We start from the raw sequence: 54,746 nt of genomic DNA on the forward strand, positions 1-54,746 counted from the left end.
GAAGTAAACAAAATTGTAGATACGGTTGGTGCAGGCGATGGTTTTGCAGTGGGCATAATCAGTGGGCGTCTCGAAGGTCTGTCATTGCGTGATTGTGTTATCCGTGGTAACGCCATTGGTTCCATTCAAGTGGAACATGTAAGTGATAACGAAGGTCTTCCAAATCCTGAACAGCTTGAAGCACGAATCTCTACTTATAAAGCATAATTTGTGAGGAGACGTAGCCTATGAAAATACAGTTATCACTGGACCGTGTGAGCATACCGGAAGCACTTAAAATTTGCAGTGAAACAGCCGATATGGTAGATATTATTGAAGTAGGTACTTCTTTAATTAAAGATTTTGGAAACGCTTCTATTGAAGCAATAGCCAAAGCTTACCCGCATAAAACTATTTTGGCAGACAGCAAAACTATAGATGAGGGTGCCTATGAATTTTGCAGTGCATATGGAGCAGGCGCAGATATTTTAACCGTGATGGGGGCAGCTTCCATCACCACAATTGCCGCCTGTTACCAAGTTGCGCAGGAACAAAACAAGGATATTATGATTGACTTGCTTGAAATAACGGGTGAAAAGCTGCAACAATTAAAGCAATTTCAAAATGCTATTTTTTGTTTGCATCTACCAGCTGATAAGGCAGGTGCCGGGTTGGAAGAAATGATACATGATAACCTAAAACAAATGCAAGGAGTGCGCCGATTGGCTGTAGCTGGCGGCATATCACTGCAAACCATAGGGCTAATTGCCCGCAGTGGATTTGAGATAGCGGTTATAGGTGGTGCAATTACCAAGGCAGATGACCGTAAAGTGGCTGCCCAAAAATTTCGCTTTGCACTGAAAGAAGGTTAATATATGCAACTGATTCAAACGGTATTAAACGAAATTACCGGTGTGTTAGAACAGGTTGATTCCCAAAAATTATGTGAGGTAGCACAGTGCATACAAAAGCCTTGCCGCATTTTTGTAGACGGCGAGGGTCGCAGTGGATTAATGGCAAAAGGTTTTGCTATGCGACTAATGCATTTGGGGTATCAGGTATACGTTGTAGGGGAAACCATTACTCCTGCCGTTGCAAAGGATGATGTATTTATTGCTATTTCAGGGTCAGGAGAAAGTGCCTATGTGGTATCAGATACTTTAAAGGCACAGCAAAAAGGCTGTACCGTTATTGCAGTAACCAGTAAGCCTCAATCTACAGCAGCAAAGGCAGCTTCGGTGGTGCTTACTGTGCCAGGAACGGTAAAGGGCGATAGCGAAGACGTTCGCGGCTCTGTTCAGCTGCTTAGTTCTTTATTCGACCAGTCGCTGCATATTACGCTGGATGTACTATGCTTAATGTTGAGTGAGCGCGACCATATAACTAACAGCACCGCTACACAAAAGCACTGGTAAATAGCTTAAAATTCATGCGGAAAGTTGAGGAAAAAACATGACACATCAGCAAAGAATACTCAATACCATATCTCGCACCAATATGGATAAGTTTCCTGTTCAGTTTGATTTTACTCCTACCGCTTTAGACCGTTATGCCGAATATCGCCACCTGTCGCACTCCGATTCATCTATGCTTGAGGTAATGGATAACCACATTATGTTTGCTTACCTAAACGATGGTATGGGCAAGCTGAAAACTCGCGCTTTTAAAGAGCGTTATGTGTACGATGAATGGCAGGTAAGGTGGGATATGGCACAAGAGGGTACTTTTTTTGATACCCACCCTCTTGAAGATATTGAGAATTACAGTACCTATGTTTTCCCTTCTTCAGAAGACCCCGAACTGCTTGATTATGCAAATGGAATTATAAAAAAATACAGCGATGAATATTTGGTTGCGTCTTATCAGGCTTTGAGCATGTTTGAACGTGCCTATTCCTTGCGAGGATTTGAAAACTTTTTAATGGACCTCGCTTGTGAACCTGAATTTGCCAACGAACTGCTGGATAAAATTACTGCGTATCAGGTTCGTGTAGCACAGCGTTATGTGCAAGCAGGGGTGAATGCAGGTAGAATTGGTGATGATTATGGCAGCCAGCGTGGCTTGATGATGTCACCAAATATGTGGCGTGAAATCATCAAACCCCATATTGCACAGGTAATCTCTGTTTATAAGCAGGCAGGTTTACCAGTTATTTTTCATAGTTGCGGTGACATTCATGAGATTATTCCGGATTTTATTGAAATTGGTGTGGATATCTTGCACCCTCTGCAACCCGAAAGTATCAATATTGAGCAGGTTGCAGAAGAATTTGGTGATAAAATTGTGTTTTACGGCGGTATTTCCAACCAAAAGGTTCTGCCTTATGGTACTCCAGAAGACGTAAAATATAGTGTAAAAAATCTTTTTGATATTTTCCGCAGAAACGGCAAAGGCTTTATTCTTGCACCATCAAATGGAATAGGCTCAAATGTTCCTCCTGAAAATATTCAGGCTATGTTAGATGCTGCCGAAGAGTACCGCTATTTTTAATTTAATATTGATCTAAAGCAAAACCGCTGGGTTGTTTCAAACAACCCAGCGGTTTTGCTTTAGGGGAATGGTTTATTGATCAGATGATTTAAGTTTAGTAAGAACGAAACTAATTACTGCGGCAAGAAGAATGCATCCCCGCATCTCTGCTTGCCTGCGTGTATCTGGCATCCTGAACCTTTTCTTTTGCAGACTTGATGAGGGCAAGTAAGGTTTCTTTGCTTGGGGTTTCGGATTGTTTTTCTTCTACTGTTATAGTAATTGTTGCGGTAAGGTTATTGGTGTTGAGAACCACGTGCTATGCACGTGTGGATAGAAAAAGCGATAGCGTTGATTGAAAAAACCTCCTTTGATGTTAAATAGTACGGGTTTCGTTAACCGCATGAACATCAAAGGAGGAATATCCAATGGACGAAAATAGTTTATCACATACAAAATGGAAGTGTCAATATCACATAATTATACTGCCAAAATACAGAAGGAAAGCAATATATGGAAAGTTAAGAAAAGATATAGGCGGGATATTGAGGAAACTATGTGAGTATAAACATGTGGAAATTATAGAAGCCCACGCAATGCCAGACCATATACACTTGTTGCTTTCGATACCACCAAAGTTAAGTGTAGGTGAATTCATGGGCTGCTTAAAAGGGAAAAGTACGCTCATGATATTTGAACAATCATCATGTAGGTTATGCTCATTAACTTTACACAATCGATCTAATTTTTTTAGATCTTACGATAATAATGTCCGGAGTTTCTTTTTCTCCGTATGCTTCTTCGTAAAAACCATCTATGGTAAATCCGTGCTTGAAACAGGTGTTAAAAATATCTTGAAATGACCTGTGATAATAGCATTGCTCTTTGGGTTGATTTGGAATAGCAGTATCGTAATATGCGTGAGAGGTTAAATATTTATCGGTCAATGTAACAAAGCAAGGGTGTTGAGTAGAAAAAACAAAAATGCCATCATCTACAATGAGTTTGTTCACACAGTTAAAAAGCGTGTCTATCTCTATAATATCCATTATAGCCATATTACAAACGGCTTTTGTATATTGTGAATTTCTTTGAAGAGCCATTAATTGCTGCTCATCTGTAGCATCTGCAACTATAAATTCTATTTTATCTAAAAAATTAGCCCGTCGTTTTTTAGCAAGTTCTATCATCTTTGCGCTATAATCAAAAGCAACAACTCTTGCTCCACGCTCTGTCATAAAAGCTGAATAGTTACCATTTCCACAAGAAACATCTAATATGAAATCGTCTTTATTTATGTCAAGCAACTCGGTAACTTTTGGACGAACTACATTTCTGTGAAAATCATTTGATTCATCACCCATATAATTATCCCAATGTTCTGCATTAAATTCCCAAATACTTAGACTTTCCTCTAATGAGTAATCGTACACAACAATCACCTTCTTGTTATATGAATAATCTTTATTTCATGTTATCATATACAAATAAAAAAGTCATGTATAAGTTTAAATACTCATACATGACTTTTTGTTTGAGTTTGATGTCAATTATTGATACGAGTGCATTTTTAGAGAAGGGACTCGAACTATCACTACAAAATTCCCATTTTAAAAATAATGGAATTTTATGTGTTTAAATGGTACGCTCCGTTACTTCCACTTCAGTAATTATGTCACGCAAGCGAATGCCATTAATCATGTATTCCAATGCTTCATCTGCTGTATCATACCACTGTTCGGTTTTTTTTGAGTACTCTACTAAGGATCTGCATTGGTGAATCAGAGGTACGTTTTAGTTTTGGAGCTATTCCAAACGTTTTGTTGTTATACACAAACTCTACTTCACCACCTCCGTTGACACACCATTTAAAATCGCTGATAGATTTAAAACGGTTTTCCTCTGACGTATTATGTCCAATGATATTTTCCATATAGCTCACTCCTTTGTAGTTTTTAAATGCGGGGGCTCCATCTGAATAATTAATTGGGGGGCCTGGGTTAGGAAAACCTTTAGACCAGTCAATATTATGGTCATGCGGATTTGTATGATATTTAGGATTTGGCTAGATAAGGATAAAGTCCCTTCAACAATAGGAGCATACCGTTTTAAGTTACATAGAAACATGCAAAAAATGTCATTGAATTTTTGGATGGGGATTTGAACTGTCAGCGTTTTTCGTGATATCATATTGTCAAATAGTGCGGCATAAAACCTCAACCTGCGTGACTTCATGAAGACGGTCTCCACCAACCATATACTCAAGTAGTTCATCTGTTGTATTATAAACACTCTCTGTTTCTTGTTTATATGCTTCACTGATGCTGATTTTTCCATCTGGATGTGTAATACTGTACGGCTTACCCTTCCAAATAAATTCCACTTCTCCGCCATCATCAATACACCATTTGAATTCGCTGATTGTGGAGAATTTGTCTTCGTATTTGCTGTTTGTCAAAATATTATTCATATACTGTTCTCCTGTCCATGATTTAAATTCGGGAGCACCATTCGGATAGTTTATTGGTAAGTCTGGCAGTGGATTACCTCGTTGACTATTCTAATTGATATCATGGTCATGTGGGTTTGTGTGTGCCCATGGTTTTTGATGATCTGAATAATGCCGTTCTTTTATCGCCCGTCCATCATCACCTATTTTTGTTTCAAACTTTTCGCCATTAGGCATTACAGTTCTTTTAATTTCCCCTGGCTTTCCCAAATAGCGTTCAACCTGTGGTTTATTAGGGCTGGGTTTCCAATTTATTCAAAAATCGCTGCCCATACCTTTTAAGCTTATACTATCTCGCATGATATGCCCACTTTTGATTACAATATCACTAATAAATGAAAAAGTCATGTACGAGTTCAAATCCTCATACATGACTTTTTGTTGAGTCTAGCGGCAATAAAAGATGTCATTGAATTTTTGGATGGGGATTTGAACTGTCAGCGTTTTTCGTGATATCATATTGTCAAATTGTGCGGTATAAAACCTCAACCTGCGTAATGACATCACGTAATTTATCTTTCCCCAACAAATAGTCGAGTAATTCATCAGCTTTGTCTACATCAACCGCTTCGCTATAATGATCTCCTTGACATATACTAATTTTCCCATCTGGGTGTGTAATACTGTACGGCTTACCATTCCAAATAAATTCCACTTCTCCACCATCGTCAATACACCATTTGAATTCGCTGATTGTGGAAAAATTGTCTTCGTATTTGCTGTTTGACATAATCATATTGTTCATATACTGTTCTCCTGTCCATGATTTAAATTTGGGAGCACCATTTGGATAGTTTATTGGTGAGCCTGGCAGTGGATTACCTCGTTGACTATTCCAATTAATTTCATGGTCATGAGGATTTGTGTGTTTATCTGGTCGATTATGATCTGTATAGTGTCTCTCTTTTATAGCTCGCCCATCATTACCTATTTTTGTTTCAAATTTATTTCCTTTTTTGTCATAGGTTGTTTTGATTTCCCTTGGCTTTCCCAAAAAGCGTTCATCCTGTGGTTTGTTAGGGCTTGGTTTCCAATTTCCTCCAAAAGCACTGCCCATACCTTTCAAGCTTATACTATCTCGCATGATATGCCCACTTTTGATTACAATATCACTGTCGCTTGGCAGTGGCTTTTTGCCCAAAATGTAGCAGAGATATTTTGACGGCACATAATCATCATTTTGGTATTTCCATGACGATAGTTCGTAATCTACAAATATAATGTTACCCTGCATTTCAGAAAAGGGCTCGTTATAACAAATAATTCGTTCCGGCTAAATGCGCCGTAGCATCTCATTGCAGCCTTTTAAAAAGAATTCTTTCTGGTCTTGATGATTGTTATGTTCGCTTACCGTGTACGTAGATACTGCAACGGTACTACCTTTTGGAATGCCCTCAAAGCAAAAATGAAAGGTGTTTTCATTCCCCCAGCTAACGGTAGGAATCACTCTAATTCCTTTAGAGACAAAGTATGCACCACACCAGCGGTTGCGAAACGTGTTGAATAATTGCATGACCGGTGCCATTTCAAGATACATACTAAAATCCGGAGATAACACCGCTTTGTATCGCCTCAGTTTCTCAATCTCCGAATCGGGTTTTTTCCATACACGCTCAAACTTATAATCATACAAGAAAAAATGCACCATTCTATCTATATGATTATTGTTTTCTAGTTTTGTGCGGTCAAACCCAATCAGTAGCAAATCTTTAAAATCGTCGTCTATGAGCTCTGCTTTTGGAATGGTTGGAATTTTGAACTTTCCACTTCCATCAAATTGATTTCTCAAAAGAAATGGACTTGTACGATACTTGTAATTTTCTTCTGTCATTAAAATGTCTCCTATTTTATGATAAGGATAAAGTCCCTTCAACAATAGGAGCATACCATTGGAAGTTGCATAGAAACATGCAACTTTTACACAATCGTTTACAGAAAATTCATAAATAGTTCTTGCTAAGAAAGACACATTATAATTATATTCTAAATTTATCACAAATAAAGAAAAAAGTCATGTATGAGTTCAAATCCTCATACATGACTTTTTGTTGGTGCCGGTGGTCGGGGTCGAACCGACACGGTATCGCTACCACGGGATTTTGAGTCCCGCACGTCTGCCAATTCCATCACACCGGCGTAACAATAATATCTTACACGATTAGAATAAAAAAATCAAGAGGTTTTTGAATATTTTTTTATTTTCATTGCTAATTTTTTCGGAATCCCTTATAATACAATCAGATTATACCGCTTTGCGGCCGGAGGTATTTTGTGCAGATTTTTGTTAGAGATAAGTCTTTTTATAAAACCGTATTAACACTTTCGTTGCCGATAGCCTTACAGAACTTGATAACAACAGGCGTAAGCATGATGGATACTGTGATGATTGGAGCGTTGGGAGAGGTTCAGCTTTCCGGTTCGTCACTTGCCAACCAAATCTCATTTATATTTATGATTTTTAACTTTGGTATAGCCAGCGGTACCGGCGTGCTTACTGCTCAATATTGGGGCAAACGTGATGTTACTACTATTAAATACATTATGGCTACCATGTACCGGTTAAGTTTTATCATTGGTATTTTTACCATGCTGATTTCTTTAGTATTTCCTCAACAAATTATGCATATTTTTTCAAATGAAGCAGATGTTATAGCAGAAGGTGTAAAATATCTTCAAATAATGTCGTTTACTTATTTAATGTATGGCATAACAATTACAAGCATTGGTGTATTGCGTACTGTGGGTACGGTAAAAATTTCGCTTGTGGTTTACAGTATTTCTTTTTTTGTAAATGTGTTTTTTAACTGGGTGTTTATCTATGGTAATTTAGGCGCACCTCGGCTTGAAATTCGTGGTGCAGCAATTGGCACACTTATTGCGCGCGTCACCGAATTTACTATTATTATGATTTTTATGCGGGTGAAAGAAGACAAGCTGCACTTTCGGTTAAAAGACCTGCTGCATACTCAAAAAGAAAGAACAGCCGAATTTGGTAGAACGGCTACCCCGGTGATCATAAACGAGCTGCTTTGGGCATCGGGCACAGCAACACTCTCTATTGTATTGGGTAAGATGGGTTCGGTTATTGTTGCTGCAAACAGCATTTGCCAAGTGGTTGTACAGTTTGTATCTGTGTTTTTCCAAGGTGTTGGCAATTCGGCGGCAGTCATCATTGGCAACACCATAGGGCAGGGCGAATATGATAAAGCAAAAGAACGTGCAAAAACATTTTTGGCAATCAGTGTAATTTTAGGCGTTTTTGCAGGCATCATAATGTTAGTACTCAAACCTTTAGCTATTAACTTTTATAATGTATCTGACGCGACAAAACAGGTGGCTGCCCAAATTATGAATGTTTCTGCAGTTATTGTTCTATTTCAGTCTGTGGCAATGATTACGATAGTGGGCACGCTTCGTGGCGGCGGCGATGTTAAATTTGGCTTGTTTATCGATATTGTATTTCTTTGGATGATAGCGATTCCACTGGGCTTTTTTACCGGTTTGCAGCTTGGTTTGCCGATTGTTGCAGTGTACTTTTGTATTAAAATTGACGAGGTGCTTAAATGCGGGTTGTGCTTCTACCGAGTGAACAGCGGAAAATGGTTGAAAGATTTAACAATTTAGTATGGTGATATTCACCAATTTGTGAAATATTCATAAAATAGTTGACAAATGAGGATTTTGAGTGTATGATTAATTCAAAATTGATGAATATGGAAATGTACTGTTTCGGGAAGTGTTCGTATGCAAGAAGATTTTTTGTCTGATCGCATAACCATCACCGATGATGAACTTGTAAGCAAAGCAAAAGCATCAGAGCCTGATGCATTTGCTGCCTTAATCGTTCGATATGAACCCATTGCAAGAACCCTTACAAAGGGTTACAACATTGTTGGTTTAGAGCCGGATGACCTTACACAAGAGGCGCTTACCGGTTTAATAAAGGCCGTTCGTAGTTTTGATAATGCTTGCAACGTACCTTTTCGTGCTTTTGCAACCCTTTGTATGAAGCGCCAGGTACAAACAGCAATTAAAATCGGGCTCGCAGGTAAACAGCAACCCCTCAGAGATTATATACCCCTTGATGACGGCTCGGAGCTGTCCGTTTATACATCGTGCGATCGTCGCACGGAAAGTCCCGAATCCATTGTAATTATGGAAGAAGAGATAAAAGCACGAGAACAAAAAATGAGGTCCCTTTTGTCTGCATTTGAACAGGAAGCACTTAATCTTTATCTCAGCGGTCATTCTTACGAAGAAATGTCCAAGAGGATGAAGTCCACAGCAAAATCGGTGGACAATGCCCTGCAGCGAGTAAGACGAAAGCTCAGGTCAATGAAGCTGTAATAATACAGTGTCATTGATACCAAAATCGTAATATAATCCGTATCGGGTTATATAATAATGTCCCTTGTATGTCTGACGCGTTGGTAAATCAATGTACGGCACAACATCTATGGGCAAATTTTAAAAGCGAGGTAAAGACTATGTACGAAGACAGAACCCTTATTTGCAAAGAGTGTGGAGCAGAATTCGTTTTCACCGCAGGTGAGCAGGAGTTCTACGCAGAAAAAGGCTTTGTAAACGAGCCGCAGAGATGTAAAGCTTGCCGTGACGCACGCAAAAACAGCATGAAATCTGAGAGAGAGATGTTCACTGCTTCTTGCGCAGCTTGCGGTAAAGAAGCAAAAGTTCCTTTCAGACCCCGTGAAGACAGACCTGTATATTGCAGCGAGTGCTTTGCAAAAATGAAAGCTGAGTAATTTTAGCTTTAACAATTACAAAAAGAGGATGCAGATGCATCCTCTTTTTCTTCGTATATAAATTTAGTGCCTCGGGTTTTTCTGTATCATACGGGCAGCCTGCGTAAGAAGTGTTACAATATCCATTTCGTATTGCACATTCACAGTATCTAATTTTGAAAAAAGCTCGCCTTCATGGGTAATAACATATTTGGGCGGTATTCTGTTTAAAACATAGCAAACAATATCCCATCGGCATTGTTCACATTTGCAGCAGCCCAGGGTATCAATCATTTGGTCTAGCTTTTGCGTTACAACGGTTTCCATCAAATTATACGGTTTCATAAATCCACCTCAATTCACACTCTGATTAGTGATAATGTAGCACATTTGCAGTGGGAAGTAAATATACCGATTACTTTCTACCACACAAAATATATATTTTACATTGTAGAAAGCAAAAGATATTGGTATAATAAATATGTTTACAAATGAATGAATATGTTTACAAGGAGGTGCGATAAATGGCATTTGAAGTAACAAAAGATACAGTTATAGGTGATATTCTCGATTACGATGCGACCACAGCCCAATTTTTTTTGGCAATGGGGATGCACTGTCTAGGCTGTCCATCTTCCCGCGGTGAATCGATCGAAGAAGCATGCGCAGTACAAGGTGTAAATTGCAATGAATTGGTGGACAAGCTGAACAAGCATCTTGGAAATTAATCGCAGACAGATGAGAGATCGTGTCATGCACTATGCTTGACACGATTTTTTGTATAAAGCGAGCAGGAGATTTGACGATATATGAACGAATTACCGATATTAGACGAGCGTTTGTCGCTGATTGCCGGTTTGGTACGCCAAGGCAGCACCGTTGCCGATATCGGCGCAGACCATGGTTATTTGGTAACTTGGCTGATAAAGCAGGGTATCTGCCCACAGGGGTTTGCATGCGATATCAACGAAATGCCCTTGGCACGCAGCCGCCGTACCGTTGAGCAATACGGCGTTGCCGACCGTGTGCGGCTTGTGCTTTCAAACGGGTTGGAATGTTTGCAAGAAAACGATGCGGATGATATCGTCATTGCAGGTATGGGCGGCGACTTGATTGCGAAAATTCTTGCCGCCGCTGCATGGAAGAACCCGCAAAAGCATTACCTGCTGCAACCTATGACGCGGGCGGATGAGCTGCGCCGCTGGCTATGCGCAAATGGGTATGAAATTATCTGTGAACACAGCGCAAGGGCAAACCGTTTTCGCTATACCGTTTTATCGGTGCGTTATACCGGTAAAATTACAGTTTGCAGCGATTTATTTGCTGTAGTCGGCAAACTGCCCGAATGCCCAGCAGAGGATGCACACGCTTATATTCGCTGGCAGGCGGAAATTGTACATAAAAAAATAAAAGGGCTGCAAGCATCGAAAAACCGCAGGGAACAGGCTGCCCCGCTTGAATTGCTGTATCACGCGATTTTATGTACGATTGGGGAGGATGAAATATGAATACAGTACGCGATGTTTACGAATATATCAATGCGTTTGCACCTTTTTATACAGCAGAAAGCTGGGATAACAGCGGGCTTTTGGTTGAGGCAAAAGGTGCCGAGATTGATAAGGTTTTGATTGCACTGGATATCACCACAGATGTGGTAGAGGAAGCAAATGAAATCGGCGCGAACCTGATTGTATCGCATCACCCTGTTATTTTTGAGCCGCTCAAACGTATTGCGTCAGATGATGTTGTTTATCAGCTTGCAAAACATGATATCAGCGCAATTTGCGCACACACCAATCTTGATGTGGCTCAGGGCGGTGTAAACGATATTTTGGCACACCGGCTCAATCTGCAAAATATACAGCCGTTGGAGCCGCTTGATAGCAACGGGCTGTCGCTGGGGCGTATCGGCGAGTTAAATAATACAATGGATTGCGCAGCATTTCTTGATTCGGTTAAAAAAGAATTGGGATGCAGCGGGTTAAAATACACACAGGGATGCACGCAGATAAAACGGGTAGCAGTTTGCGGCGGTGCAGGTGCAAGCCTTGTTTACCGTGCGGCACAGCTGCAAGCCGATGCACTTGTAACTGCTGACAGCAAGCACAACATACTGCTTGACGCAAAAAAACTTGGCATTACGTTGGTGGATGCGGGGCATTACTGTACCGAGCAAGTAGTATTGCAGCCGCTTGCCGAAAAACTCCGCAAAGCATTCCCGTCGCTTTGCATCGTTTGCTCACAGCGCGAGGGCGACCCTGTGCAATATCAATAATAGAAAAGAAATCAGGTGATACTATGGCACTGGACGGTGCATTTCTCAGCGAACTTAAAAATGAAATCGAAACGCTTGCCATAAACAGCCGTGTAGACCGTATCCATCAGCCCTCACGCGAGGAGTTGGTGATTGCGCTGCGGTGGAGAGGCGGCGGGGGCAAGCTGCTGCTGTCAGCTGGGGCAAACAGTCCTCGTGTCCATTTTACCGAGGTGGTGCAGGAGAACCCCAAGCAGCCCCCTATGTTTTGCATGCTGATGCGCAAGCACCTCGGCAATGCAAGGTTGATTGCGGTAAGGCAGATTGCTTTAGACCGTATTTTGCATCTCGATTTTGAAGCAGTCAATGAATTGGGCGATTTGGTGGTGCTCACCATTGCTGTGGAAATTATGGGGCGCCACTCGAACATTATTTTGATAGACCAAAACCAGAAAATTATTGATTCCATCAAGCGCATCGACGATGAAATGTCTTCGGTACGCCAAATTCTGCCCGGAATGACGTATACTTTGCCTCCTTTGCAAAACAAGCTTGTACTTACAAGCTGTACCCCTGCACAGGTGGCGGACCGTGTGCGTTCGGGGCGTAATGTAGAGCTTTCTAAGGCTATCATGGATGCATTGATGGGAGTTTCGCCGATACTGTGCCGCGAACTGGCGCATTATGCTGCGCGCGGCAGAGAACTGCTTGCCGCCGAATTGGATGATGATACAGTGTCGCGCCTTGAGTTTGCGGTGGGCAATTTGATTGCAACCCTGCAAAACCACACGGGGGTGCCTACACTGGTTGCCGAACCCGACGGCCGCCCGCGCGATTTTTCGTTTATCGATATCCACCAGTACGGACATCTGATGCTGACAAAGCATTACGATAGCTACTCCAGCCTGCTGGACAGCTTTTACAGTGAACGTGACAGGATGGAGCGTATGAAGGTGCGCTCGCACGATTTGCTGCGCCTGCTCGCCAATACGTCCGACCGCATTGTGCGCAAGCTGTACGCACAAAAGCAAGAGCTTTTGGAATGTGCCGACCGTGACAAGCTCAAGGTGATGGGCGACCTTATCAATGCAAATATTTACCGCCTTGAAAAAGGGCAGACTTACTTTGATGCCGAAAATTTTTACGAAGAAGGCAGTCCTATCCTTCGTATTCCGCTGGACCCGCAGTATACGCCTGCAAAAAATGCACAAAAATACTATGCCGAGTACCGTAAGGCAGATACCGCCGAAAAGATGCTGCACACTTTGATTGCACAGGCGGAAGAAGAAAGCAGATACATCGATTCGGTTTTCGATGCGCTTTCGCGTGCCGATTGCGAGGCAGAGCTCGCTGCTATTCGTGAAGAGTTTGCTCAGGGCGGATACATTAAAAACTACAAAAGTAAGTACAAGCGCCCCGAAAAACTGGCACTGCAAAAATACCTCTCCTCCGATGGCTTTACCATACTGTCGGGTAGAAACAATGTGCAAAATGACCAGTTAACGCTGAAGACGGCGCGCGGCTGCGATATTTGGTTTCATACGCAGAAAATCCCCGGCTCACATACGGTTGTGATTACCGAGGGCAAACCGGTTCCGAACCAAACCCTCACCGAGGCGGCAATGATTGCGGCATACAACAGCAAAGCGCGTGAATCTGCCCAGGTAGCAGTAGATTATACTGCCATTAAAAATGTAAAAAAGCCAAACGGAGCAAAACCCGGGATGGTGATTTACGACCCCTACCAAACAGCTTATGTGACGCCTGACAAAGGTTTTATAGAAAAATTGAAACTTTTGTAAAAAAGACGCTTTAGCGTCTTTTTTTGCATGAAAAGTAAAAAATAATAATTGACAATGTCTTGCAAAATAATATATTATAAATTATCTAATATCTATACTATTTCAATCTGAATTTTTAATTTTAGGAGGAAGCGCATGGAACAGCGCAAATACGGCTTACCCACGGCAATCGCGATGATTGTAGGTATTGTCATCGGTTCTGGTATTTTTTTCAAAAGCGATAATATCCTCGTTTTTACACAAGGTAATATTTTGTCAGGGGTAATTGCATTGTGTGTTGCAGCAATTAGTATTGTGTTTGGCTGCCTTGCGCTTACAGAACTTGCCGCACGTACCGATAAAGCGGGCGGTATTATCTCGTACGCTGAGGTTTTTTGCGGTGAGCGTACGGCTTGCGGCTTTGGTTGGTTTCATACCTTTGTATATTACCCAACACTCACAGTGGTTGTTTCGTGGGTAGCAGGTGTTTACATTAACATGCTTTTCGGTATTTCAAACACGCTCGAAAATCAAGTGCTAATCGGCTCGCTGTGCCTTGTTTTGGTGTTTGGCTGGAATGTTGCATCCGCAAAGCTGGGCGGATATTTCCAGAACATCTCTACGGTGATTAAGCTGCTGCCGCTGCTCTTATTTGCTGTAGCAGGTTTTGCGTTAGGTAACCCAACTGCGTCGTTTGCGCAGGATCTTCAAACGGTGCGCACAGCATCTTGGATTGCCGCAATAGCCCCTGTGGTATTTGCTTTTGACGGCTGGATGGTTTCAACGTCAATTTGCCATGAAATTAAAAATTCCAAACGGAATTTGCCGCTTGCTATGATTATTGCGCCAATCCTTATCTTGATTGTGTATGTGCTGTATTTTGTGGGTATCACCTCACTGGTAGGTGCCGACCAGGAGCTTGCACTCGGCGATGCGCATGTAGATGCTGCCGCAAAGATGCTGTTGGGCCCCACCGGTGCCAAAGCGGTGTTGGTTTTTGTCATCATATCGGTTTTGGGCACGGTAAACGGTCTTGTTATGGGTACCATTCGTCTTCCGTATTCGCTTTCACTAAGGGGAATGCTGCCGGTATCGGATAAATATAATCTTGTCAACCCGAAAACAGGTATTCCTATGAAATCGGCTCTGCTTGCATTTGTACTCAGCAGTGTGTGGATGTTCGTTCACTATGTTACACAAAAATTCGAGCTGTTGCCTAACAGCGACATTTCTGAAATTGCCATTGTTGTAAACTATGTGGGTGCCGCCTTGCTGTATCTTGCGGTGATGCGGCTTGCCAAAAAAGGTGAGATTAAAAGTAAGGTGCGAGGTTACCTGCTGCCGGCTCTTGCTATGACAGGTTCTGCCATCATATTATTTGCAGGGATGCAAAATCCTCTGTTCTGGTATGATGTTATCCTGTGTTTGTGTGTTGTAGCGTTGTCGCAGCTTTATTATGCAAAACGAAAAATAAAATAGAAAAAGAGTAAATCCGCAGCGATGCGGATTTATTTTTTGCATAAATATGTTTCTAATGTATAATTTTACCGAAATCTTGGAATTTTATATATAAGCACATTTGCTATACGCATATGGAAAGGAATGTAGAATTTATGAAAGCAAAAAGAATATTGGCAATGCTGCTTGCAGCAGCAATAGCATTTTCTTCAACGGCTTGTAAGAAAAAAGACGGCAGTTCATCCGTTGCAGATACGAGTGTAGACACAGGTGAAAAAACCGAAGTAGATATCATACAGTTTAAAGTTGAAATATCCGATGCACTTACCAAAGCAGCTAAAACTTATATGGATGCAAATCCGGATGTCAAAATCAACATCGATACCGTGGGCGGAGGTGCCGATTACGGTGCGGCGCTGAAAGCAAAAATGCAGTCCGGCAACAAACCCGATATTTTTAATATCGGCGGCCCGCAAGATTTAAAAGACTGGAGCGAGAAACTGGAAGATTTGACCGATCAGCCGTGGGTAAAAAATGCAGCAACAGGCACGTTACTGGCTGTAACGCAAAACGATAAAGTATACGGGTTGCCTTACTCCATTGAGGGATACGGGTTTGTGTATAATCGTGCCATTTTTGAAACTGCGGGGATACCTGTAGATAACCTTAACACCTACGCCGCAATCGAAAATGCAATGAAAACACTGAAAGCAAAAATTGATAAAGGGGAGCTCAAAGAAAAATACCCTGCGTTGGAGGCTGTCACCGAACTGCCTGCGAAAGAAACATGGGTAACGGGTTTGCATACGCTTAATTTGGCGCTTACCAACGAATTTAAAGGCCCCATGGAGGCATTCGAGGCAAAAACCGTAAAATTCACCCATTCCAATGCATTGAAATCTTTAATCGATTTGCAAGCGCTGTATACCAAAAATGCGAACGATTTGGGCAAACTTAATTCTGTCGATTATGCTACACAAGTTGCCAGCGGGATCGCTATCGAACGCGTAGCGGTAATTCAGCAGGGCAATTGGGTTTACAACGAGGTTGCTAATGTAGATGAAGATGTTGCACGCAACCTTGATATGATGCCGCTGCCGCTCAAAGGCGTTGTTGAAGATTTCATCCCTGTTGGTGTGCCGATGTACTGGTGCATTAATAAAGAAAGCACCGGTGCCGAGAAAGCGGCGGCAAAAGATTTTCTCAATTGGCTTTATCAAAGTGAAGAGGGTAAGCGCATTGTTGTAACCGAATTCGGCTTTATACCTGCTTTTACCAACTACACCGACCTTGAGCCTGCCGACCCTCTTGGCAAAGCAGTTAAAAAATTCTCCGACGCAGGCAAAACCATGCCTTGGGTGTTTATGGGCTACCCCACTTCTTGGGGTATGGAGGTTTTCGGGAGCAGCCTGCAAAAATATTTTGCAGGTGAGATAAAATGGGAAGATTTGATTAATGAAGCACGAGCCAAGTGGGAAGAGGCGCGCAAAAATGTTGCAGGCAATGCGAGCAGCCCATCTTCAAGCAGTGAAAGTTCATCGGTGACCTCGTCAACAAGCAGTGCCGCTTGATAATTAAATATTCATTCAATTAATCATATAAAAGGGGAGGACATCCTGTCCTCCTCTTTTTAGAGAACTTGTTGGTACTCCTTCGAGTTCCAAAAATCTGTTTGGCAAAAATAACCAAAAATAGTAAAAGGGGCTTGCGAAAAACCTGAGTTTTGCGCTACAATAGCAGTGCCGGTGGTAACGTTACCGGCGGAGGGAGGCTTAACCTTGATAAACAAAGAAAAATTTCTGTCCGAGTTGCAAACAGCTCTTGAGACAGAGTATCAGACTACGCTGCAGCATGCAACCGCCAACCAGCTGCACTGTGCATTAGGCAAATGGGCAAACGGCGAGTTGTATAAAAATTGGTGCGAAAGCCGCCACAATCATGCCAATGCGAAACGCGCTTTCTATTTTTCTGCCGAATTTTTAATGGGCAGGCTGGTATTTAACGATCTTTATAATATGGGTGTGCTGGACGAAGTTCGTGACATCCTTGCCGAAAAAGGCGCAGATATTACAATGCTGGAACAGATTGAAGATGCCGCCCTTGGCAACGGAGGGCTTGGAAGGCTCGCAGCATGCTATCTTGATTCTGCCGCTACTCATAATCTTCCGCTGGATGGATACGGCATCCGCTATAAATACGGGCTGTTTAAACAAAGGATTGTAGACGGCTGCCAAAAAGAAACTGCCGACGACTGGCAGTGCCAGGGCGACCCATGGAGCCTTCGCTGTACGGCAGATACCGTATCGGTTGAATTTGGCGACCAAACCGTAAATGCAGTGCCCTACGATATGGCTGTTGTGGGCTACCGAACAACCAATGTAAATACGTTGCGCCTGTGGCAGGCAGAAGCAATAGAGCCGTTTGATTTTAAGCTGTTTAACGAGCAGAAATATGACGAAGCGGTACAGGCAAAAAACGATGCCGAAAATATTTCTATGGTGCTGTATCCCAACGATGATACACCCAAGGGCAAAGTACTTCGCTTAAAGCAGCAGTATTTTTTCTGCAGTGCTTCACTAAAAGATATTTTACGCAGTTATAAGGCGGTGTACGGCAACGATTTTTCAAAGTTTGCCGATTGTTATGCTATCCAGCTTAACGATACTCACCCTGTTATTGCCATCCCCGAGCTCATACGTTTGCTCGTAGATTATGAGAAACTGGATTTTAATCTTGCGCTGAGCATTGCTCAAAAAACGTTCTCTTACACCAACCATACCATTATGCCGGAGGCTATGGAAAAATGGAGCAGTGAGTTAATGAAGCAGGTTGTTCCACGCGTGTACGAGATTATGAAGATGATCAACGAACATCTTCTGCGCACATTGAGCGAAAAAGGTTTGCATCGCGGCGAACTGATTGACCATATGATTATCAGCAAAGACATGGTGCATATGGCACGATTGGCGGTGTATGTTTGCCACAAAACCAATGGCGTTGCACGCATTCATACCGAAATACTCAAGGCGCGCACTTTGCATGAGTGGTATAAATTGTACCCCGAGCGTTTTATAAATAAAACCAATGGTGTTACCCAACGCCGTTGGATGGGGCTTTGTAACCCCAAACTTTCGGCTTTTATTACCGAATTGCTGGGCGGTGACGGGTGGCTTACCGACCTTACTCTTTTAAAAGGATTGGAACAGTTTGCAAATGACAATCAGGTGCTCGACCGCTTTATGAGTATTAAGGCAGAGAATAAACAGCTGCTGTGCGATTTTATAAAACGCCATGATGGTGCTTCTCTTAACCCCGATTTTATTTTTGATATTCAAGTAAAGCGTCTGCATGAATACAAGCGACAGCTGCTCAATGCTTTTTCGATTGTTGACATCTACTTTGGATTGAAGGACGGACGAATCAAAGATTTTAACCCAACCGCGTTTCTGTTCGGTGCAAAAGCTGCCCCCGGTTATTATCGCGCCAAGGGAATTATCAAGTATATCGGCGAAATTGCAAAGCTTGTAAATAACGACCCGGAAGTGAACGGCAAGATTGCTGTTGTGTTTGTGCAAAACTATAATGTTTCGTATGCCGAAAAACTCATCCCCGCTGCAAATGTTTCTGAGCAAATTTCAACCGCAGGCACCGAGGCAAGCGGAACAGGCAATATGAAACTGGCACTGAACGGTGCAGTGACATTGGGTACCTACGATGGCGCAAATGTTGAAATTGTAGAGCAGGCAGGGGAAGACAACAACTATATTTTTGGTCTGCGTGTAGAGGATATTGAAAAAATAAGTCCAAATTACAACCCCAAAGAGCTGTACGAAAAGAACCTTCGTATTAAGCGCGTGGTGGATACTCTTGTGGACGGCACGTTTGAGGATGGTGGAACGGGTGCATTTCAAGATTTGTATGACAGTTTGTTGAAAGGTGCTTCGTGGCACCAACCCGATCAATATTATCTGCTTGCTGATTTTGAAAGCTATATCGCCGCAAAATTGCGTGTTAACCGCGATTACGGCGATAAATACGCCTTTGCAAAAAAATGCTTTCTTAATATTGCACGCTGCGGTATGTTTTCATCCGACCGCCCCATCAAAGAATACGCAAGCGAAATTTGGAATATTAAACCCTGTAAATAGCAAAAAGCTCCGATTTAATATCGGAGCTTTTCTATGAGTTTATCTCATTTTGCGATAAAAATCTTTCATGTCTTTTTTTACGTCATCAGCAAGATGATGCCATCGGATGCCTTGTATAGCACCCTCTAAACCGCACAATCTATTGTAACAGGCAGAAGGGTCTATCGCCTTGATTTTTAGCCAAGCCTGCTTGCTGCCGATTGCTTTAAGCTGCTCGGCTGTTTCGATGCCTGCTTGGTTTAACTGCGTTTCCACAACCGTTCCGATGTTCGGCAACTTTGCCAGTTCCCCCATATGGCTTCCTCCATAGATTTTTTTGTATTATAAAATCCTGTATTTCGAAACAAAATCACTTTCTTTCAGCATATGCAGGGTACGTTCAAGCATCACGCCTTCGCGGGGTTCAGTGCCGTAGCTGAAAGTTGTTTTTATAGCAGTTTCAACAAATTGCGTTGCGCGGCTCATTGCAATGGGTAAGCTGTCGCCGCTTAAAAAACCACCGGTAAGTACGCTTGCAAAAATATCACCCGTACCGGGGTACGAAACGGGCACATAATCGCAGTCGACACACCAAAACGCAGTACGCTCTTTGTCGTAGCCAATGTTGCTCATGGTGCCTACCGCCATATTTACACCTGTAATAACAACAAAACGCGGTCCTTTTTCTGCAAGGCGCACAAGCATGCTTTTCGCCAAACTTTGTGTCAGGGGCTCAAAGATATAAGGCTCACCAAGCAAAATACATGCTTCGGTTAAGTTTGGTGTTATAATATCTGCAACCGCAGCCAGCTCAATCATGCGGCGCTGCATGGTTGCGGTATAGGTTTTATATGGTTTGCCGTGGTCGCCCATAACAGGGTCCACTACCGATAACGCATTGGGATAAGCAGCAAAAAAATCGAGGCAATGGTCAATTTGCGCTTCGCTGCCCAGAAAACCCGAGTAGATACATTCAAACTCTAAATCAAGCCGTTTATAATGTTCCAGCGCAGGTATGGTATAGTCGGTGAGGTCGCGAAATTCTACTTCGCCAAAACCGCCCGTATGGGTAGAGAGAACGGCGGTGGGTACAGGGCAAACCTGCACACCCATTGCAGACAATACAGGTAAAATTACTGTAAGTGAGCATCGCCCAAAACCCGATAAATCATGAATAGCAGCAACTCTCTGCGGCCTTTTATACATAAAATCACTCCGAATATGTTTAAACTTGCAATCTGATTATAATGCACATCTATAAAAAAAACAAATTATTTCATTAAAAAATAAAATTTCATTGCAAAATTTAACTGGGTTATTGCAACGATACCTGCAAACAATAAAACAGCAAAGTAATTTGCGCAAATTTTTGCATGGGAGGCGACTACCGTGAACAATAACAGTAAAGTTACAGGTGCCGCTATCACCGGTGTATGTGTGGCAATGGCTGCAGGTACAGCGGCTTATATGATGGCAGGTAAAAATCGTAAAAAAATCAACACAAAAAGAATGAAAAAGACAGCCGGAAAAGCAATACGCGCAGTTGGCGATGTTGTCGACAACTTTTCCAATTATATGCGTTAATGCAAAAAGGGGCAGAATTTTTTAAATTCTGTCCCTTTTTCTGTTTAGCGCAACACAAGATAAACATAAGTTTTATTGTTTTGATTCAGTGCGCAAGTTGAGCCGCCTGTAATGTTGTTACCGTGGTTCTGCACTGTAAAACCTGTATTGGTAACCGATATTCCAAGGCTTGCACCCAAAGGCGTGTAAAATGCCGCATAAACATTATTGGTATCAAATGTTTGTTTGTATTCGTTTAGGGTACGGTCGGCGGTAAATAATATTATTATGCGCGGCTTGAACCCAAGTTCAACAGTTCGGTTGAATGTAGAGTTACCGATATAACTGCCAACAATAAAAACTCCGTTGTTCCATGCTTTGCGTTCATCGTCAGAGATGTGAACAGATGTATTTTGAACATGGCTTCTTATATTATTGTCTATGTTTATATTATCCTGATTAAAATCGTCGCGTTTGGGTTTATCACTGCCCAGCCACTGGTTTAAATTTAAAAAAGGTGTTTTGTGCGTGCTTGGCATATATTTTATGCTCCCCCTTCAAAAATACTTGCACCATCAATATCCAGTTTTGCCCAAGGTACATCTTTGCTGTCAAATTCATCAAAAGTGACATCGCACTGGTCAAACTGATTCCATGTAAAATTACCTATTTCAAAATCTGCGTCTAAATGAGCGGGCAGCATCTGCCGTACATCTTCTATTACTTCATCCATATTGCTAAAGTCGCTGATGTAACCGTCTTCGACAATGCGAATGCGCTCGTTTGCAATGTCTTCTTCAATTTTTGCATTCAACCCTGCCGCACGCACAGAATTCAGCATACCTTTTAGGTTATAATCGTTTGGTGCTACCGCCAAACGGTAAATCAACAACTCGCGGCGCTTTGCAATGTTGCTGAGCGGGCGCAGCCAAAGCTGCATCATCTGCTCGCGCAAAATAAGGCCATAGCTTTTGCTGGTTTGAATAAAACTTTCTTCCCATAGTGTATCAAGCTTATTTTCAATCAATGCAAACCCTGCATTGTAAGCGGCCAGTTCCGCATCAATAAAACTGCCACAGTTTAGGCGGTAAAGGCAAAGCGGACGCAGTAAACGGGCAATCGATTCTATACTTTTCGTCATATTACGACCGCCATTCTACTAATTGTAGTCGAATCAAGGGTAAAAAGCACGTCACTCTCTGCCTGTATATCTTTCACAGGGGTTATTAGTTTATAATTGTATAAGCCTTCAATATGGTAAAGTGCATCCAAAACGCCTGCCAGCAAAAGATTTTGCCCCACGCGCAGTGCATGAAAATATTCGGTTAGTTTGTGCTCACAGGCGGCTTTCAAATGCTCGTAATTTACACCGCTTGCGCCTGCAATCTCCAATGTAATATCTACAGGATGGAGACGCGCATTGGCAACGGTTACATCTACGTTAATTTCTTTTACATCGGTAAGCTGTTTTTGAATTTCTGTTACCAATGCATCGGGTACCGGGGCACCAACTCCCGCTACATATACACCTACGGTTCCTCTTCCGTTTACGCGCGGTACCACCTTGGCAGACGCAACACCGTCAAAGCCCATTGCAAAATCGTAGTAAAATGCAGCGTTGGTACCGTTGCTGATCGTGGCAAAACTGCTCATTAGGCGCGCACGCAACTGTTTATCCGTTTCTCTGTCTGAGCCGCCGGTAAATGCAATGGGGTTGGTTACGCTCGAAATTGCTTGTACCGGCGTTATCATTACTGTTACGGCACCGGGCGCTGTGTTTGCAAGTGTTCCGCCCTCCGATGATTGTGCCGGAATATCCACGTATGTAAATCCCACAGGTATTACACCCTGCTCTGTGGTTTCAAACCGCAGATTTAAGTCTGTATCGCTTTTGCCAACAGAGCATACTACCCCTGCGGGGATGATGATATCGGAAGGCGCGGGAGTTTCACGCGAAAACCGCAATACACCCAAAGATACGGTTGCTTTTTTGCGCTGCAACCCGCGCGTTTGTGCGTGGTAATCCAGCTGCAAATCGGTTGCCGTTTGCGGAAATACCTGCGTTTTGAGGCTTTCCAAGTGTTCATCCAAAGTAGATAACTGCGTTGCAAGCACCTTTAGCCGTATCCCAATATCCGACGCATCATCTGCAAAAAAACCGGTTTGTTTATGGTATTCTTGCTGCATTGCTGTAAGGATTTGTTCGTATGTTGCCATCAGTTCACATCCACCTCCAAGTTTTTGGTTTGGTCATCAACCATTAGTTGTATTTTAAGCCGCAGGATGTCGGCATTTCGCAAGCAGTTCACGTTCGTTACAGTGATCTGCGGTATCGGCAGCAATGCTTGCCGTACCAGATTCAATCCCGCAGTGTCCATATCCCTCGCGTTGCTTGATGAATTAAGTAAATAAAGTTCGCTTCCCAAACTTTTATCCGGCGCAAAACTGCCACGCCGCACAATCAGCCGTATCATTGCACGTTGTATCAGTTCCGAGGTACCGCTTACCAAATACGGCAGCCCTTGTGCGTTGCGCTGCATATCGCCGTCGTGCAATCGTGTATCTATAACTCGTTCGCCCCGCTTTCTAAGATTGTGCCGTTTTTCGTAATGGTAAGCCCATTGATAATAACATCACCGTTGTTTTTTAATACGATGGATGCTCCGCCGCCCGAGTACAGCCTTAATTCACCCGGTTCAAGTTCAAAATCTCCGTTAAAAGGGGACAGAACACCGGCGCACACCGCTGCATTATCCATAGGGATAATGAGTGCCTGTGCATTTTCTGATGGAATGCTGTATATGCCGTACGGTGCGCAGAGCGGGATATGATGGAACTCGTCCTCGCCCGACGCATGGATGTATCCGCTGCCTGCTTGTGTGATAGGTGCTGCCACGGGGGAAGACGTTGTGTTTTTAAGCAATTGTGGTAATAGCATATTATCCTCCTAACATACATAGTCGGGCAGTACAAGCGCAAGTGTTGTTGAAACTCCTGTGCCGTCTGCCTTATAAGTTACTTCATATACCGTTAAATCGGTGTAGCTCGCTGCGTCATCCTCAATGGATACGTGGTCGCCTACCGAAACAGCGGTGAGGCTGGGCAAAGTTACAGTGATGAGCAGCTTTTTCAGCATAGAATCTCGCATCAGGCGGTCTGCACCTGCGTGTGGCGAGCCTGCCCACTCTTTTGGCGGGCTGATATACCGCTTACGCCGAATGTCCAGTTGCTTACCGATGGGGTTAAAAACGGCGGTGTCGTACAGCTTACTTTCGCTTTTTAAAATCACCTTTGATATTACCCCATAGCGTTTGTTGCAAATTTGCAGAGATGAAAAACGGATACATCCCGCTAATGTGTTTGAGAGTACGATGTGCTGCCCTGCCGGCCTTTGTTTTGCAACAATATAGCCGTCGCTGATGTACGGCATGATCCCAAGCGTTTGGCGGCAAAAGCTTTCCAGCGCCTGCCATTCGCTTCGGCCTTTTGCTACCGTAAAGGCAGAAAGCGTGGGGTTGCGGTCACACAGCAAGCCGCGAAAGCCATATTGTTTGCAGTGGGCATTATAAATATCCCACAGGTTGGCACGGGTAAATGTCTGCGGTATGGCCTCATTGTCAATGAGTACAGCCGATTTTGAACGTGCTTTCAGTGTAAGGAACATCCCTTTGCTGTTTTTGGATAAAATCTGTTCGTCAATTAGTCCATCGAATACAAGCTTACCTTCCAATTCCACTGTTAATGCGGTAAATTCACAGCAGCCTTGCAATGGCTGTGCCGGGAATACTGCGTAAAAACCATCGGCAGGGATGTCATATGCGGATGTGCATTCGAGCAAAGCGGGTGCGGGCAGTTCCATTTGCCCGCCTGTAATGGTTGCTGCTGTTATTTTCAAGAGGGCATCACCGCCCGACCGTTTACAACAGCGTATTGTGTGTTCATAGATGTTTCGGCTTCTTTGTCTTCTACAAATTCAAATGCATAGCGCAACAGCAAAGGTCCCGCCTCGCCAATCACTTTGAGGGCGGTAAAAAAAGCATACATGGGCGGGCAGAGTGGGCTAAGCAGGCGGCCGGAGCCATTGCGTAAAAACTCTGCCTGCAAGCGCTCAAACTGTGCAATGCAATCTGCGCCAAATAATTCGCCCTCGCCTTTGATAACTCGAGGGCGCACACCAAGTTCCTGAATAATCGGAGCAGAAAACGGCATATCTATGATTTTGACCGTCTTGCTATATCCAATCTCGATTTTTCGTGGATTGTACCGAAAAGCAAAGCCGTTAAACTGCATGGTGTTAGCCATCAAAGCACCTCCTGTACCGATATATCGTTTGCATATCGTCTGTACTGGTCGCAAAGCATAGTGTTAATCGAGTTCGCATCCAAAGCATTTAAGGCGTATTCGGCGGATGCGGCGTTTGGCAAGCTGCTTTCATCAAACCGTTTTACAGCATAAGAAAGGTCACCTGTATCCTGCTGCAGGTGATATTGCTGAGGGCTTGTCTCAAACCGATGTACATCAGCAATATTTTTAGGCACAGGTATATTTGATGTGTCGGTTTTTATTTGCACGGCATGCTCGCGGCTTTTTTGCCCAGTCAATACTTTAAATGCTTTTTTAATGCGTTCCAATAATCCGCTCATACAAGCTCCATCCTTTTGCTTGCCACAATGGTTACCGATTCTAGCACAACCTCACCCAGTGCAGCGGTTTCCGTAATCTCGCCCCATTCGCACCCAGAGTAAATAATTTGGCGGTCCGGCTTTACTATCACCACGTTAAACCCCGTAAGGCTGTAAAAGTCAATGTTGTCGCGGACGGCATCTTTGGTTGCACATACGCGTGTCAGCTCTAGGATATGTCCCAGCCTGCCGCCCACCGTGCCTACAGGCTGTTCACTGCCAAAAGCTTCAACATAACGGCTTTCACGTTTGCTTTTGGCTTTGTACCCTTGTGCCACTGCCAGCCGCCTGCCGTTAATTTCGATGTAAATGTCTTTGCTGGTAGGGAAAAGAATTGCCATAATTTCGCCTCCTAAATAGAAATATGAGCTACAATGTGTATTTGATTAATCGCAGTTGCTGCCACGAACGCAAGTTCCACCACGCATACCGAAGGGTCACCTGTCTGCAGATATGCCTTTGGGGTTTCAAAGCTGCTTACAAGCCCCTCATCAACAGCGGTGGAGAGCAGCACCGTCATTTGTGCAATCATGCTCTGCATAGTAGCGGGACTGCCCTTTGCATTTTTAAGCAGCAATTTTGCAACTCCTCGTGCACGCTGTAAAATATGGTCGATGATGCGAATTGTTGATACGTTGGCAAAGCTGTAATCAGTTTCTCCGTCTGTTTTGGTGCGTGTTGTAACCGCTTTTATACACTCCACCGAACCGCCTACCGTCTCAAATACTGTTACACCCGATGAAAGCAGTGTTTGCACTGTGGTTTCAGGTAGATTATCACTATCAAGCAAGATGTTTTTAAAACTACTGCCGCTCAGGTTGTCTCCCACATCTCCTGTAAGCAGAGCCCCTGCAAATGCACACGCGGCGGCAAATCCACCAGGGTAACATAAACAGATACGTTCGCTGTTCAGTGCTTGTGCCAGTTTGGCGGCTTGCTCTGCACTGTCTGCACTTACAACGCCGATGCGTTCTTTCAGTGCATTGCACGAGCGGTTTATACTCTCCAACAGCTTCGTTTGAACATCAGAATTTACACTGTCGCAAAGTACAATTCCTACATTATCAAGCTCTTCTGTCGCTGCAAAAGCAACTTCGTACGCCATGCTGTCGGCAGCGCTGCCGTTGGTGCTTACTGGTATGCAAATTACCTGTGATACTCCGCTTTCCAGTAAAAGCTTTGCAGCGTCAAGCAACACGCCGCCTGCAAAAACCGCAGCTGCCTCTGCGTAGTGTGTAAAGCGGTACACTTTACCCGCTTCACCGCCCTGCGCAACGGCACAAACCGCAGCATACTGTGCCGATACCCCTGCACCCGAGGTTGAAGTGACGGTGTAAGTAGAAAATACCCCCGGGCGCAATGAATTTATAGTCATTTGTTCACTCTCCTAATTTTAAAATCGCTGATGCTTTGCTCTTGACTGTGATGATTTACGGTAAGGCGAAGTTTTGCATAGCAAGGTAAAACAAGTGCTCCCAAATCTTTTTCAAACTGCACATGACCGCACCATATACGCATCACGTCATACTTGCTTTTTGTAAACAGCAGGTTGTCGCAAATCATGCCGAATACACGTTGGCATTCTGCTGTTTCTTTCTTCGGCGGACAGCAAATTTTTATTGCGGCTGTAATTTCCATTGTTCTACAACAGATGCTGTTGCCGTTTTCGTCCAGCCCTGCAAAATCAGAAAGGGCGCAGGGCAGCACTTGGGCATCTTGCAAGCCCACGGCAAGCCGGGTTTGTGTTAACGGCACAGGGCGGGGCGCACTTGAGAATTGCAGCACAGCGGTTATCGCTTTGCCTGCAAAAGCGGAGTTAAGCTGTGTTACCAGCTCTGTTGCAATGTTGCTTATCACGCTTGTCATACAATGCCCTCCTCGTTTGCGCGTTTCAGTACCGCCCAAATATAAAACAACTGTTCACCTACATGCCGCTTTTCGCAAACCGATACCAAAAATCCTTCGTTATCCCAATAAATCACGTCACCCACACAAAGCATGTCCCCGCCGTTTTCGGGCGAGCCGATATATAAAAACGCGTTTTGGTCGCGGTAGCCGAGTATAGAATATGTATCATCAAGATATTGGCGGTTGCGGTAATCAAACGGTGCAATGTATGCCTTAAAACGGTGTATACTTTCCCCTTTATGCAAGGTTATTTCTCTGCCGTACCGCTTCAGCAGTGCTAAAAATTTTTGATAAACATCTTCCATATCAGTTCACCTGCATTAAAAAAGCATTGTCATGTTTTAGCAGCGGCGCAATGCTTGCTAACAGTTCATCGCACAGTGCTTTTGCATCGTCGCAATTCGTGTTTTGCGCTGAAATCGAAAGGTCACCCAACCGAAAGTCGCCTGCATTTGCCCCGCAGGTCATTGTATATTGATACAGCAGCATACCTGCTGCTGCCGTACACAAGGCTTCCATGTTGGTATCAATATCCACTCCGTCTTTGAGCCGTGCCAACAGCCTTGCAATACACAGCCGAGCCAAGGGGGCATAACGCTGCGCATTCTCTTCCGAAATGTCGGCTAGGGTTGCAAACTGGCATAAAACCTGTGTAGTATCCATACTTTTCCTCCTTTGCCTTACAAAAAGGGGGCGGAATTGCCCGCCCCTTTTTTACTGGGTTTACTAGGCTGTTTTTAACTTCATAACCTGAACTGCATCTGGGAAGATCTTTCCGAAGCCTGCAATCGATGTTACCGCAGCACGTTCCAGCTGGCTGTCAATCAGTTTATCGTAATCTACCTGAACGTCGCCCGCCGTCACCATTTCAAGCGCAAAACGTTTGTCCAATGCAACCAAAGTATCATCTGCAACGCACGAGGTTTTAATAATTTTTGCACCCATTGGCGTAATCAATTTGCCGGTACCATGAAACGCAAGCCCTGCAGCAGCATCTTGCATTTCAGGCATAGCCAACAGCTTTTGCACCATAACCGGGCTTGCAAGAATGGTGTTCATCTCGTAGTCGGCAAAACTACCCCAAAGGTTCAGCAAATCGGCATACGTTACTTTTCCGGTTGCTGCAGTGGTTACTGGTGTTTCACCGTTCAGCAGGGTAGTTACCGCATCGCTCATCTGTGCCTTTGCAATATATGCGCCGATTTGTTTGAGCGTAACGGTAAACAAGTCCAGGCGTTGGAATTTGATTGCCTCGTAAGATGCAACCAGCATTCTTCCGCGTTTCACCAGTTTTACCAATACGTCGCTCAGCTTAATTACCGTTTCAGGGATTTTTTCACCTTCGGCAATGGCAGGCATGTTCTTATCATTATCCGAAAGGTCGGTGATGATAGAACGATAGTCAAGGCTGTTGATATTGGTTTTGGTTGCGATAATTTCATTCAGCAATGCAGCCTCATTCATCCCTTGCGCCACCGCACGGCATACATATTCAGGGAACAAATATGCGCTGTCCGATGTTTGAAAGAACTTTTGAATGGTATCAGATTGCGAGCCGCTTACATGGATATCAAAACGCTTGAGCTGACGCTGAAATGCATCCAGCCCGGCAAGTTCTGAACCTGCGTATTCAGTAGATGGGTCAAGTTTCTCAAGCTCTCGTGTAAACGAACTGCCTCCCACCTTGTACATGGATTTGTCCAATTTGATTGCTTTAAAAATAGACATAGAATACATCCTCTCTGCGGCTTATAACCGCTGTAAATTTTTATGATTTTTAAATTAAAAACTGTGTATTTTCATTGCTGCCATGGGGTAATAAACTGCCCGCAGTTTGTAAAAAAGGTACAGGCTGTTTGCCGCCGGCAGAAGCAAACGATTTTTTCAGCTCGCGCAGTTCCTCTGCTGTGAGTTTATCGGCAATGGCAGATACCGCCTTTTGGCTGATGCCGCTGCCCGAGAGCGCAGCACTGCGCAGCACTTCTTTTTTTAGCTCATTGCGGTAAATTTCACCTGTTTCGGCAAGCTGATGCAGCCTGTCCAGTTCTTCATTCAGTATGTTTACATCATTACGGCTGAATGTTACAGAGGTATCGGTGGCTTTTAATTTGGCAATAACAGCGTTTAGGCTCCCGCAATCTTGCTCATCAGCGGTGTATGCTTTGGTTACACCTGCCGCAGGCTGTGCGGGCACAGCAACAAAACTCCATTCATAGGCATCGGTGGGTTTGTTCAGCGTATAGTGGCAAGGCACCCCGTCGTAAAGCTTGCCGCTGGTGTGCTGGCAAGGCTGTTTCTTTACATTCTTACCGCACACTGAACACAACACCTCCTCTACCGCACATCCAACGCTTACCTCTTTTTTAATGCCTGCGTCAATGTCGAGGATGAGATCTTTGTTTTTTTCACTGCGCACCATGTATGCTTGTGCGGTTAAGAAATGATAAATTTCACCTGTGGCTGTTGTGCGCAGCGCATCTTGCTCTACCGCTGTATGAAATATACGTGCCGTTTGATTTGTTCCTTTGGGGTTGTGGTCAAAAATCCCTGTTTTACCCAAAAATAAGCGGCGCAGTTTATGCAATGCCTCAATCGAAAATCGCTCAAAATCACGGTCAATCTCGTTGTCGCACAATATCAGCGGGAACACATATACTTCATCCACGCCCAGTTCCCGTCTGGTGTAGCGATTGATTTTTGCCAAATCGTCTTTCGAAAGTTCTTCAGGTGCAAAACCTTTATAAATCATAGCCTGTTTCATTTGGTCTCCTCCATTTCTTTTGCTGCTTGTGCCAGTAACAGCTGTGCCTGCGCGGTTTCAATTTCATCTTGCAGGTTGATCATATCCCAGTTCACACAAACATCGGCACAAAGCCCGTTCATGGCAAGGAACATATTACAAATTTTGAGTATTACCGGTGTCAGCAGCCTGCGGTATGCTTCCAATTCGCTTGTGAGGATATCAGCCTGCTGCCGGCTCATGCGTTCGGTTGTGCTCCACGAAAGGCCCAGCAAAAATGGGGGAATGCCCAGTTTTGATACAATTTGCTGCAACATCTGGTCAACGGGTACCTTGGTGTCGATTATCTGGTTGTCTGCACCTATTACCTTGATGTCTACATCACCCACTGCAACAAAATCTTTCACACTGCCTTGTGTGGTTGCACTCATCGCTTCGCTCCACTCTTTGGCAATGTTCTGTGCAATTTCGCGTGCACCGGTAGGGTCAATTCCGTTTTCGTTGGGTTTATAGGTTACGGCAAACCGTACATTGCCTAAGCGGTCAAAGTTTTTACCAATGCATTGGTAAATGCGCAGCAGTATGTTGCTTATAAACGGCAGCCCGCGCAGCAGCGAGGTACCGCGCAGTTCACCTGCGGCGGGGTTTCTTGCGCTAAACAGTATCAGCTGCGGGTGGGGCGCAGGCACCGAATTTACACCATCACGCAGGTAAAATTCCGCCTGCACAGGGGTATTGGGTGCAGCTACATCCAAATTACCAAGCGGGCTGTTGTACAAGGCGTAAATACTATCCTGTTCTGCGGTAAGCACAATCTCACCCACAGCACTGCCATAGGTCAGCAGGTTATCCAGGTAGCAAGATAAAAATGCATCCAGCCCTCTCTGTGCACCTCCCACGCGCACATCACTTGCAAACTGCCGCAGCAGCTTCTGTGCATACTCATCATCACATTCAAGCTCAAAGCCGCCTACGAGGCGTACAATCTTCTCCAGTGCTGCGTCAATGATGGGCACACTGCTGCGTATTTGTTCATACATTGCGTGCTCGGCAGTTTTTAGGGGAATTAAGCCATCGGGCAATCCCAAAAACTTGTTGTCAGAACGGGCTGTCTGCACGCACGAAACTCCGGCTTGCTTTTCCCCAAACAGTCGCTGTAAAAATCCCAAAAAGTTATCCCTCCTTTTATTGAATCGGTTCTACATCTTACGGTTGGCAGAGAGTGCATAAAACCCGCTGCCGGTTTGCTCATGCAGTGCAGTCATAACAAAATAGCGCATATCGTCCATCGCATGGTCGTTCTCTTTTTTGGGCGCGTCATGTTTTAAACCCTCATCCCAGCAATAAAGCGAAAATTCACGCAGGCAGTCGGTACAGCTTTCATGAAAACGCAGCTTACCGCTGCGCAGCAAGTCGCCCACACGCCTGATTCCTACAGCCACATCATTGACTGCGGCAATACACCGGTATTTGCCGTGCCTGCGCACACACTGTATAAAGCTTGCCGCCGACGGGTCTACTATCACCGCAGTAACCGTAAGCTCCCCAGCCAGTTCCTCCAGTGCATCGTAATATTCCTCGTCGGTTTTCAGTACCCCCGCTGTGCGCGAGTTGTGGTAATACTCCCGCAAACGGTACCATATGCCGTTACTAAGCCCCCACAGCCCCATCGACATTGGGTTTACCGTACCGTAATCGCACGAAATGTAGTATTTTTCGCATATCGGTGGTTCACCATGCACCACGTGCTGCTGTTCGCTGAACATCGGGTAAATCAGCCCCTGCGCCGCAACCCATTTTCCCAATACAAACCGTTCGTAAAATACGCCGGAATACATTTCTTCGTATCGGCGTTTGATTTTCTCAGAGAGCGAAAGGTTATCTTCCATGGTAAAATGCAGGTATAGCGCATTTTTCTGCTTTGCTTTTTGAATCCATTCGGTGTAGAACCAGTGAAAGGGATGCTCTGGATTGCAGTTGAACCAAAACCGAGAGTGTGCAACCGAACAGCGCGCAACGGCCTGTTCCACAAAAGAACGCGGCATCAGCGCAACTTCATCCAGCAGTACGCCTGCCAGCGTTACCCCTTGGATATTTGCCGCCGAGCCTTCATCTTTGCCGCCAAACAGGTAGTACCGGTTGCTTTTGCCCCCAAAATGGATGTCGATGTAGTTGCGGGACAGTTTGTCGTTGCAAGTAAAGCCCAATACACTTAAATTTTGCAGCAGCGGGGTAACCAGGTTGCGCCGTACCGAGGTGATGGTTTTACCGCAGATGGCAAACGAGGCTCCGTCAAAGCAGAACATGCTCCACGATACAAACCCCAACGACATACAGAGCGTTTTACCGCTTCGTATTGCCCCGTCGCAAATGATAGCATCGTGGCTTTCATAAGGGCTGCCCGTACACCACCAGTTCATCGCGGTAATCTGTCGTTTCGAAAATGGCTTAAACTTCGTCATGCCTGTTCACATCCAACTTTTTTGAAGAATCATCCGGTACGCTGCCCATAATCGCGCGGTAAAAGGGCAAGGCATCCTCCTCTTTGCTTTTGTCTTGTGCAAGCCCTGCCAGCAGTTCCATTGCCTTAAAGCGGTCAAAAATTTTTACCTCTACACCGTTTTTGCCGCGCTTCAGCTCTGCAACATGAAACAAATCTAAATTTGCTAACTCATCGGGTGCTGGGGCATCTTCTAAAAACAAAAGCTTTACTGCATCAGAGATACTCCCAAATGCCAGCCGATGCAGCCCCGCCTTTACTTGCGCCGAGTAATCTGTCTCCACCTTCTCTGATGGCTGCTTTTTACGATTTTGTTTGCCTTTCAAATCAATAGCCTCCCTTTCAATACAACTGGCAGAACAGGGCAGATATGGTAAATCTGCTGCAAAAACTACACACAACCGCAAAAAAAGCCGTGAAACCGCACCCAGCCTATTGTGTAAACAATTGGCAGAAGGTATAATAATCTGTAGACTAAACGGTATCAAACATTAAAATTGCTTGATTCCGCACGGTGATATTCGATATAATAAAAATTGTTTTAATTTCATAGACTGATTTGATAATAAAGGGGAAACATTGTTACAGAATGCCTATATTAAACCTTGTACTCATCGAACCGCAAATTCCGCAAAACACCGGCAACATTGCCCGTACCTGTGCAGCAACAGGCGCACGTTTGCATTTGGTGGGGCCCATGGGCTTTGCCATTGATGACAAAAAACTAAAAAGGGCAGGGCTCGATTACTGGCACCTGCTTGATATTACCTACTACAAAAACATGGCGGAATTTTTTGAAAAAAACCAAGACGGTAAATTTTTCTATTTCACTACCAAAGGCAGGCATATCCACAGCGATGTGCAGTACCCCGATAATGCCTACCTTGTATTTGGCAGGGAAGACGCGGGCTTGCCCGAAGAACTGCTGCTCCAAAATCCCGATTCCTGTGTGCGATTGCCTATGATTGCAGATGCACGCAGCCTCAATCTTTCCAATACAGTTGCAATCGCAGCCTACGAAGTGCTGCGTCAATGGAATTACCCGACGCTCAAATGGTCGGGACAGCTTACCAAATATAAATGGGAGGACTAACAACTTGGAAAAGATCAAGTTTATAACCGATTCTGCATGCGACCTTCCGCAGGAGGCTGCACAGGAGTTCGACATCACTGTGCTCCCTATTCCCATCACAATCGATGGGGTCGGTTATCTGGAACGAGTCGATTTTACGCCCCAACAGTTTTATAAACGCCTGCTTGATGCGAAAACCATTCCTGTCACCAGCCACATAACGGCGATTGCCTTTGCCGAGCAATATAAGCAGGCGTATCAGCAAGGCTACACCCATGTGGTGGTAACTACCATCAACTCCAAAGGCTCCAATATGTTCGACGCTGCCAATATGGCAAAATCTTTGTTCTTTGATGAATGCCCCGATGCCGAAGGCAAGCTTACCGTTTATGTTATCGATTCAAAAGTTTATACCATTCCCTATGGTTATGCCCAGTGTGAGGCTGCTAAGATGGCGAAAAATGGCAAGCCTTGCGCCGAAATTGCAGAATATCTCATCGATTTCTTTGACCGTGTAGAGGTGTATTTTGCGGTGTACTCACTCGAATTTGCCAAAAAATCAGGGCGCATTAACTGTGCTGCTGCTTTTGTTGGTGATGTACTGGGGCTGCGCCCTATTCTTTCGATTATCGACGGTGAAATGAAGATTGTAGACAAGGTACGCGGAGATAAAAATGTTGTCCCCAAACTTGCTGAGATTGCAGAAAAACGGCGTGTGGGTGATACCCCGTTCTTGTGTATTCGCGCCATGACCGATGATGTTGGTGAACAGCTTACCGATTTGATGCAGCAAAAAACAGGCGTTCAGTCGCTGGGGCTGTACTACGCCGGTGCCTCGATTGCTATCAATGCAGGCCCTCGCCTTGCCGGAGTTATGATTCTGGGGGAGAAACGCACCAAAAAATGATGATAAAATTCGCCATTTTATACAATGTCCCACTTGCAAAAGCAGGTGGCATGTTATAAAATAAAGATGGTTTGTTTTTAGTTTAACAATGCCAAAAAACAGGCAATTAAAGATAAGGAAAGGGAGACTGAAATGACAGCTTTCAACAAAAAGACGGTTGATGATATCAATGTTTCCGGTAAAAGAGTACTTGTACGTTGCGATTTTAACGTACCCCTGAAAAGTGGTGTCATCACCGACGAAAACAGAATCGTCGCTGCACTGCCTACTATTAAAAAACTGATTGCAGACGGAGGTAAATTAATCCTCTGCTCGCATCTTGGCAAACCCAAAGGCGAGCCAAAACCAGAGCTTTCTCTTGCTCCTGTAGCGGTCAGGCTTTCCGAACTGCTGGGTAAAGAGGTTGTTTTTGCTGCAGACGATAATGTTGTCGGCGAGAATGCAAAAAAAGCTGTTGCTGCTATGAAAGACGGAGATGTGGTTCTGCTTCAGAACACCCGTTACCGTATAGAAGAAACCAAAAACGGTGAGGCTTTCAGCAAAGAGCTTGCCGGCCTTTGCGATGTTTTTGTAAACGATGCATTCGGTGCAGCACATAGAGCGCACTGTTCTACCGTTGGTGTTACCCAGTTTGTCAAAGAGGCAGCTGTAGGCTACCTGATGGGCAAAGAGCTTAAATACCTCGGCAATGCTGTTGCCAACCCGGTCAGACCGTTTGTTACCATTCTCGGCGGTGCTAAAGTTGCCGATAAACTAAATGTCATTGAAAATCTTCTCAGTAAAGCAGATACCCTCATCATCGGCGGCGGTATGGCTTATACTTTCCTTGCTGCAAAAGGGTATGGCGTAGGTACTTCTCTGCTTGATAATGAAAAGATTGATTACTGCAAAGATATGCTTAAAAAAGCAGAGGAAAAAGGCGTAAAAATTCTTCTTCCCATCGACTGTGTCATTGCAAAATCTTTCCCCGATCCGATTGATGCAGAAATTGACGTTAAAGTTGTCGCTGCAGATGCAATCCCTGCTGACTACATGAGCCTTGATATCGGCCCCAAAACTGCCGAATTGTTCGCAGATGCTGTTAAATCGGCTAAAACCGTTGTTTGGAACGGCCCAATGGGTGTATTTGAAAACCCTGTTTTGGCAAAGGGCACCATCGCTGTTGCAAAAGCTCTTGCCGAAACCGATGCTACTACCATTATCGGCGGTGGTGATTCCGCTGCTGCTGTCAATACTTTAGGGTTTGGCGATAAGATGACCCATATCTCTACAGGCGGCGGCGCATCTCTCGAGTTCCTCGAGGGCAAAGAACTCCCCGGTATTGCTTGCGTTAACGACAAATAAGTCGGACAGATATGTCCGGCAGTAATCCGGGCATGCCTTTTGTTTTTTGTGCACTGCCCGCAAAAACTGCCGCAAAACGGCATAATAAAAGGCGCGGACAGATACCGCGCCTTTTTGTTGGTAGAATGGTAGAATAGTTATGTAAAACATTTTTGAATAAAGGAGATTATCATTATGAATAAAGCATTGCGTAAAGCTGTTATTGCAGGTAACTGGAAAATGAACAAAACCCGCCCCGAGGCAAAAGCGCTGATTGAAGATTTGAAACCGCTTGTGGCAAACGCTGCTTGCGATGTTGTTATCTGTGTACCCTACACCAACCTCGAAACTGCTCTTGATTTGACGAAAGGCACCAACATCAAGGTTGGCGCAGAAAACTGCCACTGGGCTGCTTCCGGTGCATTTACTGCTGAAATTTCTGCAGGTATGCTCACCGAGATGGGCGTAGAGTACGTTATTATTGGTCACTCCGAGAGAAGACAGTACTTCGGCGAAACCGACGTAACTGTCAACAAACGCGTCAGAGCTGCTTTGGATGCAGGCATGAAAGTAATCCTTTGTGTAGGCGAACTGCTTGAGCAGCGCGAACAAGGCATTACCGAAGAAATTTGCGGCCTGCAAACCAAGATTGCACTGCAGGGTGTTACCAAAGAAGAGCTCAAAAACATTATCATCGCTTACGAGCCGGTATGGGCAATCGGTACAGGCAAAACCGCAACCTCCGATCAGGCAAATGAGGTTAATGGCACGATCCGTAGCGTAGTTGAAAAATTGTATGACAAGGCTGCTGCAGATGCGCTTACCGTACAGTACGGCGGCTCGATGAATGCTGCAAACGCAGAAGAACTGCTCGGTAAAGAGCATGTTGATGGCGGACTCATCGGCGGTGCATCTCTCAAAGCTCCCGATTTTGCTGCAATTGTTGCTGCTGCGTCCAAGTAAAAGGAGGATCCTCTCATGGCAAAAAGACCTTTAGCGCTACTTATTCTTGATGGCTTTGGTAAAAACGACAATGAGTACGGCAATGCCATCAAAGCCGCTCATAAACCCAATATCGACCGTCTGTTTTCACAAAATCCAATGGCTTTTATCGGTGCTTCCGGTATGGACGTTGGTTTACCCGAGGGACAGATGGGTAATTCCGAGGTTGGCCACACCAATATCGGTGCAGGCAGAATCGTTTATCAAGAACTTACCAGAATTACAAAATCCATTGCTGACGGCGAATTTTTCGGTAACGAGGCACTGGGCGGTGCCATCGAAAATTGTAAAAAGAACGGAACCGCTCTCCACCTCATGGGGCTCGTATCCGATGGCGGTGTACACAGCCACAACGGGCATCTGTACGGCTTGCTTCAGTTGGCAAAAAATGCGGGGCTCACCAAGGTGTTTGTTCACTGCTTTATGGACGGCAGAGACGTTCCCCCCATGTCGGGCAAAGACTTCCTTGCAGAGCTAGAAGCAAAAATGGCCGACATCGGTGTGGGCAAAATTGCAACCGTTATGGGCAGATACTATGCTATGGACCGTGATAACCGCTGGGAGCGAGTTTCTCAGGCATATGCTGCAATGGTTTACGGCGAGGGCAACAAAAACCACAGTGCAACCGATACGATGGAAAAATCTTACGCACAAAATGTTACCGATGAATTTGTCCTTCCTACTGTTTGTGCAGAAAACGCTTCGGTTAAAGCAAACGACTCGGTTATCTTCTTTAATTTCCGCCCCGATAGAGCGCGCGAAATTACAAGAACTTTTGTTGATGAGGCGTTCAATGGTTTTGAGCGTAAAACCGGCTTCTTCCCACTGTACTTTGTGTGCATGACGCAATACGACGTAACGATGCCGAACGTACATGTTGCATTCAAGCCGCAGTCGCTCACCAATACCTTTGGTGAGTATATCTCCGATAAAGGTCTCACTCAGCTTAGAATTGCAGAAACCGAAAAATATGCACACGTCACATTCTTCTTTAACGGCGGCATTGAAGCTGCTTATAAAGGCGAGGATCGTGCGCTGATTCCATCCCCTAAGGTTGCTACTTATGATTTGAAACCGGAAATGAGTGCATATGAGGTTACCGACGAACTGCTTGCGCGCATTGAAAGCGATAAATACGATGTTATTATTTGCAACTTCGCCAACTGTGATATGGTCGGCCACACCGGCGTGTTTGAGGCTGCTGTCAAAGCGGTCGAAGCCGTCGATACCTGCTTGGGTAAAGTCGTCAACGCTATCCTTGCCAAGGGCGGTGCGGCACTGATTACAGCAGATCACGGCAACGCAGATAAAATGTACGAGGATGACGGTTCGCCGTTTACCGCACATACCACCAACCCTGTGCCGTTTGTGGTTACGGGCTATCCATGCGAGCTCCGCGAAGGTGGCAGGCTTGCAGATATCGCCCCCACTATGCTTGAAATACTGGGGCTTGAGCAACCCACTGAGATTACCGGAAAATCTCTCATAAAAAAATAAAAAATGCAAATAAATGGTCAAGACCTGCGCATACTACCTTGTATGACGCAGGTCTTTATCGTAAAAACAACTTGTTATTTTTTGACACCGGTATTATAATAGTAATAATCTGTTAGTATTTTACCGATCATAATGTATGGGAGGCAACAAAATGAAAAAAGGAACATTAATCTCAATTATTATTGCACTCATCGCGGTGGCGGGTGCGTTGCTCGGCTTGGTAGCTTATATGAGAAGCAGAAGATGCTTGGAGTGCGGCGATGTTGAAGAAGATTATATCCCCGATGCAGAGGGCGACTACGATATGGAATATTACGTAGATGATCAGCCTGAAGCAGTACAGCCCGTTGAAGATACATCGGATTCTGATGATGGTTATGTTTCTACACCGGTTTCAGCCGATGATACCGAGGACGATGACATCACTGAATAACCTTGAAAAATAAAAAATAATACCCTTTGTAAATTTTTTTGCAAAGGGTATTGCATTATTATTCTATCTGTAGTATAATAATAAAGCACCAGGGGAATACAGCAAAAACTAAATATCGCGGGATGGAGCAGTTCGGTAGCTCGTCGGGCTCATAACCCGAAGGTCGTAGGTTCAAATCCTACTCCCGCAACCAACAAGAGACTTAAACATACTGTTTAAGTCTCTTCTTTTGTTTATATATCAAAAATATATTAAAGCATACAAAAAATACAAAAGCAAAGCGAGCACTTCCGGTAATGGAAATGCCCGCCTTTTATTCTCACAAACGTAAATAAAGCGAAATATCTTTATTTATTGATAACTTGAATAAGTACAAAAGATTAATTACTACTTAAGTCTTTTTTATAAAGTGCAAACCGCATTTTGGGCAAGTAATCTCAATTTTACCCTTTCCTTTAGGAACACGAAGTTTTTGCTTGCAAGAAGAACATTTATAAAAACGGTAGTATTTTCTATCTGAGAATAATTTCTTCTTTTTAATAAACCAGTTTTCAAAATGTCCTTTAAATGTCAAATATGCTTGATTCTCCGTTGCTCTTTTAGCGATATTGCGAGAGCATATCCGATAAATATTTACAGCAAAAATTAGTAAACCCAACCAATTAATAATGTGGGTTTTAAGCAAATAATCCAGTAGCATAAACGCTAATGCCAAGATGTTTAAATCGCGCGACAGTACATCAATACCATTTCTTCCATACATCCATTGTTGCAGGCGATAGCGCATTTGTGTCAAAAAACTCATCTAAACAAATCTCCTCTAAAACATTTTATAATTATATAAAATACAAAATAATTATTAATTGAGAACAGAATTTATGTTAAAATTGTAAGAATAGATGTTTTGTTAGGCTCTGTTTGCTAATCTGCAGCCATCTGCAAATGTCTTGGGTCAAGAGGGCTTGGTTGACATAATTCTGTTTTTCAAATATTATTATAACAGAAAATGAGGCTATTCGGCACTCATTTTTAACCACCTTTATGCAAATTTTTTATTTTCAATGCATATTTGGCGTCAATCATTGGTATATAGCGTTAACAAAAAACTGTTTTGCTGCGGATATATACGTATTTTTGGAGAGTATAATGGATATTTATGATGGAGCAAAAATTATAGTAAACGATTGGTTGCAGTCTAAGAGGGATGAAGTACTGCATTTTATAACAGATGAGAATCATTTGAAAGAGGCAGATGCCTTTGAAAAAGCCACCTTGGCAGCAGGCGCTGTGCCCAAAATAACTGTTTTACCATCAGGCGAAATACAAAGCGGCGATGTCTTTGACGAGCTGCAGGCTACGATGCCTTATGCAAATGCGATTATCGGCGCAACACATTTTTCTTTTATTACAGTAAGTGCAGTGGATTATTCCTTAAAAAAAGGTTCCAGATTTTTATCCCTGCCTCTACATACAAATGACGGAAGTTCTATTTTTGAAAATGACTTTATTACGATGAACCCACACGTTGCACAAAAAAAAGCCAAACCAATTATTAAACACTTGAAAAAAGCGAGCAAGATTACGGTTAAAACAAATAGGGGAACCGATGTTACTTTTACAAAAGAAAAAAGAATAGTAGGGCTGTTTAGCGGCGAATGCTCAAAAAAGAAAACGATCGCTTCATCCAGTTTTGAAATTTATATTCCTATTGAAGAAACTACAACAAACGGCACAATTGTTGTGGACGGTTCGCTCGGCTATTTAGGAGTTGTTGAGAAACCACTTACACTTCATTTTAAAAATGGATATCTTACAGAGATAGAAGATACTGCCGACGGTAAAAAACTAAAAGAATATCTAAACAGTTTTCATGATAAAGAAATGCTGTGTGCTGCAGAATTTGGTATTGGCCTCAATGAAAAAGCTCGTTGCAGAGGTGTTTCTTATATCGAAGATGAATCTGCATTTAAAACATTTCATGTAGGATTTGGAAGAAATATTGCTCTTGGCGGCAACCATGATGCTGCGGGGCATTTTGATATAGTAACAAAAAACCCCGATATCTGGGCGGGAGATATCAAAATAATGGAAAATGGTAATCTTTGTTTTTGATGATTCTTTAAAAAATAATCAAAATTGCCATGTATTTATATATATTTTCCTCTTAATTATTGAAAATGCTTAAAAAGTATATTATTATATAGTATATATAATGTCTTGAGATGGCAAAAAAATGGAGGGTAATTTTATGGAAGTATTAAAACTAATTGGTGTGCTTATCGTAGTTGTAGGTTTAATCCTAAAATTCGATACACTAGCAACAGTGGTTGTGGCGGGTCTGGTTACAGGCTTAGTATCCGGTATGTCTCCGCTCGAAATTCTCACTGTACTGGGTAACTCGTTTATCAGCAATCGTCTTGCAACTCTTTTTGTTCTCACACTGCCTGTTATTGGCATTTGTGAGCGTTATGGCTTGAAAGATAAAGCAGTTGATTTTATTAAAACGTTAAAAAATGCGACTGCCGGACGTATTGCATCGCTCTATTTGGTTATTCGTACCGTTGCGGCTGCTTTTTCTGTGCGTATCGGCGGACATCCCCAGTTTGTCCGTCCAATTATTAACCCCATGGCTCAAGGTGCTGCTATAGCTAAATTCGGTGAAGTTGATGAAAAAGCCGAAGATGATATCAAAGGTATGTGCGCCGCTGATGAAAACTTTGGTAACTTTTTTGGTCAAAACTGCTTTATGGGCGCATCAGGTACTTTGCTCATCGTATCTACACTTGTCGAACAGGGCATTCAGGTAGACGCACTTGGTATAGCTATGTGGTCTATCCCAATTGCAGTCATTTCTGCAATTGCAGGGATTACTTTCAACTCAATATTTGATAGAAAATTGGCAAGAAGACTTTCTAAGAAGACGGAGGGCGGAAAATAATGGATTCTGTACTTAATTTAGCTGAAATTTCCACTTGGGGGCTTTCCAAGACCGTCTCTGAAATTCTCTACATTATAATTGGTATTATCTTTGTATTGGTTGGCGTAAAAGCACTAAAAGACAGTGCGCTGAAAGTACGCAGTTTTACCGCTGCATTTTGGTTTATACTTGCATTTACTTTCATCGTTGGGCCTTATGTGCCTAAATTTGTAATTGGTATCTGCGTTATTTTATTGTCATTGCTTACTGCTCTTGGCAAAGTAAGGCAAAGCAAAAGCGATGTACCCGATGCTGAAGTCACTCGCAAAAATGCCGATAAAATGGGGTATAAAATTTTTGTCCCATCTTTGTTGCTTGCGATTTCTGCTGTGCTGGTTGCAACTTTTTGGAAAGAACTCGGCCCCAATAATGCTATCGGCGTTTCTGCCATCATTGCATTGGTTGCCGTTTTTGTTATCACAAAAGCAAAAGCCAAAAGTATTGTTACAGACGGTACTCGCCTAATGGATAATGTTGGCCCTGTGGGTATTCTTCCTCAGGTTTTGGCGGCTTTGGGTGCGTTGTTTACCGCTGCCGGTGTAGGTGACGTAATTGCTTCGGGTGTTCAGGCAATTATACCTGAAGGCAACAAGTTTATTGCGGTTGCTGTCTATTGCATTGCCATGGCTTTATTTACCGCTATTATGGGCAATGGCTTTGCAGCGTTCTCGGTTATCACCGTGGGTATCGGTATTCCGTTCTTGATTGCACAGGGTGCAAACCCGCTTGTTGTAGGTGCTTTGGGTCTTACAGCCGGTTTCTGCGGAACGCTTATGACCCCGATGGCTGCAAACTTTAACATTATGCCTGCTGCACTTCTTGAAACAAAAAACAAGTACAACATTATTAAAATGCAGCTTCCTGTAGCGATTACAATGCTTATCGTTCACATCTTGTTGATGTATTTCCTTGCATTTTAATGAATAGAAAAATTTTTAGCTTATGTAATATAAAACTCTTAAGCGCATCTAAGAAAGGAAAATAAAATGAAATTATTACTCACTGCATTTGATCCATTCGGGGGAGAAAAAATCAATCCTGCACTGGAAGCAGTAAAACTTGTTAGCGATAAAATAGATAACATCGATATTGTCAAACTTGAAGTACCAACTGTCTTTAAAAAATCAGTTGCTACCGTTGCCGCAGCAATGGATAAAGAAAAACCGGATGCGGTTTTATGTATCGGCCAGGCAGGCGGAAGATTCGATATTACGCCGGAACGTGTTGCAATCAATGTAGATGATGCAAGAATAAAAGATAACGAGGGTAATCAGCCGATTGATGCGCCGATTTTTGAAGATGGCGATCCCGCTTATTTTACCACACTGCCCATTAAGGCAATGGTTGAGAACATCCGTGCAGAAGGGCTTCCCGCAAGTGTGTCAAACACTGCGGGTACGTTTGTATGCAATCATCTTATGTATGGTGTACTTTATACGATTGCAAAAAAACACCCCAACGTAAGGGGCGGGTTTACCCATGTTCCTTTTATTCCCGAACAAGTTGTAGGCCGCCCTTCGCCTGCACCTTCGCTTGCTTTGAAAGATATTGCAAGAGGGCTTGAAGCGGCGATTAAAGCAATTGGCACTCACTGGGATGATATTAAAACAGTGGGCGGTAAAGAACACTAAAACTTAAAAAAGCAGCCACATTTCCGTGGCTGCTTTTTTGCATCCAATCATGTATTTTAAAAATGGGTATAGGCTCAACTTTTTGGTTTACATGTATGCATTTGGTATAGTAAAATGTAAGTAACATCTGACGAAAGCAGACAATAAATCATTTTACAGCGAAAGTGAGAATTGAAATGGATTATTTTCAGATCATTGCTATTTTTCTGATAGCCATCTTTTATATTTCGTATTTTATGAAAATGCTTCTTCAACGCAAACAGGGCATTAAAACAGATCAGATTGCAAAAGGGAAAAAATCGGTCAGCACACAACGAGTGGAGCAGTTCATGCGCGTTGCAACTTTGGCAATTGTACCCGTCGAACTGGGCAGTGTTATATTGAATACGCATAAACTTCAGTCTCAAATATTTACAGCCATAGGTTTAGCCGTTGCAATGGTGGGTGTTTTGTGTTTTGTAATAGCAATGGTTACGATGAAAAACAGTTGGCGTGCAGGAATTAACTCAGCCGAAAAAACAACTCTCATTAAAAGCGGAATTTACCGTATTAGCAGAAACCCTGCTTTTCTTGGGTTTGACTTAATGTACATCGGTATTTTTATAGCTTATGCAAATGTGGTTCACTTTATATTTATGGCTTTTGCTATGGTAATGCTGCATTTTCAAATTTTAGAGGAAGAAAAGTTTTTACCCACAGTATTTGGCGAAGAATATTTGGATTATAAAAGAAAAACAGCAAGGTATTTTCTGTTCTTATAAATTTTGCTCAATGATTAGACAAAAATAATTTAAATGGCATACATTCGTTTAATTGTCACCGACATTAGAACTCCCCAATATTTTGATGTTAAGGAGAAGAATAAAATGAAAACACTGGTTGTTTATTACTCTTTAGAAGGCAATACAAAATATATATCAGAAATTATTGCAAACGAGCTGAACGCAGACTTAATAGAACTGCATACAAAAAAACAATTTCCATCCTCAGGTTTTAAGAAGTACTTTTGGGGCGGAAAAAGTGTATTGTTTAAAGAGCAGCCGGAGTTAACCAACGAAAATATTAATTTACAGCCTTACGACAGCATTATACTTGGTACACCCATATGGGCTGGTACCTATGCAGCACCGCTTAATACTTTTTTAAAGCAGTATAAGATGATAGGAAAAGACATTGCGTTAATAGCGTGTCATGCCGGTGGTGGAGCTGATAAATGTTTTAGTGCAATGAGAAAAGCACTTGGCAGCGATAATAATATGGTTGGGCAAATAGATTTCATAGAACCTTTAAAAAGAGATAAAGATGGCAATTTCAAAAAAGCGGTCAAGTGGTCGAATAGTTTAAAAATGTCTTAACAAACCGCACACTTAATAAAGTTTGATATATTAAAGTGTGTAGCCGCCATCATATTTTAAAGATATGTTTATCTCGTGCAAATTTAAACATAATAATGTTAAATTTGTAAAGGTGGTAAAAACAATGAACGATTATTTTGATAATCTTGATGAAATTGAAAAAAATCTTAAATATTTCATCACCAATCACCGCGAAATATACGAATCTTATGAGAATTTTGGTAAACTGGTTCACGAAAAAGGCGGCCCTTTGGATGAAAAAACACGTTGGCTCATTAAAGTTGCATTGTCTGCGGATTGTCAAAACGAATATTCTTTAACTACACATATCAAAAAAGCTTTTTGCGGCGGCTGTACGAAAGAAGAAATTGAGCATGCCCTGCTTCTTGTTGCGCCAACTGCAGGCTTCCCCAAAATGATGAAGGGGTTGCTTGTATTAAGAAATATATTGGAGCAAGATAATAAATAATCATACCTATCAAAAATGAACAGCCACGAAAGAAATCACTTTCGCGGCTGTTCATTTTTTCTTCATATTTTACTCGTAAATTATTTTAAACCCTGTGTGTTCAATGCAGTTCTTTATATCCATCTCGGTTGCAGGCTCGTTATATTCTACTTTTACTGTTCCTGTAGTTAGGTTAACACCAATTTCCTGAACTCCTTTAATCTTATCCAGCGCATTTTTTAACTGAGTTTTGCATTCTTTATTCTGTATTCCCGAAACACTGCATAATATTGTGTCCATTTTACACTCTCCTTTCAATTTGTTATTAACTTTTCTTTTCATGCTTGCTGCTGTGTGTGCCTACTTTCTTTCCGTCAATTATTCCTGCATCTGCATTGTCTTTGGGTTTCATTTTTCGTAATTCCGGGTTGCTTTTTGGTCGGTCTTTCATTCTGTTTTTATTGTTATCCATAGTCTAGCTCCCTTTATATTTGTATTTGCCGGTGTTAATAGTATTTATTGTAAGGTAAATAATATGCAGGCAATTACAGCTGTAGCAATGCAATCATCCGCCCAAAGTCACGTCCTGCTTATCGTACCAGGTCATGGCATTGTAAAATTCTTGCGGTATAAAATCGGGCCACATACTGTCCACAACATAAAAATCGGCATAAACAGATTGCACAGGTAAAAAACCCGAAAGTCTTCTCATCCCTCCCCAGCGTATAACAAGGTCAATTCGAGAAATATCGTTTGACTGCAGGTTTTCAAAGATCTTTTCACGACTGTTCCCATTTTCACCAATGGATGATAAATCCCATTCCCAGCCATAGTTCACCAAAAAATTAACTTTAATTCCGCCCCCATTGATATCGGTTCGGACAGTATAAGGCTTCAATTCGCTTGGAAATGCCGGGGATTGTGAATTACCCACAACCAGCAATGAAACGCCATCCGCAGCAATGAGCTGAACAGCCTCCACGCAAGATTTTGAAAATGCCTCCAATTGTTTGGCAGGGCGTTTGCAGTTATCGGTCGTAAAACCGTAATAGGTAATTTCCTTTATGCCGTATTCTTTTGCAAGGTGCAGTAATTCTAGCCCGGGTTTGAGGCCAAAATGATATCCCTGATGCTTTTCCATCCCGTTTTTTTGCGCCCATCGCCTGTTCCCATCCGGGATAATACCTATATGTGAAGGAATTCTGATAGTATCACATCCTTATTGTTTTCATTAGTATGGTTAAATTGTGTAAAAAACATACAACTATTCAGACAATATAGTTTTTATAAGACTATTATTTGTCTATTGGCATATGGAAGAATTCGCCAAATTGTGCTATGATATAAAGATATAAGTAGCAATTAAATAAATGAGTTGGAGTGATTTCCCATGATGTGGAAAGAAAGTTATAAAATTGGGGTAGACTTGATAGACGAACAGCATATAGAATTGTTTAAAATGGTTGAAAGCTTATTAAAAACATTTGAAACAGATAAAAACTGGGATAACAAAGAAAAATATATAGATGCAATTACTTTTATGAAGAATTACGTAGTGAAACATTTTCATGAAGAAGAGTTGTATCAAGCCTCAATTCACTACAGCGATATCGAAAACCATAAAAAAGAGCATAGAGCTTTTACAAAAACCGTTCTTGATTACGAAAAGAAATTTATTGCTGCCAATTATGATGTGAAACTTGTAAAAGAGTTTGCCGGTACATTAGTATCGTGGCTCATTTACCACGTTGCCGAAACTGACCAGCGCATTGTAAACGGTGTACAAAAGGCAGATGATGCTTCAAAGTCTCATTTAGATTGTTTTTCTGCAGGTGCTGCTCAGGTTTTCGAGAAGATGTTCGAAATGAAAGAACTGGACATTCAGCAAAATGCTTTGCCCGGTAACATTATTTCGGGAGACATCTATTCAAAAATCGAGTTTGTGGGAGATTTTAAGTGCGAAGCAGTCTATGCATTCCCAAAAGAACTTGCTTTTGAACTTATGAAAATTATGACATTCATGGATACAAATGAAATCAACGAAATTGTTTGTTCGGCAATGGCTGAAGTATCAAATATTATCAGTGGTAACGCTGCTACCTCGCTATTAAACCAAAATATCACTAGTGATATTCTTCCTCCGGTAGTTACAGTAGGTACGTACGAAAGCAACGGTAAAAATCCACAGGTTGTATCGGTTCACACAGATATGGGCACAATGGAAATCATTGTGCTAAGCTAAAAAGTTATTCGGCAAATGCTCCCACAGTAAACAGTAAAAAATAAAACTGCTTACTTTGAGGGAGCTTTTTTCTTGTATATACCTATGTTATAATAGAGCTTGACAATGGCATTCATTTTTATTATTTTTTTTAAAACAACTAACTTTAAAATGTTTAAGTTAACAAGGAGAAGATATATCATGTGCTATCAGAGTGAAGAAATGGATACAGAACAAGTTGATTACCCTTGGCTGATATTCAAACTGGGCGGAGAGTATTTTGCTTTTAACAGTAAGTTGGTATCAAGTATTATAATTTTGCCGCAAAATATAGTACCTATGCCCAATTCCCCACAATTTGTGCGGGGGATTTTTGACCTTCGAGGAAAGATAATTCCTCTCATCGAACTGCGTACTTTGTTTGGCATGAAGTCGCTTACAAAAGAATACAAAGAATTTTCAGATATGCTCGAAGCACGCAAGCAAGATCATCTCCACTGGGTGCAAGAGTTAAAACGTACGGCAGAATTAAACGAACCTTTTAAATTGGCTACCGATCCTCATCAGTGTGCATTCGGTAAATGGTATGACAATTTTGAGTCTGATTTGCATACCGTCAATTTTCATATGAGAAAAATTGACGAACCACATAAAAAGCTGCATCAAACAGCCCTAGAAGTAGAAAAATGCAAAAAAGACTGTGAGAATTGCGAGCGAGAAGAATGCCTCAAGTCTATTTTCAACCGGCTGTCAAACGAATATGTCCCGCAAATTTGTTCTTTGATTGACGAAGCAAAAGTATTGTTTAAAGCAGATTTTCGTGAGATGGTGATAGTACTCGAGATACAAGATGATTACTATGGCATCATTGTGGATGAAATTGTATCGGTAGAAGATTTAGAGCAGGTAGGCTCCGTAAACAATCTGGGCTCGTCCGAACAATCAGACTTTATTTCTGAAGTTAGAAAAAGCAAATCTATTTCAAAAAGCATCTTAGTAATCGATGATTCTGTTTTAATCGGTGCTGTAACAGGCAAAAAAGCGGTTTCGTAAAACGGCAGGCGGAGCACCAGCTTCGCCTTTTTATATTTTACGGTAAGCGATTATTCTGAGTTAAAACAACGGTGAATTCTAGGGGGTACATGCAACCAACTTGGCAATACTACATTGTATATTCTTGCAATGCATTGAAGGGGATTTGTAATGATAGTAGCAACCGCTAAAATTAAACTTTATGCTCCATGGGTTCATTCGCTGAAAGAAAAGCGAATGATTGTGAAAAGCATTTGCGCTAAAGTGCATAATCGGTTTCATGTCTCTATTGCTGAGGTAGAGGAACAAGACACCCATCAAACCATTGTGCTGGGTGTTGCCTGCGTTGCCAATACGTCTTCATTTTCAGATAGTGTCATAGACAATGTTCTCAATTATATTGAGAGCAACACCGATGCAGAGATAACAGACATTCAAAAAGAGAACAGATAAAACGCATGTAATATTCAAATCATCAACAAAAAAGAGGTACAGGCTCCTATTATAGGGGTCTGTACCTCTTTTTTGCTTTGCAAGCCGTATGTCTGTTTTATAGCAATTACTCTTAATATCTGCCGTTTCGTATCTATTTATTATCCTTATATATTGCAAAAAGTTTGTTAACACAATGGTTACAAAAAGAATATGATACAGTATAAAAATAGAATAGGAGTTATTTTATGCTGAGTAATAATTATGGCATTATGGTGCTTGCAACCGTAAAACAGCCTACCACACTAATAGCCCTAATGTACATTCTGCTTCCAATTCTCTTGTTAAGTGCTGTTGTGGCTACAATTTTTATTGTTAAACGCAAGCATTTAAATCAGGATGAAGGCATCGACCAAGATGCCATAGAAAATATTGTGGAACGCACAGGTTATGCATACGATGCGAAACAAGACATTTTTTATTCGACTAAGGATGCATGGCAAAGAAAATACGGCTTTTGCCGGCTTTATGACGAGGCGGCTGCCCCATTAAGTATGATTGTAGACAGCGAACCGATTCATTTCGAATATCAGAATAAAAGGTGGCTCATCGAACTGTGGAAAGGCCAATACGGTATGACCACTGGTGCCGAAGTAGGTGTATATAATACAGAAGGATCCGATCTAAATATCCCGGGTGTTTTTAACGGTATATTTTATAACTGTGCAGATGATAACGACCAGTTGTTTATTTCATATTCTTTACGAAAATACGGTACGGTTCTTTTTTCAAGAGAAGATAAACACTGGTGGCTTACAGGTTTTATGTTGGGTGTATTTACAGAACCATCCGAGCTGATGATGGATGTTAGAATTACATTTAAAGATAGCGAAATGTGTAATGCATTTAAAAATGCGCTAAAACAAAAAGGGTACTTAGAACACGAATATAATATAACTAACAATGTGGTAAGTATTTTGTTTAATCGTCCTCATTCACCGCAGCCTCTTACCCGAACAGAACCAACGGACTGGATTACCCAAAGAAAAAATCAAATGTTATGCGAAGAATATCAAAAGCTTACAGGGGGGTATGCTACTACACCCGAAAAAATCGCCTCTCTTAAAAAGAAAGCCCCCCATCTCTATAACTTAATACTCCATATGGGCAGGCAAAAACTGAATTATAAAGGCTATAAAGCAATCGAACGCCGCCTGCTTTAGTGAGCTTTAACAGGTTTGTTCATGAAAAGGGGATGGAGGAATTTTATTGCATACTTATCAAAGAATCTCAAAGTTGTTCCAATCATCACAGCAAATTTCCTTTGACGATTCATCTAAAATTATTATTATGAGCGATTGTCACCGAGGTGACGGAAGCTGGGTTGATAACTTTGCAAAAAATCAAAACTTATTTTTTGCAGCATTAGATTATTATAACCAAGAAAAATACACGTATATAGAGCTTGGTGACGGAGATGAGCTTTGGGAGAATAAAAAGCTTTCAGACATTATCGATGTGCACAGCAATGCATTTTGGATGATGTCCCGTTTTTACGAAGAAGGCAGGCTGTATTTTATATACGGAAACCATGATATGGTAAAGAAGAACTTTCGTCTGGTAAAAGATGATTACAAAAACTGTTATGATGCCCGCCAGAAAAAATGCATTCCACTGTTTCCTGGTATAAAAATCCATGAAGGTATTGTATTGCGCCATGCGGTTTTAGATAAAAAAATATTTCTCCTGCATGGCCATCAGGCAGATTTTTTCAATTATAATTTATGGAAGTTGAGTCGTTTTTTAGTACGATATGTTTGGAAATTTTTCGAGTCCATCGGTGTAAATGACCCAACAAGCGCGGCAAAAAATTACGACAAAAAAAAGGCAGTGGAAATAAAACTTACACAATGGAGTGTTAAACAAAAGCAGATGATTATTGCAGGGCACACCCATCGGCCGGTTTTCCCCGAATTGGGCGAGCCGCTCTATTTTAACGATGGCAGTTGTGTTCACCCGCGTTGTATTACCGGAATAGAAATTACAGATGGCAACATTATGCTTGTAAAATGGAGTTATAAAACCCGAAAAGATGGTACTGTTTTTGTTGGCAGAGAAGTTCTTGCAGGGCCAATAAGATTAAAAGATTACTTTAGGCTGATGCCAACCGAAGAAGAATTTTTTGCAACCGGTTATATAAACTAAAAAAAGTGTGTTTCTAAAACAGAAACACACTTTTTTTAGTAGTTCTTTTTGATAAAAATTATTTGCTTATGCAATAATATCGGCAATAAGCTCCACCTTAATATTTAAGAGCTGAAACTTGCATATATGCAAGATAATTGGTTTATTATTTTGTTTGGAGGTCGATAAAATGAAGAAGAGACTTGTAGCGTTGGTTGCAGCCGGTATTCTGCTTTTAACAGCATGTGCAAAAATAGAAAATATTACTTTTACGGCGACTATTGAGAATGTATCCGATAACAATATTTTGGTTGCAACTACAGAAGATGTCGGCTTTGATAAAGCAAGTGTGCGGCTGACAGATGTCAAAATAGATTTTAACCTAACCAAAGGGCAAACAGTAGAGCTTACTATTTTGCCTGAAATTGCAGAGAGTTACCCTGTGCAGGTTACTGCGGTTGATATCAAACAGGTAAAATAACTGTTGAATTAAAAATACAATAAAAAAGTCCAGATTGAAAAGAATCATCTCCAATCTGAACCTTTTTTCGATTATATGATTTTGAATTTGCAGGTTTTCTGCATACAGGATTGATTGCCCCCCATGTGATACGCTGTGCAACATTTAATTTACGGCGCGCTTTTTTACTAAGCTTCTCTTTCGGAATAAATTTTTTCATATCTTCTTCACCCTTTCATCTATAGTATAACACTGCTTATTTGCTTTTTCTATGGAAAATTGTTCAATACTAAAAAATGCAGCACAATTTTTTGTAAGGTTCAAAAAGCATAAAAATATACGTTCTTGAAATACTATAAAAGAGGTGATATGATGCCAAAAAATAAAAAGGAAGAACAAGAAATAATTAAACAAGATAGTACCCAGCAAATAAATGCCTTTATGAATCGAAGCGCTAATCATTGCGAAAACCAAAATCAAAATCATAACACAAAGAAAGAGTCATTGGGGCCAAATACAAAGCGCTGAATCTTTAAAAACAGTAAAGGTTGCTAAATTTGTACCATAAGTTCACCATTAAAAAGTTTGTCTATCACTGCTGCCGCACTGCCCATAAGCGGCGCAGAACTGCCGAAAAAAGAACGCTTCACGTGTATTTTTCCCCGCCCTGCCGCTGCTAATCGGTCGTTGAGTTTTTGGCTGAGCAGCCGTTCCAATGTATGGCTGTCCGTTCTACATTCGTAACCCACTATCACATGATGAATATCCATAAGGGTAACTGCGTTTACGAGCCCATATGAAAGATATTGGCAGAACTCATCCAAAGCAGCAATTGCAACAGTGCTGCCGTTGTCTGCCATATTCAAAATATCCTCCCATAAATAATCACAATGCGGTTCGTTCTCTTTTGAGAATGACCGCATTTTTCGGTTCATCATGTCTATGTTGGAGTATAATTCCAAGCAGCCTACGTTGCCGCAGGTGCATTTTTTACCCCAAAAATCTATGGAAGTGTGGCCCAGCTCACCGCTCTGCCCCAAATCTCCGTGAAACACTTGATTGTGCAGTACATATCCCGAGCCGATACCGCCTTCAATGTGCAGATACAAAAAGTTTTCCATATCCCGCCCGTTACCGTAAATTTTTTCTGCCAGTGCTCCTGCCTTTGCATCGTTCATCAAATAGCAAGGCAAACCCGTTTGTTCATGAATCAATTGGGACAAAGGTAAGTTTTCGATACCGTAAAAATTAGGCGGATTTGCAATTGTTTGTGCAACAATATCAACAGGCCCCAATGAAGCGATACCCACCGCAATCATTTTACTGCAAGAGGCTGCCTGTAATTTACGGTAATGCTGTATCAGGTTAGATACCAATTTTTCAGCTGAGATACTACTGTAATCAAATCGCGACTCAGCCATAATATTGCCCTTTAAATCGCTTTGAATTACAATGCAAAAGCCACGCTTTACCAACATACCGCATACACTGGGGGCATTATCCGCAATGTCCAGCACAATCGGTTTTCGCCCTGCGCCCGAAAATTTTGGCATGGGGGCTTGTCTTTCACAAATAAAACCCTCATTTATCAAGTCTGCAACAATCTTGCTTGAAGTGGTTTTGGTAAGCCCTGTTTTGCGTGCAAGTTCAACTCTAGAAACGGGATATTTTGTTGCCACCAGCCGCAATATCAAAGCTCGGTTCTTAACTTTTACATCATTCAAGTTAAATCCAGAGTTCAATATTTGCCCACTCCTTTAGTAATTTATTGTATCTATTATAAAAGATTGTTAAAGAAAAATCAATGAATTGGAACCAATTAGTAATAAGTGTTGACCAATTCGTAATTGCATGCTATACTGTCTGCAATAGAAACAGGAAGGACGTGCCAGGTTGAAGGTTGGTATAGGAATCGACATTGGAGGAACAAAATGTGCTGCTGTGCTGGGTAACTTAGATGCCTGCGACAGCATCGATACTTTGATGATAGATAAAGTTTCGTTCGCAACCGAGGGCACACCTGATTCTGTGATTGCAAGATTGATTGAGTGTACCGATGCTCTGCTGAAAAAGCACAACATTTCACATGAAATGCTGTACAAAATCGGTATCAGCTGCGGCGGGCCGCTTGACAGCAAAAAGGGTGTTATTCTGGGGCCGCCGAATCTTCCGGGGTGGGACGAAGTTCCCATCTGTGCCGCGTTCGAAAAGCATTACCGCATCCCTGTGCGTTTAGAGAATGACGCGAACGCCTGCGCCGTTGCCGAGTGGAAATTTGGCGCGGCTCGCGGTTACCGCAATGTAGTGTTCCTCACTTGTGGTACAGGGTTGGGCGCAGGGCTTATTTTAGATGGCAGGCTTTACAGCGGCACCAATGACATGGCTGGTGAGGTAGGGCATTTGCGCCTTACCGAGGCAGGGCCTGTGGGTTACGGCAAAGCGGGCTCGTTCGAGGGCTTTTGCAGCGGTGCAGGAATTGCCCAGCTGGCACAAATGCGTATTCTAGAAAAACTGCAATCAGGTGAAAAACCTGCATTATGCCCCGATATAACAAAACTTACTTCGATAACCGCAAAAGATGTTGCGGTTGCCGCCAAAACAGGGGACTCATTTGCAAAGAGTATTTTGGCTGAAAGTGCAAGTTACCTTGGCAGGGGGCTTTCGCTTATAATCGATATTCTCAACCCCGAGGCAATTGTGCTCGGCAGCGTTTATCAGCGCAATGCAGACTTTATGTACCCCTATGTGCAACAAGTGGTAGAGCGCGAGGCGTTGCAGTTATCGCGTGAGGTATGTCGTATTTTGCCTGCCGCACTGGGTGACCGTGTGGGTGACTGTGCTGCATTGGCACTTACGCTTTTAGATACTTAACCCCTTTTGAAAGGATAGATTACATGGAAAAGCATGTACAACAAATATTCGAACACTTATTTACTCGTTTTGACTGCCTGCGCGGCTGCGAAAAAGAAATTGCATCCGCTTACAAGCTGATAGAGCAATGCTATGCCAATGGCGGGAAACTGTTAATTTGCGGCAATGGTGGCAGCCAGGCGGACGCTG

Annotated in this window: 70 protein-coding genes, 2 tRNA genes and 1 pseudogene (2 of these 73 cut by a window edge); 39 read left to right on the top strand and 34 right to left on the bottom strand. The window is 42.6% G+C overall.

Going from position 1 to position 54,746, the window contains the following annotated elements; translation table 11 throughout:
• The 4 genes in view from EDD70_RS12720 to EDD70_RS12735 are tightly spaced (at most 37 nt apart) and all read left to right on the top strand, a layout consistent with a single transcriptional unit that may run on beyond the window.
• Nucleotides 1-207, top strand: the 3' portion of a protein-coding gene (locus tag EDD70_RS12720) for a sugar kinase (protein WP_092755965.1). 738 nt of this gene lie to the left of the window's left edge; 207 of the gene's 945 nt are visible here — the last part of the coding sequence; its start codon lies off the left edge, out of view; its stop codon occupies nt 205-207.
• Between the two features lie 20 nt (nt 208-227).
• Nucleotides 228-851 carry an orotidine 5'-phosphate decarboxylase / HUMPS family protein gene (locus tag EDD70_RS12725; protein WP_092755967.1) on the top strand — a complete coding sequence of 208 codons (624 nt, stop codon included), beginning with the start codon at nt 228-230 and terminating at the stop codon, nt 849-851.
• Between the two features lie 3 nt (nt 852-854).
• Complete coding sequence (gene hxlB, locus EDD70_RS12730; RefSeq protein WP_092755969.1) at nt 855-1,394, top strand: 6-phospho-3-hexuloisomerase; 540 nt, start codon at nt 855-857, stop codon at nt 1,392-1,394.
• Nucleotides 1,395-1,431: 37 nt separating this feature from the next.
• On the top strand, nt 1,432-2,469 hold the full coding sequence (locus EDD70_RS12735; RefSeq protein ID WP_092755971.1) for a uroporphyrinogen decarboxylase family protein: 1,038 nt from the start codon (nt 1,432-1,434) through the stop codon (nt 2,467-2,469).
• Nucleotides 2,470-2,578: 109 nt separating this feature from the next.
• On the opposite strand, the gene EDD70_RS12740 is transcribed toward EDD70_RS12735, so the two are convergent.
• Nucleotides 2,579-2,764 (bottom strand): hypothetical protein, encoded by a 186-nt coding sequence (locus EDD70_RS12740; RefSeq protein WP_092755973.1) that lies wholly within the window; start codon nt 2,762-2,764, stop codon nt 2,579-2,581.
• A gap of 112 nt (nt 2,765-2,876) precedes the next feature.
• Here EDD70_RS12740 and tnpA point away from each other — a divergent pair.
• A pseudogene (gene tnpA, locus EDD70_RS12745) lies at nt 2,877-3,149 on the top strand (IS200/IS605 family transposase); the annotation flags it as partial.
• A 27-nt stretch (nt 3,150-3,176) separates the two neighbouring features.
• Here the strand turns inward: tnpA and EDD70_RS12750 are convergent.
• The 6 genes from EDD70_RS12750 to EDD70_RS12775 all read right to left on the bottom strand — a co-directional run bounded on the left by EDD70_RS12750 (nt 3,177) and on the right by EDD70_RS12775 (nt 7,093).
• Nucleotides 3,177-3,881, bottom strand: a complete 705-nt coding sequence (locus tag EDD70_RS12750; protein WP_479723807.1) for a class I SAM-dependent methyltransferase — start codon at nt 3,879-3,881, stop codon at nt 3,177-3,179.
• A 293-nt stretch (nt 3,882-4,174) separates the two neighbouring features.
• On the bottom strand, nt 4,175-4,381 hold the full coding sequence (locus EDD70_RS12755; RefSeq protein ID WP_092755975.1) for a hypothetical protein: 207 nt from the start codon (nt 4,379-4,381) through the stop codon (nt 4,175-4,177).
• Between the two features lie 261 nt (nt 4,382-4,642).
• Entirely contained in the window at nt 4,643-4,918 is a 276-nt protein-coding gene (locus EDD70_RS12760; protein ID WP_092755977.1) for a hypothetical protein, read from the bottom strand.
• 502 nt (nt 4,919-5,420) lie between these two features.
• Complete coding sequence (locus EDD70_RS12765; protein WP_123811058.1) at nt 5,421-6,191, bottom strand: hypothetical protein; 771 nt, start codon at nt 6,189-6,191, stop codon at nt 5,421-5,423.
• A gap of 39 nt (nt 6,192-6,230) precedes the next feature.
• The gene (locus EDD70_RS12770) at nt 6,231-6,788 is read right to left on the bottom strand and encodes a DUF4417 domain-containing protein (RefSeq protein WP_162840928.1); all 558 of its coding nucleotides are present in this window, start codon (nt 6,786-6,788) and stop codon (nt 6,231-6,233) included.
• A gap of 218 nt (nt 6,789-7,006) precedes the next feature.
• Nucleotides 7,007-7,093, bottom strand: a tRNA-Leu gene (locus tag EDD70_RS12775).
• A gap of 135 nt (nt 7,094-7,228) precedes the next feature.
• Between EDD70_RS12775 and EDD70_RS12780 the strand changes: the two genes are divergently transcribed.
• The 3 genes from EDD70_RS12780 to EDD70_RS12790 all read left to right on the top strand — a co-directional run bounded on the left by EDD70_RS12780 (nt 7,229) and on the right by EDD70_RS12790 (nt 9,720).
• Complete coding sequence (locus tag EDD70_RS12780; RefSeq protein ID WP_092755983.1) at nt 7,229-8,581, top strand: MATE family efflux transporter; 1,353 nt, start codon at nt 7,229-7,231, stop codon at nt 8,579-8,581.
• Nucleotides 8,582-8,701: 120 nt separating this feature from the next.
• A complete protein-coding gene (locus tag EDD70_RS12785) occupies nt 8,702-9,304 on the top strand; it encodes a sigma-70 family RNA polymerase sigma factor (protein WP_092755985.1) in 603 nt (200 codons plus the stop codon).
• A gap of 140 nt (nt 9,305-9,444) precedes the next feature.
• Entirely contained in the window at nt 9,445-9,720 is a 276-nt protein-coding gene (locus tag EDD70_RS12790) for a zinc-ribbon domain containing protein (RefSeq protein ID WP_092755987.1), read from the top strand.
• Between the two features lie 63 nt (nt 9,721-9,783).
• On the opposite strand, the gene EDD70_RS12795 is transcribed toward EDD70_RS12790, so the two are convergent.
• Entirely contained in the window at nt 9,784-10,044 is a 261-nt protein-coding gene (locus tag EDD70_RS12795) for a late competence development ComFB family protein (RefSeq protein WP_092755989.1), read from the bottom strand.
• 179 nt (nt 10,045-10,223) lie between these two features.
• On the opposite strand from EDD70_RS12795, the gene EDD70_RS12800 reads away from it, so the two are divergent.
• The 7 genes from EDD70_RS12800 to EDD70_RS12830 all read left to right on the top strand — a co-directional run bounded on the left by EDD70_RS12800 (nt 10,224) and on the right by EDD70_RS12830 (nt 19,340).
• Nucleotides 10,224-10,427 carry a DUF1858 domain-containing protein gene (locus EDD70_RS12800; protein WP_092755991.1) on the top strand — a complete coding sequence of 68 codons (204 nt, stop codon included), beginning with the start codon at nt 10,224-10,226 and terminating at the stop codon, nt 10,425-10,427.
• 81 nt (nt 10,428-10,508) lie between these two features.
• Nucleotides 10,509-11,207 carry a class I SAM-dependent methyltransferase gene (locus EDD70_RS12805; protein ID WP_092755993.1) on the top strand — a complete coding sequence of 233 codons (699 nt, stop codon included), beginning with the start codon at nt 10,509-10,511 and terminating at the stop codon, nt 11,205-11,207.
• Nucleotides 11,204-11,974 carry a Nif3-like dinuclear metal center hexameric protein gene (locus EDD70_RS12810; RefSeq protein ID WP_092755995.1) on the top strand — a complete coding sequence of 257 codons (771 nt, stop codon included), beginning with the start codon at nt 11,204-11,206 and terminating at the stop codon, nt 11,972-11,974. Before EDD70_RS12805 ends, EDD70_RS12810 begins: the two co-directional genes overlap by 4 nt.
• A gap of 23 nt (nt 11,975-11,997) precedes the next feature.
• Nucleotides 11,998-13,755 carry an Rqc2 family fibronectin-binding protein gene (locus EDD70_RS12815; protein ID WP_092755997.1) on the top strand — a complete coding sequence of 586 codons (1,758 nt, stop codon included), beginning with the start codon at nt 11,998-12,000 and terminating at the stop codon, nt 13,753-13,755.
• 135 nt (nt 13,756-13,890) lie between these two features.
• Nucleotides 13,891-15,213: an APC family permease gene (locus EDD70_RS12820; protein WP_092755999.1), complete on the top strand. Its 1,323-nt coding sequence runs from the start codon at nt 13,891-13,893 to the stop codon at nt 15,211-15,213.
• Nucleotides 15,214-15,347: 134 nt separating this feature from the next.
• Nucleotides 15,348-16,763, top strand: a complete 1,416-nt coding sequence (locus EDD70_RS12825) for an ABC transporter substrate-binding protein (protein ID WP_092756001.1) — start codon at nt 15,348-15,350, stop codon at nt 16,761-16,763.
• A 207-nt stretch (nt 16,764-16,970) separates the two neighbouring features.
• A complete protein-coding gene (locus EDD70_RS12830; protein ID WP_423230131.1) occupies nt 16,971-19,340 on the top strand; it encodes a glycogen/starch/alpha-glucan phosphorylase in 2,370 nt (789 codons plus the stop codon).
• 39 nt (nt 19,341-19,379) lie between these two features.
• Here EDD70_RS12830 and EDD70_RS12835 read toward each other — a convergent pair whose 3' ends face one another.
• The gene (locus EDD70_RS12835; protein WP_092756003.1) at nt 19,380-19,634 is read right to left on the bottom strand and encodes a TfoX/Sxy family protein; all 255 of its coding nucleotides are present in this window, start codon (nt 19,632-19,634) and stop codon (nt 19,380-19,382) included.
• Between the two features lie 27 nt (nt 19,635-19,661).
• A complete protein-coding gene (locus tag EDD70_RS12840; RefSeq protein ID WP_092756005.1) occupies nt 19,662-20,525 on the bottom strand; it encodes a pyridoxamine kinase in 864 nt (287 codons plus the stop codon).
• A gap of 183 nt (nt 20,526-20,708) precedes the next feature.
• Between EDD70_RS12840 and EDD70_RS12845 the strand changes: the two genes are divergently transcribed.
• Nucleotides 20,709-20,903, top strand: a complete 195-nt coding sequence (locus EDD70_RS12845) for a hypothetical protein (protein WP_092756007.1) — start codon at nt 20,709-20,711, stop codon at nt 20,901-20,903.
• Nucleotides 20,904-20,947: 44 nt separating this feature from the next.
• Here EDD70_RS12845 and EDD70_RS12850 read toward each other — a convergent pair whose 3' ends face one another.
• The 18 genes from EDD70_RS12850 to EDD70_RS12935 form a co-directional block, all read right to left on the bottom strand.
• Complete coding sequence (locus EDD70_RS12850) at nt 20,948-21,421, bottom strand: hypothetical protein (protein WP_092756009.1); 474 nt, start codon at nt 21,419-21,421, stop codon at nt 20,948-20,950.
• A 5-nt stretch (nt 21,422-21,426) separates the two neighbouring features.
• Nucleotides 21,427-22,023: a DUF2313 domain-containing protein gene (locus EDD70_RS12855; RefSeq protein ID WP_092756011.1), complete on the bottom strand. Its 597-nt coding sequence runs from the start codon at nt 22,021-22,023 to the stop codon at nt 21,427-21,429.
• A complete protein-coding gene (locus EDD70_RS12860) occupies nt 22,020-23,099 on the bottom strand; it encodes a baseplate J/gp47 family protein (protein ID WP_092756013.1) in 1,080 nt (359 codons plus the stop codon). The genes EDD70_RS12855 and EDD70_RS12860 overlap by 4 nt, the downstream gene beginning before the upstream one ends.
• On the bottom strand, nt 23,099-23,422 hold the full coding sequence (locus tag EDD70_RS12865) for a hypothetical protein (protein WP_123811059.1): 324 nt from the start codon (nt 23,420-23,422) through the stop codon (nt 23,099-23,101). Before EDD70_RS12865 ends, EDD70_RS12860 begins: the two co-directional genes overlap by 1 nt.
• 23 nt (nt 23,423-23,445) lie before the next feature.
• Nucleotides 23,446-23,820, bottom strand: coding sequence for a phage baseplate assembly protein (locus tag EDD70_RS12870; protein ID WP_092756016.1), 375 nt, complete (start codon nt 23,818-23,820; stop codon nt 23,446-23,448).
• A gap of 9 nt (nt 23,821-23,829) precedes the next feature.
• Nucleotides 23,830-24,777: a hypothetical protein gene (locus EDD70_RS12875; protein ID WP_092756018.1), complete on the bottom strand. Its 948-nt coding sequence runs from the start codon at nt 24,775-24,777 to the stop codon at nt 23,830-23,832.
• Entirely contained in the window at nt 24,774-25,184 is a 411-nt protein-coding gene (locus tag EDD70_RS12880; protein ID WP_092756020.1) for a hypothetical protein, read from the bottom strand. Before EDD70_RS12880 ends, EDD70_RS12875 begins: the two co-directional genes overlap by 4 nt.
• Nucleotides 25,184-25,525, bottom strand: coding sequence for a hypothetical protein (locus EDD70_RS12885; RefSeq protein ID WP_092756022.1), 342 nt, complete (start codon nt 25,523-25,525; stop codon nt 25,184-25,186). Before EDD70_RS12885 ends, EDD70_RS12880 begins: the two co-directional genes overlap by 1 nt.
• Nucleotides 25,522-25,905, bottom strand: coding sequence for a hypothetical protein (locus EDD70_RS12890; RefSeq protein ID WP_092756023.1), 384 nt, complete (start codon nt 25,903-25,905; stop codon nt 25,522-25,524). The genes EDD70_RS12885 and EDD70_RS12890 overlap by 4 nt, the downstream gene beginning before the upstream one ends.
• 11 nt (nt 25,906-25,916) lie before the next feature.
• Complete coding sequence (locus EDD70_RS12895; protein WP_092756025.1) at nt 25,917-26,939, bottom strand: hypothetical protein; 1,023 nt, start codon at nt 26,937-26,939, stop codon at nt 25,917-25,919.
• Entirely contained in the window at nt 26,936-27,430 is a 495-nt protein-coding gene (locus EDD70_RS12900; protein ID WP_092756027.1) for a hypothetical protein, read from the bottom strand. Before EDD70_RS12900 ends, EDD70_RS12895 begins: the two co-directional genes overlap by 4 nt.
• Nucleotides 27,427-27,777, bottom strand: a complete 351-nt coding sequence (locus EDD70_RS12905) for a hypothetical protein (protein ID WP_092756028.1) — start codon at nt 27,775-27,777, stop codon at nt 27,427-27,429. The genes EDD70_RS12900 and EDD70_RS12905 overlap by 4 nt, the downstream gene beginning before the upstream one ends.
• 1 nt (nt 27,778) lies before the next feature.
• Nucleotides 27,779-28,135: a hypothetical protein gene (locus EDD70_RS12910; protein ID WP_092756030.1), complete on the bottom strand. Its 357-nt coding sequence runs from the start codon at nt 28,133-28,135 to the stop codon at nt 27,779-27,781.
• Nucleotides 28,136-28,198: 63 nt separating this feature from the next.
• The gene (locus tag EDD70_RS12915; RefSeq protein ID WP_092756032.1) at nt 28,199-29,200 is read right to left on the bottom strand and encodes a phage major capsid protein; all 1,002 of its coding nucleotides are present in this window, start codon (nt 29,198-29,200) and stop codon (nt 28,199-28,201) included.
• Between the two features lie 49 nt (nt 29,201-29,249).
• Nucleotides 29,250-30,233: a hypothetical protein gene (locus EDD70_RS12920; RefSeq protein ID WP_092756034.1), complete on the bottom strand. Its 984-nt coding sequence runs from the start codon at nt 30,231-30,233 to the stop codon at nt 29,250-29,252.
• Complete coding sequence (locus tag EDD70_RS12925; RefSeq protein ID WP_242943174.1) at nt 30,230-31,381, bottom strand: serine/threonine protein phosphatase; 1,152 nt, start codon at nt 31,379-31,381, stop codon at nt 30,230-30,232. Before EDD70_RS12925 ends, EDD70_RS12920 begins: the two co-directional genes overlap by 4 nt.
• 30 nt (nt 31,382-31,411) lie before the next feature.
• The gene (locus EDD70_RS12930; RefSeq protein ID WP_092756036.1) at nt 31,412-32,674 is read right to left on the bottom strand and encodes a PBSX family phage terminase large subunit; all 1,263 of its coding nucleotides are present in this window, start codon (nt 32,672-32,674) and stop codon (nt 31,412-31,414) included.
• A complete protein-coding gene (locus EDD70_RS12935) occupies nt 32,661-33,038 on the bottom strand; it encodes a terminase small subunit (protein ID WP_092756038.1) in 378 nt (125 codons plus the stop codon). Before EDD70_RS12935 ends, EDD70_RS12930 begins: the two co-directional genes overlap by 14 nt.
• A 263-nt stretch (nt 33,039-33,301) precedes the next feature.
• On the opposite strand from EDD70_RS12935, the gene trmL reads away from it, so the two are divergent.
• From trmL to EDD70_RS12970, 7 genes are all read left to right on the top strand, one after another.
• Nucleotides 33,302-33,805 carry a tRNA (uridine(34)/cytosine(34)/5-carboxymethylaminomethyluridine(34)-2'-O)-methyltransferase TrmL gene (trmL, locus tag EDD70_RS12940; RefSeq protein ID WP_092756040.1) on the top strand — a complete coding sequence of 168 codons (504 nt, stop codon included), beginning with the start codon at nt 33,302-33,304 and terminating at the stop codon, nt 33,803-33,805.
• 4 nt (nt 33,806-33,809) lie between these two features.
• The gene (locus EDD70_RS12945; RefSeq protein ID WP_162840929.1) at nt 33,810-34,691 is read left to right on the top strand and encodes a DegV family protein; all 882 of its coding nucleotides are present in this window, start codon (nt 33,810-33,812) and stop codon (nt 34,689-34,691) included.
• Nucleotides 34,692-34,823: 132 nt separating this feature from the next.
• Nucleotides 34,824-36,035, top strand: coding sequence for a phosphoglycerate kinase (locus EDD70_RS12950; protein WP_092756044.1), 1,212 nt, complete (start codon nt 34,824-34,826; stop codon nt 36,033-36,035).
• Nucleotides 36,036-36,209: 174 nt separating this feature from the next.
• Nucleotides 36,210-36,977 (top strand): triose-phosphate isomerase, encoded by a 768-nt coding sequence (tpiA, locus tag EDD70_RS12955; protein WP_092756046.1) that lies wholly within the window; start codon nt 36,210-36,212, stop codon nt 36,975-36,977.
• A 15-nt stretch (nt 36,978-36,992) separates the two neighbouring features.
• Nucleotides 36,993-38,513 carry a 2,3-bisphosphoglycerate-independent phosphoglycerate mutase gene (gpmI, locus tag EDD70_RS12960; protein WP_092756048.1) on the top strand — a complete coding sequence of 507 codons (1,521 nt, stop codon included), beginning with the start codon at nt 36,993-36,995 and terminating at the stop codon, nt 38,511-38,513.
• 151 nt (nt 38,514-38,664) lie between these two features.
• On the top strand, nt 38,665-38,946 hold the full coding sequence (locus EDD70_RS12965; protein ID WP_092756050.1) for a hypothetical protein: 282 nt from the start codon (nt 38,665-38,667) through the stop codon (nt 38,944-38,946).
• Between the two features lie 116 nt (nt 38,947-39,062).
• Nucleotides 39,063-39,139: transfer RNA gene (locus EDD70_RS12970), tRNA-Met, on the top strand.
• Nucleotides 39,140-39,337: 198 nt separating this feature from the next.
• On the opposite strand, the gene EDD70_RS12975 is transcribed toward EDD70_RS12970, so the two are convergent.
• Nucleotides 39,338-39,751, bottom strand: coding sequence for a hypothetical protein (locus EDD70_RS12975; RefSeq protein ID WP_242943175.1), 414 nt, complete (start codon nt 39,749-39,751; stop codon nt 39,338-39,340).
• 341 nt (nt 39,752-40,092) lie between these two features.
• On the opposite strand from EDD70_RS12975, the gene EDD70_RS12980 reads away from it, so the two are divergent.
• From EDD70_RS12980 to EDD70_RS13010, 7 genes are all read left to right on the top strand, one after another.
• The gene (locus tag EDD70_RS12980) at nt 40,093-41,058 is read left to right on the top strand and encodes a 2,5-dihydroxypyridine 5,6-dioxygenase NicX family protein (RefSeq protein ID WP_092756052.1); all 966 of its coding nucleotides are present in this window, start codon (nt 40,093-40,095) and stop codon (nt 41,056-41,058) included.
• A gap of 136 nt (nt 41,059-41,194) precedes the next feature.
• The gene (locus EDD70_RS12985; RefSeq protein ID WP_092756054.1) at nt 41,195-41,884 is read left to right on the top strand and encodes a DUF969 domain-containing protein; all 690 of its coding nucleotides are present in this window, start codon (nt 41,195-41,197) and stop codon (nt 41,882-41,884) included.
• Nucleotides 41,884-42,843, top strand: coding sequence for a DUF979 domain-containing protein (locus EDD70_RS12990; RefSeq protein ID WP_092756056.1), 960 nt, complete (start codon nt 41,884-41,886; stop codon nt 42,841-42,843). Before EDD70_RS12985 ends, EDD70_RS12990 begins: the two co-directional genes overlap by 1 nt.
• Before the next feature lie 66 nt (nt 42,844-42,909).
• Nucleotides 42,910-43,554 carry a pyroglutamyl-peptidase I gene (gene pcp, locus EDD70_RS12995; protein ID WP_092756058.1) on the top strand — a complete coding sequence of 215 codons (645 nt, stop codon included), beginning with the start codon at nt 42,910-42,912 and terminating at the stop codon, nt 43,552-43,554.
• A gap of 176 nt (nt 43,555-43,730) precedes the next feature.
• Nucleotides 43,731-44,315 carry a methyltransferase family protein gene (locus EDD70_RS13000; RefSeq protein ID WP_092756060.1) on the top strand — a complete coding sequence of 195 codons (585 nt, stop codon included), beginning with the start codon at nt 43,731-43,733 and terminating at the stop codon, nt 44,313-44,315.
• 105 nt (nt 44,316-44,420) lie between these two features.
• Nucleotides 44,421-44,909: a flavodoxin family protein gene (locus EDD70_RS13005; RefSeq protein ID WP_092756062.1), complete on the top strand. Its 489-nt coding sequence runs from the start codon at nt 44,421-44,423 to the stop codon at nt 44,907-44,909.
• A gap of 124 nt (nt 44,910-45,033) precedes the next feature.
• Nucleotides 45,034-45,378, top strand: a complete 345-nt coding sequence (locus EDD70_RS13010) for a carboxymuconolactone decarboxylase family protein (RefSeq protein ID WP_092756064.1) — start codon at nt 45,034-45,036, stop codon at nt 45,376-45,378.
• Between the two features lie 69 nt (nt 45,379-45,447).
• Here the strand turns inward: EDD70_RS13010 and EDD70_RS13015 are convergent, their stop codons facing one another.
• The 3 genes from EDD70_RS13015 to uppS all read right to left on the bottom strand — a co-directional run bounded on the left by EDD70_RS13015 (nt 45,448) and on the right by uppS (nt 46,564).
• Nucleotides 45,448-45,657, bottom strand: a complete 210-nt coding sequence (locus EDD70_RS13015) for a heavy-metal-associated domain-containing protein (protein WP_092756066.1) — start codon at nt 45,655-45,657, stop codon at nt 45,448-45,450.
• A 25-nt stretch (nt 45,658-45,682) separates the two neighbouring features.
• A complete protein-coding gene (locus tag EDD70_RS15000) occupies nt 45,683-45,829 on the bottom strand; it encodes a hypothetical protein (RefSeq protein ID WP_162840930.1) in 147 nt (48 codons plus the stop codon).
• A gap of 93 nt (nt 45,830-45,922) precedes the next feature.
• Entirely contained in the window at nt 45,923-46,564 is a 642-nt protein-coding gene (gene uppS, locus EDD70_RS13020) for a polyprenyl diphosphate synthase (RefSeq protein WP_092756068.1), read from the bottom strand.
• 183 nt (nt 46,565-46,747) lie between these two features.
• Here uppS and EDD70_RS13025 point away from each other — a divergent pair, with 183 nt between their 5' ends.
• From EDD70_RS13025 to EDD70_RS13050, 6 genes are all read left to right on the top strand, one after another.
• On the top strand, nt 46,748-47,599 hold the full coding sequence (locus EDD70_RS13025; protein WP_092756070.1) for a bacteriohemerythrin: 852 nt from the start codon (nt 46,748-46,750) through the stop codon (nt 47,597-47,599).
• 180 nt (nt 47,600-47,779) lie between these two features.
• Complete coding sequence (locus EDD70_RS13030) at nt 47,780-48,631, top strand: chemotaxis protein CheW (RefSeq protein WP_162840931.1); 852 nt, start codon at nt 47,780-47,782, stop codon at nt 48,629-48,631.
• 150 nt (nt 48,632-48,781) lie between these two features.
• On the top strand, nt 48,782-49,063 hold the full coding sequence (locus EDD70_RS13035; protein ID WP_092756074.1) for a DUF503 domain-containing protein: 282 nt from the start codon (nt 48,782-48,784) through the stop codon (nt 49,061-49,063).
• A gap of 227 nt (nt 49,064-49,290) precedes the next feature.
• Nucleotides 49,291-50,265: a DUF4474 domain-containing protein gene (locus EDD70_RS13040; protein WP_092756076.1), complete on the top strand. Its 975-nt coding sequence runs from the start codon at nt 49,291-49,293 to the stop codon at nt 50,263-50,265.
• Between the two features lie 46 nt (nt 50,266-50,311).
• Nucleotides 50,312-51,247 carry a metallophosphoesterase gene (locus tag EDD70_RS13045; RefSeq protein ID WP_092756078.1) on the top strand — a complete coding sequence of 312 codons (936 nt, stop codon included), beginning with the start codon at nt 50,312-50,314 and terminating at the stop codon, nt 51,245-51,247.
• 169 nt (nt 51,248-51,416) lie between these two features.
• Nucleotides 51,417-51,707: a putative periplasmic lipoprotein gene (locus EDD70_RS13050; protein ID WP_092756080.1), complete on the top strand. Its 291-nt coding sequence runs from the start codon at nt 51,417-51,419 to the stop codon at nt 51,705-51,707.
• Here EDD70_RS13050 and EDD70_RS13055 read toward each other — a convergent pair.
• The gene (locus tag EDD70_RS13055; RefSeq protein ID WP_092756082.1) at nt 51,691-51,906 is read right to left on the bottom strand and encodes a hypothetical protein; all 216 of its coding nucleotides are present in this window, start codon (nt 51,904-51,906) and stop codon (nt 51,691-51,693) included. The genes EDD70_RS13050 and EDD70_RS13055 overlap by 17 nt on opposite strands.
• A 149-nt stretch (nt 51,907-52,055) precedes the next feature.
• Here EDD70_RS13055 and EDD70_RS15005 point away from each other — a divergent pair, with 149 nt between their 5' ends.
• Complete coding sequence (locus tag EDD70_RS15005) at nt 52,056-52,214, top strand: hypothetical protein (RefSeq protein WP_162840918.1); 159 nt, start codon at nt 52,056-52,058, stop codon at nt 52,212-52,214.
• Between the two features lie 23 nt (nt 52,215-52,237).
• Here the strand turns inward: EDD70_RS15005 and EDD70_RS13060 are convergent, their stop codons facing one another.
• Entirely contained in the window at nt 52,238-53,428 is a 1,191-nt protein-coding gene (locus tag EDD70_RS13060) for an ROK family transcriptional regulator (protein WP_092756084.1), read from the bottom strand.
• Nucleotides 53,429-53,579: 151 nt separating this feature from the next.
• Here EDD70_RS13060 and EDD70_RS13065 point away from each other — a divergent pair, with 151 nt between their 5' ends.
• Complete coding sequence (locus EDD70_RS13065) at nt 53,580-54,557, top strand: ROK family protein (protein ID WP_092756086.1); 978 nt, start codon at nt 53,580-53,582, stop codon at nt 54,555-54,557.
• Between the two features lie 23 nt (nt 54,558-54,580).
• Nucleotides 54,581-54,746: the start of a D-sedoheptulose-7-phosphate isomerase gene (locus EDD70_RS13070; RefSeq protein ID WP_092756088.1), read on the top strand. 482 nt of this gene lie beyond the right edge of the window; the window shows 166 of its 648 coding nt (coding positions 1-166); it begins with the start codon at nt 54,581-54,583; the stop codon falls past the right edge of the window.

This window comes from Hydrogenoanaerobacterium saccharovorans (assembly GCF_003814745.1).
GTDB lineage: Bacteria > Bacillota > Clostridia > Oscillospirales > Ruminococcaceae > Hydrogenoanaerobacterium > Hydrogenoanaerobacterium saccharovorans.

Excerpts from the sequence above, each read along its gene's own strand:
- EDD70_RS15000 (WP_162840930.1), bottom strand. The coding sequence starts at position 45,829 with ATGGATAACAATAAAAACAGAATGAAAGACCGACCAAAAAGCAACCCG.
- EDD70_RS12905 (WP_092756028.1), bottom strand. The coding sequence starts at position 27,777 with ATGGAAGATGTTTATCAAAAATTTTTAGCACTGCTGAAGCGGTACGGC.
- EDD70_RS12815 (WP_092755997.1), top strand. The coding sequence starts at position 11,998 with ATGGCACTGGACGGTGCATTTCTCAGCGAACTTAAAAATGAAATCGAA.
- EDD70_RS12880 (WP_092756020.1), bottom strand. The coding sequence starts at position 25,184 with ATGGCTAACACCATGCAGTTTAACGGCTTTGCTTTTCGGTACAATCCA.
- EDD70_RS12855 (WP_092756011.1), bottom strand. The coding sequence starts at position 22,023 with ATGACGAAAAGTATAGAATCGATTGCCCGTTTACTGCGTCCGCTTTGC.
- EDD70_RS12860 (WP_092756013.1), bottom strand. The coding sequence starts at position 23,099 with ATGGCAACATACGAACAAATCCTTACAGCAATGCAGCAAGAATACCAT.
- EDD70_RS12820 (WP_092755999.1), top strand. The coding sequence starts at position 13,891 with ATGGAACAGCGCAAATACGGCTTACCCACGGCAATCGCGATGATTGTA.
- EDD70_RS12835 (WP_092756003.1), bottom strand. The coding sequence starts at position 19,634 with ATGGGGGAACTGGCAAAGTTGCCGAACATCGGAACGGTTGTGGAAACG.
- EDD70_RS12850 (WP_092756009.1), bottom strand. The coding sequence starts at position 21,421 with ATGCCAAGCACGCACAAAACACCTTTTTTAAATTTAAACCAGTGGCTG.
- EDD70_RS12930 (WP_092756036.1), bottom strand. The coding sequence starts at position 32,674 with ATGACGAAGTTTAAGCCATTTTCGAAACGACAGATTACCGCGATGAAC.
- EDD70_RS13055 (WP_092756082.1), bottom strand. The coding sequence starts at position 51,906 with ATGAAAAAATTTATTCCGAAAGAGAAGCTTAGTAAAAAAGCGCGCCGT.
- EDD70_RS12950 (WP_092756044.1), top strand. The coding sequence starts at position 34,824 with ATGACAGCTTTCAACAAAAAGACGGTTGATGATATCAATGTTTCCGGT.
- EDD70_RS12910 (WP_092756030.1), bottom strand. The coding sequence starts at position 28,135 with ATGGATACTACACAGGTTTTATGCCAGTTTGCAACCCTAGCCGACATT.
- EDD70_RS12870 (WP_092756016.1), bottom strand. The coding sequence starts at position 23,820 with ATGCTATTACCACAATTGCTTAAAAACACAACGTCTTCCCCCGTGGCA.
- EDD70_RS12965 (WP_092756050.1), top strand. The coding sequence starts at position 38,665 with ATGAAAAAAGGAACATTAATCTCAATTATTATTGCACTCATCGCGGTG.
- EDD70_RS12915 (WP_092756032.1), bottom strand. The coding sequence starts at position 29,200 with ATGTCTATTTTTAAAGCAATCAAATTGGACAAATCCATGTACAAGGTG.
- pcp (WP_092756058.1), top strand. The coding sequence starts at position 42,910 with ATGAAATTATTACTCACTGCATTTGATCCATTCGGGGGAGAAAAAATC.
- EDD70_RS12770 (WP_162840928.1), bottom strand. The coding sequence starts at position 6,788 with ATGACAGAAGAAAATTACAAGTATCGTACAAGTCCATTTCTTTTGAGA.
- EDD70_RS13015 (WP_092756066.1), bottom strand. The coding sequence starts at position 45,657 with ATGGACACAATATTATGCAGTGTTTCGGGAATACAGAATAAAGAATGC.
- EDD70_RS13025 (WP_092756070.1), top strand. The coding sequence starts at position 46,748 with ATGATGTGGAAAGAAAGTTATAAAATTGGGGTAGACTTGATAGACGAA.
- EDD70_RS12885 (WP_092756022.1), bottom strand. The coding sequence starts at position 25,525 with ATGAGCGGATTATTGGAACGCATTAAAAAAGCATTTAAAGTATTGACT.
- EDD70_RS13000 (WP_092756060.1), top strand. The coding sequence starts at position 43,731 with ATGGATTATTTTCAGATCATTGCTATTTTTCTGATAGCCATCTTTTAT.
- EDD70_RS12790 (WP_092755987.1), top strand. The coding sequence starts at position 9,445 with ATGTACGAAGACAGAACCCTTATTTGCAAAGAGTGTGGAGCAGAATTC.
- EDD70_RS13040 (WP_092756076.1), top strand. The coding sequence starts at position 49,291 with ATGCTGAGTAATAATTATGGCATTATGGTGCTTGCAACCGTAAAACAG.
- EDD70_RS12920 (WP_092756034.1), bottom strand. The coding sequence starts at position 30,233 with ATGAAACAGGCTATGATTTATAAAGGTTTTGCACCTGAAGAACTTTCG.
- EDD70_RS13005 (WP_092756062.1), top strand. The coding sequence starts at position 44,421 with ATGAAAACACTGGTTGTTTATTACTCTTTAGAAGGCAATACAAAATAT.
- EDD70_RS12865 (WP_123811059.1), bottom strand. The coding sequence starts at position 23,422 with ATGCAGCGCAACGCACAAGGGCTGCCGTATTTGGTAAGCGGTACCTCG.
- EDD70_RS12760 (WP_092755977.1), bottom strand. The coding sequence starts at position 4,918 with ATGAATAATATTTTGACAAACAGCAAATACGAAGACAAATTCTCCACA.
- EDD70_RS12725 (WP_092755967.1), top strand. The coding sequence starts at position 228 with ATGAAAATACAGTTATCACTGGACCGTGTGAGCATACCGGAAGCACTT.
- tpiA (WP_092756046.1), top strand. The coding sequence starts at position 36,210 with ATGAATAAAGCATTGCGTAAAGCTGTTATTGCAGGTAACTGGAAAATG.
- EDD70_RS12785 (WP_092755985.1), top strand. The coding sequence starts at position 8,702 with ATGCAAGAAGATTTTTTGTCTGATCGCATAACCATCACCGATGATGAA.
- EDD70_RS12975 (WP_242943175.1), bottom strand. The coding sequence starts at position 39,751 with ATGAGTTTTTTGACACAAATGCGCTATCGCCTGCAACAATGGATGTAT.
- EDD70_RS12840 (WP_092756005.1), bottom strand. The coding sequence starts at position 20,525 with ATGTATAAAAGGCCGCAGAGAGTTGCTGCTATTCATGATTTATCGGGT.
- EDD70_RS12985 (WP_092756054.1), top strand. The coding sequence starts at position 41,195 with ATGGAAGTATTAAAACTAATTGGTGTGCTTATCGTAGTTGTAGGTTTA.
- EDD70_RS12825 (WP_092756001.1), top strand. The coding sequence starts at position 15,348 with ATGAAAGCAAAAAGAATATTGGCAATGCTGCTTGCAGCAGCAATAGCA.
- EDD70_RS12805 (WP_092755993.1), top strand. The coding sequence starts at position 10,509 with ATGAACGAATTACCGATATTAGACGAGCGTTTGTCGCTGATTGCCGGT.
- EDD70_RS12810 (WP_092755995.1), top strand. The coding sequence starts at position 11,204 with ATGAATACAGTACGCGATGTTTACGAATATATCAATGCGTTTGCACCT.
- EDD70_RS12980 (WP_092756052.1), top strand. The coding sequence starts at position 40,093 with ATGGATATTTATGATGGAGCAAAAATTATAGTAAACGATTGGTTGCAG.
- EDD70_RS13030 (WP_162840931.1), top strand. The coding sequence starts at position 47,780 with ATGTGCTATCAGAGTGAAGAAATGGATACAGAACAAGTTGATTACCCT.
- EDD70_RS13035 (WP_092756074.1), top strand. The coding sequence starts at position 48,782 with ATGATAGTAGCAACCGCTAAAATTAAACTTTATGCTCCATGGGTTCAT.
- hxlB (WP_092755969.1), top strand. The coding sequence starts at position 855 with ATGCAACTGATTCAAACGGTATTAAACGAAATTACCGGTGTGTTAGAA.
- EDD70_RS12990 (WP_092756056.1), top strand. The coding sequence starts at position 41,884 with ATGGATTCTGTACTTAATTTAGCTGAAATTTCCACTTGGGGGCTTTCC.
- gpmI (WP_092756048.1), top strand. The coding sequence starts at position 36,993 with ATGGCAAAAAGACCTTTAGCGCTACTTATTCTTGATGGCTTTGGTAAA.
- EDD70_RS12765 (WP_123811058.1), bottom strand. The coding sequence starts at position 6,191 with ATGCAGGGTAACATTATATTTGTAGATTACGAACTATCGTCATGGAAA.
- EDD70_RS12900 (WP_092756027.1), bottom strand. The coding sequence starts at position 27,430 with ATGACAAGCGTGATAAGCAACATTGCAACAGAGCTGGTAACACAGCTT.
- EDD70_RS12800 (WP_092755991.1), top strand. The coding sequence starts at position 10,224 with ATGGCATTTGAAGTAACAAAAGATACAGTTATAGGTGATATTCTCGAT.
- EDD70_RS13010 (WP_092756064.1), top strand. The coding sequence starts at position 45,034 with ATGAACGATTATTTTGATAATCTTGATGAAATTGAAAAAAATCTTAAA.
- EDD70_RS12735 (WP_092755971.1), top strand. The coding sequence starts at position 1,432 with ATGACACATCAGCAAAGAATACTCAATACCATATCTCGCACCAATATG.
- EDD70_RS13050 (WP_092756080.1), top strand. The coding sequence starts at position 51,417 with ATGAAGAAGAGACTTGTAGCGTTGGTTGCAGCCGGTATTCTGCTTTTA.
- EDD70_RS12755 (WP_092755975.1), bottom strand. The coding sequence starts at position 4,381 with ATGGAAAATATCATTGGACATAATACGTCAGAGGAAAACCGTTTTAAA.
- EDD70_RS12890 (WP_092756023.1), bottom strand. The coding sequence starts at position 25,905 with ATGGCAATTCTTTTCCCTACCAGCAAAGACATTTACATCGAAATTAAC.
- EDD70_RS12795 (WP_092755989.1), bottom strand. The coding sequence starts at position 10,044 with ATGAAACCGTATAATTTGATGGAAACCGTTGTAACGCAAAAGCTAGAC.
- EDD70_RS15005 (WP_162840918.1), top strand. The coding sequence starts at position 52,056 with ATGATGCCAAAAAATAAAAAGGAAGAACAAGAAATAATTAAACAAGAT.
- EDD70_RS12895 (WP_092756025.1), bottom strand. The coding sequence starts at position 26,939 with ATGACTATAAATTCATTGCGCCCGGGGGTATTTTCTACTTACACCGTC.
- trmL (WP_092756040.1), top strand. The coding sequence starts at position 33,302 with ATGCCTATATTAAACCTTGTACTCATCGAACCGCAAATTCCGCAAAAC.